This is a genomic window from Nocardioides sp. BGA-UO-ETr-FS32 (assembly GCF_059567905.1).
Window position 1 is genome coordinate 1 of record NZ_JCAQOX010000012.1, and the last position, 56,662, is coordinate 56,662.

Annotated in this window: 53 protein-coding genes and 1 pseudogene (1 of these 54 cut by a window edge); 20 read left to right on the plus strand and 34 right to left on the minus strand. The window is 70.9% G+C overall.

Annotated features, from left to right (window positions below; genetic code table 11):
- Positions 1-118 precede the first annotated feature (118 nt).
- Positions 119-640: pseudogene (locus AC57BS_RS04740) on the plus strand (IS3 family transposase); the annotation flags it as partial.
- A gap of 260 nt (positions 641-900) precedes the next feature.
- Positions 901-3,486, plus strand: a complete 2,586-nt coding sequence (gene mobF, locus AC57BS_RS04745) for a MobF family relaxase (RefSeq protein WP_496410310.1) — start codon at positions 901-903, stop codon at positions 3,484-3,486.
- Here the strand turns inward: mobF and AC57BS_RS04750 are convergent.
- Positions 3,451-4,131 carry a helix-turn-helix domain-containing protein gene (locus AC57BS_RS04750; RefSeq protein ID WP_496410311.1) on the minus strand — a complete coding sequence of 227 codons (681 nt, stop codon included), beginning with the start codon at positions 4,129-4,131 and terminating at the stop codon, positions 3,451-3,453. The two genes, mobF and AC57BS_RS04750, sit on opposite strands and share 36 nt — an antisense overlap.
- Before the next feature lie 72 nt (positions 4,132-4,203).
- On the opposite strand from AC57BS_RS04750, the gene AC57BS_RS04755 reads away from it, so the two are divergent.
- On the plus strand, positions 4,204-4,434 hold the full coding sequence (locus AC57BS_RS04755) for a helix-turn-helix domain-containing protein (protein WP_496410312.1): 231 nt from the start codon (positions 4,204-4,206) through the stop codon (positions 4,432-4,434).
- A 147-nt stretch (positions 4,435-4,581) separates the two neighbouring features.
- Here AC57BS_RS04755 and AC57BS_RS04760 read toward each other — a convergent pair whose 3' ends face one another.
- The 5 genes from AC57BS_RS04760 to AC57BS_RS04780 form a co-directional block, all read right to left on the minus strand.
- Entirely contained in the window at positions 4,582-5,229 is a 648-nt protein-coding gene (locus AC57BS_RS04760) for a cobalamin B12-binding domain-containing protein (RefSeq protein ID WP_496410313.1), read from the minus strand.
- A gap of 73 nt (positions 5,230-5,302) precedes the next feature.
- Complete coding sequence (locus AC57BS_RS04765; protein ID WP_496410314.1) at positions 5,303-6,280, minus strand: sulfate/molybdate ABC transporter ATP-binding protein; 978 nt, start codon at positions 6,278-6,280, stop codon at positions 5,303-5,305.
- Between the two features lie 10 nt (positions 6,281-6,290).
- Positions 6,291-7,172 (minus strand): sulfate ABC transporter permease, encoded by an 882-nt coding sequence (locus AC57BS_RS04770; RefSeq protein ID WP_496410315.1) that lies wholly within the window; start codon positions 7,170-7,172, stop codon positions 6,291-6,293.
- On the minus strand, positions 7,165-8,013 hold the full coding sequence (cysT, locus tag AC57BS_RS04775; protein ID WP_496410316.1) for a sulfate ABC transporter permease subunit CysT: 849 nt from the start codon (positions 8,011-8,013) through the stop codon (positions 7,165-7,167). Before cysT ends, AC57BS_RS04770 begins: the two co-directional genes overlap by 8 nt.
- Positions 8,014-8,026: 13 nt before the next feature.
- A complete protein-coding gene (locus AC57BS_RS04780) occupies positions 8,027-9,073 on the minus strand; it encodes a sulfate ABC transporter substrate-binding protein (protein WP_496410317.1) in 1,047 nt (348 codons plus the stop codon).
- Between the two features lie 233 nt (positions 9,074-9,306).
- Between AC57BS_RS04780 and AC57BS_RS04785 the strand changes: the two genes are divergently transcribed.
- Complete coding sequence (locus AC57BS_RS04785) at positions 9,307-11,232, plus strand: 2-oxoacid:acceptor oxidoreductase subunit alpha (protein WP_496410318.1); 1,926 nt, start codon at positions 9,307-9,309, stop codon at positions 11,230-11,232.
- Positions 11,232-12,344 (plus strand): 2-oxoacid:ferredoxin oxidoreductase subunit beta, encoded by a 1,113-nt coding sequence (locus tag AC57BS_RS04790; RefSeq protein WP_496410319.1) that lies wholly within the window; start codon positions 11,232-11,234, stop codon positions 12,342-12,344. The genes AC57BS_RS04785 and AC57BS_RS04790 overlap by 1 nt, the downstream gene beginning before the upstream one ends.
- Before the next feature lie 40 nt (positions 12,345-12,384).
- On the opposite strand, the gene AC57BS_RS04795 is transcribed toward AC57BS_RS04790, so the two are convergent.
- A complete protein-coding gene (locus AC57BS_RS04795) occupies positions 12,385-12,795 on the minus strand; it encodes a hypothetical protein (RefSeq protein ID WP_496410320.1) in 411 nt (136 codons plus the stop codon).
- A 99-nt stretch (positions 12,796-12,894) separates the two neighbouring features.
- Between AC57BS_RS04795 and rarD the strand changes: the two genes are divergently transcribed.
- Positions 12,895-13,803, plus strand: a complete 909-nt coding sequence (rarD, locus tag AC57BS_RS04800; RefSeq protein ID WP_496410321.1) for an EamA family transporter RarD — start codon at positions 12,895-12,897, stop codon at positions 13,801-13,803.
- A gap of 136 nt (positions 13,804-13,939) precedes the next feature.
- Here the strand turns inward: rarD and AC57BS_RS04805 are convergent, their stop codons facing one another.
- Complete coding sequence (locus AC57BS_RS04805) at positions 13,940-14,743, minus strand: alpha/beta hydrolase (protein ID WP_496410322.1); 804 nt, start codon at positions 14,741-14,743, stop codon at positions 13,940-13,942.
- 52 nt (positions 14,744-14,795) lie between these two features.
- On the opposite strand from AC57BS_RS04805, the gene AC57BS_RS04810 reads away from it, so the two are divergent.
- From AC57BS_RS04810 to AC57BS_RS04820, 3 genes are all read left to right on the plus strand, one after another.
- Complete coding sequence (locus AC57BS_RS04810; protein WP_496410323.1) at positions 14,796-16,025, plus strand: MFS transporter; 1,230 nt, start codon at positions 14,796-14,798, stop codon at positions 16,023-16,025.
- A 185-nt stretch (positions 16,026-16,210) separates the two neighbouring features.
- Positions 16,211-17,725, plus strand: a complete 1,515-nt coding sequence (locus AC57BS_RS04815; RefSeq protein WP_496410324.1) for an HNH endonuclease signature motif containing protein — start codon at positions 16,211-16,213, stop codon at positions 17,723-17,725.
- Positions 17,726-18,166: 441 nt separating this feature from the next.
- Positions 18,167-19,483, plus strand: a complete 1,317-nt coding sequence (locus AC57BS_RS04820) for a phospholipase D-like domain-containing protein (protein ID WP_496410325.1) — start codon at positions 18,167-18,169, stop codon at positions 19,481-19,483.
- A gap of 19 nt (positions 19,484-19,502) precedes the next feature.
- On the opposite strand, the gene AC57BS_RS04825 is transcribed toward AC57BS_RS04820, so the two are convergent.
- The 16 genes from AC57BS_RS04825 to AC57BS_RS04900 all read right to left on the minus strand — a co-directional run bounded on the left by AC57BS_RS04825 (position 19,503) and on the right by AC57BS_RS04900 (position 37,084).
- Entirely contained in the window at positions 19,503-20,501 is a 999-nt protein-coding gene (locus tag AC57BS_RS04825; protein WP_496410326.1) for a polyprenyl synthetase family protein, read from the minus strand.
- A complete protein-coding gene (gene nuoN, locus AC57BS_RS04830) occupies positions 20,498-22,090 on the minus strand; it encodes an NADH-quinone oxidoreductase subunit NuoN (RefSeq protein ID WP_496410327.1) in 1,593 nt (530 codons plus the stop codon). The genes AC57BS_RS04825 and nuoN overlap by 4 nt, the downstream gene beginning before the upstream one ends.
- A complete protein-coding gene (locus AC57BS_RS04835; RefSeq protein ID WP_496410328.1) occupies positions 22,087-23,574 on the minus strand; it encodes an NADH-quinone oxidoreductase subunit M in 1,488 nt (495 codons plus the stop codon). The genes nuoN and AC57BS_RS04835 overlap by 4 nt, the downstream gene beginning before the upstream one ends.
- A gap of 67 nt (positions 23,575-23,641) precedes the next feature.
- The gene (gene nuoL, locus AC57BS_RS04840; protein WP_496410368.1) at positions 23,642-25,552 is read right to left on the minus strand and encodes an NADH-quinone oxidoreductase subunit L; all 1,911 of its coding nucleotides are present in this window, start codon (positions 25,550-25,552) and stop codon (positions 23,642-23,644) included.
- A 94-nt stretch (positions 25,553-25,646) separates the two neighbouring features.
- On the minus strand, positions 25,647-25,940 hold the full coding sequence (nuoK, locus tag AC57BS_RS04845) for an NADH-quinone oxidoreductase subunit NuoK (protein ID WP_129456153.1): 294 nt from the start codon (positions 25,938-25,940) through the stop codon (positions 25,647-25,649).
- A complete protein-coding gene (locus tag AC57BS_RS04850; protein WP_496410329.1) occupies positions 25,937-26,782 on the minus strand; it encodes an NADH-quinone oxidoreductase subunit J in 846 nt (281 codons plus the stop codon). The genes nuoK and AC57BS_RS04850 overlap by 4 nt, the downstream gene beginning before the upstream one ends.
- Complete coding sequence (gene nuoI, locus AC57BS_RS04855) at positions 26,779-27,339, minus strand: NADH-quinone oxidoreductase subunit NuoI (protein WP_496410330.1); 561 nt, start codon at positions 27,337-27,339, stop codon at positions 26,779-26,781. Before nuoI ends, AC57BS_RS04850 begins: the two co-directional genes overlap by 4 nt.
- On the minus strand, positions 27,332-28,663 hold the full coding sequence (gene nuoH / locus AC57BS_RS04860; protein ID WP_496410369.1) for an NADH-quinone oxidoreductase subunit NuoH: 1,332 nt from the start codon (positions 28,661-28,663) through the stop codon (positions 27,332-27,334). The genes nuoI and nuoH overlap by 8 nt, the downstream gene beginning before the upstream one ends.
- A gap of 11 nt (positions 28,664-28,674) precedes the next feature.
- Positions 28,675-31,134, minus strand: a complete 2,460-nt coding sequence (locus AC57BS_RS04865) for an NADH-quinone oxidoreductase subunit G (protein ID WP_496410331.1) — start codon at positions 31,132-31,134, stop codon at positions 28,675-28,677.
- A complete protein-coding gene (gene nuoF, locus AC57BS_RS04870; RefSeq protein ID WP_496410332.1) occupies positions 31,131-32,456 on the minus strand; it encodes an NADH-quinone oxidoreductase subunit NuoF in 1,326 nt (441 codons plus the stop codon). Before nuoF ends, AC57BS_RS04865 begins: the two co-directional genes overlap by 4 nt.
- Positions 32,453-33,130 (minus strand): NADH-quinone oxidoreductase subunit NuoE, encoded by a 678-nt coding sequence (nuoE, locus tag AC57BS_RS04875; protein ID WP_496410333.1) that lies wholly within the window; start codon positions 33,128-33,130, stop codon positions 32,453-32,455. The genes nuoF and nuoE overlap by 4 nt, the downstream gene beginning before the upstream one ends.
- Positions 33,127-34,467 (minus strand): NADH-quinone oxidoreductase subunit D, encoded by a 1,341-nt coding sequence (locus AC57BS_RS04880; protein ID WP_496410334.1) that lies wholly within the window; start codon positions 34,465-34,467, stop codon positions 33,127-33,129. Before AC57BS_RS04880 ends, nuoE begins: the two co-directional genes overlap by 4 nt.
- Before the next feature lies 1 nt (position 34,468).
- Positions 34,469-35,275 (minus strand): NADH-quinone oxidoreductase subunit C, encoded by an 807-nt coding sequence (locus tag AC57BS_RS04885; RefSeq protein ID WP_496410335.1) that lies wholly within the window; start codon positions 35,273-35,275, stop codon positions 34,469-34,471.
- The gene (locus tag AC57BS_RS04890; RefSeq protein WP_496410336.1) at positions 35,272-35,826 is read right to left on the minus strand and encodes a NuoB/complex I 20 kDa subunit family protein; all 555 of its coding nucleotides are present in this window, start codon (positions 35,824-35,826) and stop codon (positions 35,272-35,274) included. Before AC57BS_RS04890 ends, AC57BS_RS04885 begins: the two co-directional genes overlap by 4 nt.
- A 2-nt stretch (positions 35,827-35,828) precedes the next feature.
- Positions 35,829-36,188 carry an NADH-quinone oxidoreductase subunit A gene (locus AC57BS_RS04895; RefSeq protein WP_496410370.1) on the minus strand — a complete coding sequence of 120 codons (360 nt, stop codon included), beginning with the start codon at positions 36,186-36,188 and terminating at the stop codon, positions 35,829-35,831.
- 206 nt (positions 36,189-36,394) lie between these two features.
- Positions 36,395-37,084: a demethylmenaquinone methyltransferase gene (locus AC57BS_RS04900; RefSeq protein ID WP_496410337.1), complete on the minus strand. Its 690-nt coding sequence runs from the start codon at positions 37,082-37,084 to the stop codon at positions 36,395-36,397.
- Positions 37,085-37,185: 101 nt separating this feature from the next.
- On the opposite strand from AC57BS_RS04900, the gene AC57BS_RS04905 reads away from it, so the two are divergent.
- Positions 37,186-38,217: a L,D-transpeptidase family protein gene (locus tag AC57BS_RS04905; protein ID WP_496410338.1), complete on the plus strand. Its 1,032-nt coding sequence runs from the start codon at positions 37,186-37,188 to the stop codon at positions 38,215-38,217.
- 13 nt (positions 38,218-38,230) lie between these two features.
- Here AC57BS_RS04905 and AC57BS_RS04910 read toward each other — a convergent pair whose 3' ends face one another.
- Positions 38,231-39,418, minus strand: coding sequence for an AMP-binding protein (locus AC57BS_RS04910; RefSeq protein WP_496410339.1), 1,188 nt, complete (start codon positions 39,416-39,418; stop codon positions 38,231-38,233).
- Between the two features lie 120 nt (positions 39,419-39,538).
- Between AC57BS_RS04910 and AC57BS_RS04915 the strand changes: the two genes are divergently transcribed.
- On the plus strand, positions 39,539-40,792 hold the full coding sequence (locus tag AC57BS_RS04915; protein ID WP_496410340.1) for an isochorismate synthase: 1,254 nt from the start codon (positions 39,539-39,541) through the stop codon (positions 40,790-40,792).
- Positions 40,793-40,805: 13 nt separating this feature from the next.
- Here the strand turns inward: AC57BS_RS04915 and AC57BS_RS04920 are convergent, their stop codons facing one another.
- Complete coding sequence (locus AC57BS_RS04920; protein ID WP_496410341.1) at positions 40,806-41,441, minus strand: MBL fold metallo-hydrolase; 636 nt, start codon at positions 41,439-41,441, stop codon at positions 40,806-40,808.
- A 135-nt stretch (positions 41,442-41,576) separates the two neighbouring features.
- On the opposite strand from AC57BS_RS04920, the gene AC57BS_RS04925 reads away from it, so the two are divergent.
- Positions 41,577-42,776, plus strand: a complete 1,200-nt coding sequence (locus AC57BS_RS04925; protein ID WP_496410342.1) for a glycoside hydrolase family 16 protein — start codon at positions 41,577-41,579, stop codon at positions 42,774-42,776.
- Between the two features lie 45 nt (positions 42,777-42,821).
- Here AC57BS_RS04925 and menD read toward each other — a convergent pair whose 3' ends face one another.
- From menD to AC57BS_RS04940, 3 genes are read right to left on the minus strand one after another with little or no spacing between them, the layout of a single operon-like run.
- A complete protein-coding gene (gene menD / locus AC57BS_RS04930; RefSeq protein WP_496410343.1) occupies positions 42,822-44,426 on the minus strand; it encodes a 2-succinyl-5-enolpyruvyl-6-hydroxy-3-cyclohexene-1-carboxylic-acid synthase in 1,605 nt (534 codons plus the stop codon).
- Positions 44,423-45,373, minus strand: a complete 951-nt coding sequence (locus AC57BS_RS04935; protein ID WP_496410344.1) for an o-succinylbenzoate synthase — start codon at positions 45,371-45,373, stop codon at positions 44,423-44,425. Before AC57BS_RS04935 ends, menD begins: the two co-directional genes overlap by 4 nt.
- Positions 45,373-46,392 (minus strand): AMP-binding protein, encoded by a 1,020-nt coding sequence (locus AC57BS_RS04940; protein ID WP_496410345.1) that lies wholly within the window; start codon positions 46,390-46,392, stop codon positions 45,373-45,375. The genes AC57BS_RS04935 and AC57BS_RS04940 overlap by 1 nt, the downstream gene beginning before the upstream one ends.
- Positions 46,393-46,447: 55 nt before the next feature.
- Between AC57BS_RS04940 and AC57BS_RS04945 the strand changes: the two genes are divergently transcribed.
- The 4 genes from AC57BS_RS04945 (at position 46,448) to AC57BS_RS04960 (ending at position 48,355) form a co-directional block, all read left to right on the plus strand.
- Positions 46,448-46,990 carry an AAA family ATPase gene (locus AC57BS_RS04945; protein WP_496410346.1) on the plus strand — a complete coding sequence of 181 codons (543 nt, stop codon included), beginning with the start codon at positions 46,448-46,450 and terminating at the stop codon, positions 46,988-46,990.
- A 9-nt stretch (positions 46,991-46,999) separates the two neighbouring features.
- Positions 47,000-47,287 carry a DUF1330 domain-containing protein gene (locus tag AC57BS_RS04950; protein ID WP_496410347.1) on the plus strand — a complete coding sequence of 96 codons (288 nt, stop codon included), beginning with the start codon at positions 47,000-47,002 and terminating at the stop codon, positions 47,285-47,287.
- A 5-nt stretch (positions 47,288-47,292) separates the two neighbouring features.
- Positions 47,293-47,481 (plus strand): hypothetical protein, encoded by a 189-nt coding sequence (locus tag AC57BS_RS04955; protein ID WP_496410348.1) that lies wholly within the window; start codon positions 47,293-47,295, stop codon positions 47,479-47,481.
- A 124-nt stretch (positions 47,482-47,605) separates the two neighbouring features.
- Complete coding sequence (locus tag AC57BS_RS04960; protein WP_496410349.1) at positions 47,606-48,355, plus strand: sigma-70 family RNA polymerase sigma factor; 750 nt, start codon at positions 47,606-47,608, stop codon at positions 48,353-48,355.
- Positions 48,356-48,476: 121 nt separating this feature from the next.
- On the opposite strand, the gene AC57BS_RS04965 is transcribed toward AC57BS_RS04960, so the two are convergent.
- Positions 48,477-49,967: an HNH endonuclease signature motif containing protein gene (locus AC57BS_RS04965; RefSeq protein WP_496410350.1), complete on the minus strand. Its 1,491-nt coding sequence runs from the start codon at positions 49,965-49,967 to the stop codon at positions 48,477-48,479.
- 327 nt (positions 49,968-50,294) lie between these two features.
- Between AC57BS_RS04965 and AC57BS_RS04970 the strand changes: the two genes are divergently transcribed.
- The 3 genes from AC57BS_RS04970 (at position 50,295) to AC57BS_RS04980 (ending at position 53,862) form a co-directional block, all read left to right on the plus strand.
- Complete coding sequence (locus AC57BS_RS04970; RefSeq protein ID WP_496410351.1) at positions 50,295-51,650, plus strand: MFS transporter; 1,356 nt, start codon at positions 50,295-50,297, stop codon at positions 51,648-51,650.
- Entirely contained in the window at positions 51,634-52,509 is an 876-nt protein-coding gene (locus AC57BS_RS04975; protein ID WP_496410352.1) for a 1,4-dihydroxy-2-naphthoate polyprenyltransferase, read from the plus strand. The genes AC57BS_RS04970 and AC57BS_RS04975 overlap by 17 nt, the downstream gene beginning before the upstream one ends.
- Positions 52,510-52,605: 96 nt before the next feature.
- Entirely contained in the window at positions 52,606-53,862 is a 1,257-nt protein-coding gene (locus tag AC57BS_RS04980) for a GNAT family N-acetyltransferase (protein ID WP_496410353.1), read from the plus strand.
- Here AC57BS_RS04980 and AC57BS_RS04985 read toward each other — a convergent pair.
- Positions 53,849-54,934 (minus strand): DNA glycosylase AlkZ-like family protein, encoded by a 1,086-nt coding sequence (locus tag AC57BS_RS04985; RefSeq protein WP_496410354.1) that lies wholly within the window; start codon positions 54,932-54,934, stop codon positions 53,849-53,851. The two genes, AC57BS_RS04980 and AC57BS_RS04985, sit on opposite strands and share 14 nt — an antisense overlap.
- Before the next feature lie 18 nt (positions 54,935-54,952).
- A complete protein-coding gene (locus AC57BS_RS04990; protein WP_496410355.1) occupies positions 54,953-55,216 on the minus strand; it encodes a DUF4229 domain-containing protein in 264 nt (87 codons plus the stop codon).
- Positions 55,217-55,252: 36 nt separating this feature from the next.
- Here AC57BS_RS04990 and AC57BS_RS04995 point away from each other — a divergent pair, with 36 nt between their 5' ends.
- Positions 55,253-55,429, plus strand: coding sequence for a hypothetical protein (locus AC57BS_RS04995; protein WP_165356062.1), 177 nt, complete (start codon positions 55,253-55,255; stop codon positions 55,427-55,429).
- Here AC57BS_RS04995 and ccsB read toward each other — a convergent pair.
- Together ccsB and resB are read right to left on the minus strand one after the other, a co-directional pair.
- Complete coding sequence (gene ccsB, locus AC57BS_RS05000; protein ID WP_496410356.1) at positions 55,346-56,371, minus strand: c-type cytochrome biogenesis protein CcsB; 1,026 nt, start codon at positions 56,369-56,371, stop codon at positions 55,346-55,348. The genes AC57BS_RS04995 and ccsB overlap by 84 nt on opposite strands.
- On the minus strand, positions 56,368-56,662 hold the final stretch of the coding sequence (gene resB / locus AC57BS_RS05005; protein ID WP_496410357.1) for a cytochrome c biogenesis protein ResB. It continues 1,358 nt past the right edge of the window; 295 of the gene's 1,653 nt are visible here — the last part of the coding sequence; the start codon falls outside the window, past its right edge; its stop codon occupies positions 56,368-56,370. Before resB ends, ccsB begins: the two co-directional genes overlap by 4 nt.

Below are 56,662 nucleotides of genomic sequence, written 5' to 3' on the forward strand. Positions count from 1 at the left end.
ACTCCGTGTGCCTGAAGCGTGATCACGACGCCGGGACTATGCCGACCTTCCAGTCCTCCGCCCGTCGCTGACCTGCACGACCGTGAGCAACATCGGCATAGTCCGGAGGTCGGCATAGGACTTCACCTACGTCCGCACCTGGGCCGGGTTCGTCTACGTGGCGTTCATCCTCGACGTCTACGCCCAGCGGATCGTGGCCTGGCACGCGTCGGTGTCGAAGGTGACCGAGCTCGTGATGACACCGCTGCGGATGGCGATCTGGCAGCGTGACCACGAGGGCCACCCGGTCGAGGCGTCCGAGCTGATCCATCACTCCGACGCCGGTAGCCAGTACACCTCGATCCGGTTCACCGAACACCTCGAGATCGAGGGCATCTCGCCATCGATCGGCTCGGTCGGCGATGCCTACGACAACGCGCTGATGGAGACCATCAACGGCCTGTACAAGACCGAGTGCATCCGCACCACGGTCTTCCACTCCGGCGCCTTCAAGACCCTCGCGGACGTCGAATACGCGACAGCCGGCTGGGTCGACTGGTACAACAACCGCAGGATTCACGGCACGCTCGGGATGATCAGCCCGATCGAGCACGAGGCCGCCTACTACGAAGCTCTCAACCGAGAGCTGCAACCCATATAGCGGCGGCAGAGAACCTGGGGCGCTTCATCCTCTCCGACCGACCTCCTGATCATTGGTCACTACTGGCTATCCACGGCCTGCACAATCCTCTTCACATACTTGCCCTCCTGCCCTCTTATCCCCTCCCTTTTCAAGCGGCACGCATGCTACGAAAGTTCGTAGATGGGTCGCCCGTGATCGGGCGGCCCACGCGGCATTTCTAGGGGTCCGTTGGTTGTTAACGGGCATCGTTGAGGCGGGTGGTCCGAATGCACGGCGGCGTGAAGTTCTACCGTGGCGCAGCGAAGGCGGCGCGTGCCTACGTCGAGCGGGACCGCTCCCGCGCGGACGACTACTACCTCGCTGAGGGCACCGGCATCGCGGTGCGCCTGGTGGCGACACCCGATGGCGTCGCGACGGTGGGCGGCATGGACGGCGGCGAGTACGAGGAGTGGGTGTCGGGGATCGACATCGACTCGAGGAAGCCCAAGGGCCGGCTCCGCAAGGATCCGAACGCGCTACGGTTCGTCGAGGTCACCGTCAACGGACCCAAGACCTGGTCGCTGGCCGCCGCGCTTCATCCGGACATCTCGGCCGCGTTGGATGCCGCACAGGACAGAGCCGCCGCCGAGATCGTCGGCTGGGCCGCACAGCACGCGACCACCCGCGTCGGGCCCCGCGACCGCCAGGTCCAGCTGCCGGTGGAGCGGATCGAGGCCGCCGTGATCCGGCACTACACCTCGCGGGCGGGTGACCCGCATCGTCACCTTCACTTGCAGGTCAATGCCCGCGTCTGGGCAGCCGGGAGCTGGCGGGGTCTGCACTCGGTCGGGATCAGGGACAGCATCGAGGCGATCAACGGGATCGGGCACGCAGCTGTCGCCACGGACCCAGAATTCCGGGCGGTGCTCGCGGCGCACGGGTTCAACCTCGATCCGGAGACCAGCGAGATCCAGCAGCTGGTGCCGTACGCCGGCGCGTTCAGCGCCCGGACCGCACAGATCCGCCGACACGTCGACTGCTACGAAGTCGCGTGGCGCGGCGAGAACCCCGGCGAAGAGCCTGGTCCGCGGCTACGTGAGGCGTGGGATCGACGGGCCTGGGCACAGGCCCGGCCCGACAAGGTCGTTTCGAGGGACGGGCGCGAGCTGGGGGATCGCTGGAACGGGGAGCTTCGGGAACTCGGCTACCGCGACCCGACCGCACCGCTGGTCCTTGCTGGCACGAGGCCGGGATGGATCGACCGCGATGCCGCGGCTGATCTGGTCGTCTCCATCCTGGGGGCAAAGAGGTCGGCGTGGAACACGGCCGACATCCGCGGGAAGGCTGAGGTCCTCCTTTCGCAGACCGCCCTGCTCGCTGACCCGGCCGCGCGGATCGAGCTCGCTGAAGACGTCACAGCCCGTGCGGCAGCCCGATGCGTTCAGCTGCTCGTCCGGGCCGATGTGCCCGAGCACGTCCGTGCTCTCACCTCGCCCCGGGTTCTCGAGGTCGAGGCGGAGGTCATCGGCCGACTGTCGCGACGGGCGGCACAGCCAGCCCGCACGGCCCGGATGGGCGGGCGTGGGTTGGCGCGGGTCGACCCCAGCCAGGCCGCTTTGGTCGGCGCACTCGCCGGCGACGGGCCGCTCATCGTGGTGGAAGGTGCCGCGGGTGCAGGCAAGACAACAGCGCTGCGCACCACTCAGGAGATGCTCTCCCGGCAGGGCCATCGACTGATGGTGGTGACAGCGACGTTGAAGGCCGCTGCCGTGGCCGCCGTTGAGACCGGTGCCGAGGGCCACTCGGCGGCATGGCTGATCCATCAGCATGGCTGGCGCTGGGACGCCGACGGCCACTGGTCCCGCGAGCTGAACCCGACACCGTCGGAGGCTTCACGTCTCCGGCCCGCTGACCTGCTGCTCGTCGACGAGGCCGGGATGCTCGACCAGGACACGGCATGCGCCCTGTTGACGATCGCGGATGAGGCCGGAGCCCGAGTCGCGCTCGTCGGGGACCGACATCAGCTCCCGGCCGTCGGGCGCGGAGGGGTTCTGGACCACGCCATGGCGTGGGCACACCCGACCGCCGTCGTCACGCTTGAGAAGGTTCACCGGTTTATCGACCCGGACTACGCCGCACTCAGCCGGCGTATGCGCAGCGGCGATAGCCCCGCTGAGGTTTTCGAGGAGCTCAGTCAACGCGGTCTCATCGTCGTCCACCCTTCCGAGGTCCAGCGGACCGCAGTGCTCGCCGAAGCCGGGGCAGCTGGTGACCTGGTCATTGCCGACACCCGCGAACAGGTCGCGGACCTGAATGCCGCGATCCGCGACCTGCGCACCGAAGAGTCCCCCAGCAGCGGGGTGGTGACGACCGCTCGCGGGGAACGGATCGGACTCGGCGACAGGGTCGCCACCCGCCGCAACGACCCTGCCCTCCAGGTCGCGAACCGACAGACTTGGACGGTAGCAGGGATCGGGCAGGACGGCAGCCTCGTCCTCCATGACCACGGTCGCGACCGACAGGTCCCGGCCGCGTACGCGGCACGGTTCGTTGAACTCGCCTACGCCACCACAGTGCATGGCGCCCAGGGCGAGACCGTCGTGTCCGCGCACGTCGTCATCGGGGAACACACCGGGGCCGCGGCGGCGTACGTCGCCATGACCCGCGGCCGCGAATCCAACACAGCCCACGTCGTCGCCGAATGCGTCGATGACGCCAGGCAGCAGTGGATCGACGTGTTCAGCCGCGATCGCGCAGACCTGGGACCGGCACATGCTCGACGTCAGGCCGTCGACGCGATCAAGGTGTACGGCGCGCAGCAGCGCCGTCCACTGGTGGGGCGGCGCCCGTCAACGCCGGCGGATGGCGTCCCGCTTGGCCTTTGAGCGGGGACGGGACCTGGTGGGCAGAGGCCAGGGCATGCCCATCTCGGCGGCCAGCTTCGCGGAGTAGCCGCCCGGATCCCGGGGTCGTCTCCGTTTGGGACCAACACCTCTGGCGGCATCGATCACCGGTTGCCACGCAGCTCGGATGACCTCCGGGAGGTCCAGGCTCGGCCACGCTTCGACCAACAGCGCGCCATCGACGGCATTGAGCAAGATCTCCTCGTTGCCATGGTGCAGCGCCAGCCCGTAGAACTCGATGCGCTCGTCTGGGATCGAGAGGTCCCAGACGTCGTAGCCGGTGATCGCTCGGAGGTAGAACACGAGCACGCGTGAGTAGCAGTCCGGGATCGGGACCTGCCAGAGCCGGTCCGGAACCAGATAACCGCCCACGTCCGGATCCTCCCGGTAGTCAAAGAAGACCCGCGGCTTCGCGACGAGGTCGTGGTCGGCCGCATCGAGAAGCCGTTCGACCACATTCAGCGTCGGCGACTTCCGACGCGACTCGTACTCCGAGACCGACGATTGCTGAGTCCTGGCCCAGTCCGCCAACTGGCGCTGTGACAGACCCGCCGCCTTGCGGGCTGCCTCGATCACCGTCGTCGGCTCCATCCACCAATGATCGCTGATGATCGATTGGAGCACCATGCACACCTACTTGGTGAGGCAGGGCCGTCCTGCCTCCCGACCCTACGGGTCGCGACCACCCAGGAGTCATCCATGACTGCTCAGCCCAACACCTCGACCCCGCGCCGCAACCCCGGCGACGAGATGCTTACCCTGCAAGAAGCCTGCCTCTTCCTCCGCGTCCCCGAAGGAACCCTGCGGTACTGGCGCCACCTCGGCTGCGGCCCCCGCAGCTTCAAGATCGGCCGCCACGTCCGCTACTGGCGAGCCGACCTCGTCCTCTGGCTCACCGAGCAGACCAACCGGAGCAGCAGCCGCCCGTAGAGGTCCTGGTCGTCGCCGAGCGAGGTCTTGCGAGTCCGCAAAAAGTCCGCAAGACGATCGACCGAGCCCAATTGCCCTCGACGCATACCCGCAGGTCAGGCAGCATTTCCGTTCTTTGCCAACAATGACCATCTACGCGGGTGCGATTCACCAACTACCGCTGATCACGGCCAGCTCGCCGACGAGCGCCACGACCGCCCGGACCGGGTCGGCGGGCAGCGCCCGCGCCCCGATCTCGGCGAGGGTCTGCTCGTCGGCGCCCCGGCCGGCGGCGTACAGGGCGTGGTCGGCGGCGAGCTTGCGCAGCGCCGAGGCATGGGCGGTGAACATCGTCGGCCGGGTTGCTGCGAGCACCACCGCGTCGGCGGCGGTGCCGCGCGCGGCCGTGAGGACGGCCGGGATCGGGGTGTCCGCACCGAGGAAGCGCACCCGTACGCCGCGTTCGCGCAGCATCAGCGCGACACAGAGCAGCACCATGTCGTGGCGCTCCCCCGGCGGGCAGGCGAGCAGGACCACGGGGGCGGTGGCGGTCCCGTCCACCGCGTGCGGCGGCACGGCCGCGAGCGCGGTGAGCTTGCGACGGAGCATGTCGCTCACGAAGTGCTCGTGGGCGACCGACAGGGTGCCGTCCTCCCAGCGGTCGCCGACCTCCTGGAGGAAGGGCAGGACGACACCGGTGACCGCCCCGGAGAGGGGTACGTCCCACAGGAGCCGGGCGATCGCGATCTCCGCCGCCTCGGCGTCGAAGGTCTCGACGGCTGCCCACAGCTCGTCGGTGGTGGTCGTGATGGTCACGCCTCGCACGCTAGTGCCCCGTGGGCCGACCCGGGAGCATTCGGCCGCCGCTCCCGCCCCGCCGGGTGGGGCCTCAGACGGCCGCCGCCATCCGGGGCACCACCGCCGCGCCGGGCGCCGGGGTGAGCCACACGGTGCTGCCCTCCGCGATCCGCTGGGCTCGGGCGTGGGCGCGGGTGACCACCACGGACACCTCCTCGCCCTCCACGGTGAGCACCGTCAGCCGGACCTCGAAGCCGATCCGGACCACCCGCGAGATCGTGCCCTCCACGCTGCCGGCGAGCGACGGCGAGGACTCCAGCTCGATGTCGTGCGGGCGCAGCGACAGGCCGCCGAGGTGGGTGACCTCGCCGAGGAACGACATGACGAAGTCGTTGGCCGGCTCGTCGTAGAGCTGGTCGGGCGTGCCCACCTGCTCCACCCGGCCCTCGTTGATGACCACGATCTCGTCGGCGACCTCGAGGGCCTCCTCCTGGTCGTGGGTGACGAAGACCGTGGTGACGTGGACGTCGTCGTGGAGGCGGCGCAGCCAGTCGCGCAGCTCCTTGCGCACCTTGGCGTCGAGCGCGCCGAACGGCTCGTCGAGGAGCAGCACGCTCGGCTCCACTGCGAGGGCCCGGGCGAGCGCCATGCGCTGGCGCTGCCCACCGGAGAGCTGGGACGGGAGCCGGTGGGCGAACTGCGACAGGTGCACGAGCTCGAGCAGCTCGCGGACCCGGTGCTCGATCTCGTCCTTGGGCCGCTTGCGGATCTCCAGCCCGAAGGCGACGTTCCTGGCCACGGTCATGTGCTTGAAGACCGCGTAGTGCTGGAAGACGAACCCGACGTTGCGCTTCTGCGCGGGCAGGTGGGTGGCCTCGACGCCCTCGATGCTGACCGAGCCGGTGTCGGCCCTCTCGAGCCCGGCGATGATCCGCAGCAAGGTCGACTTGCCGCCGCCGCTGGGGCCCAGCAGGGCCGTCAGCTGGCCGGTGGGGATGGTGACGTCGACGTCGTGGAGTGCGACGAAGTCACCGAAGTTCTTGTTCAGGCCTCGGACCTCGATGCTCATGGGTGACCTCTCAGGAGTGGTTCTTGGGACGGATGATGGCGACGACGACGATGCAGGCGACCGACACCATGGCCAGCAGGAAGGCGGTGGCGTACGCGCCCTGCTGGTCGAAGTTGAGGTACTTCTCCTCGACGGCGAGCGTCGCCGTACGCGTCTGGCCGAGGACGTTGCCCGAGACGACCTTGACCGCGCCGAACTCGCCGAGCGAGCGCGCGAGGGTCAGCACCACGCCGTAGGTGATGCCCCACTTGATGGACGGCAGGGTGATCCGCCAGAAGCGCTGCAGCCCGCTGGCGCCGAGGCTCTCCGCGGCCTGCTCCTGCTCGGTGCCGATCTCCTCGAGCACCGGCACGATCTCGCGGATCATCAGCGGCAGCGCGACGAACGTCGTCGCCATGACGATCCCGGGCGTGGAGAAGATGACCTGGAAGCCCGCGTCGAGCAGGAACGGACCGAACCACCCGTTGCGGCCGCCGTAGACCAGCACGAGCGCGAGGCCCACGACGATCGGCGACACCGACAGCGGGATGTCGAGCAGCGCGTTGAGCAGCCGCTTGCCCGGGAACTCGTGCCGCACGAGCAGCAATGAGATCCCCACGCCGAAGAGCGTGTTGATCACGACCGACCACACGGCGACGTACGCACTCAGCTGCAGCGCCACGACCATGTCGGGGTCCTCGACGAGCGAACGGATCGACCCGAAGCCGTCGGCGAAGGTGTTGGTCGCCACCAGCGACACCGGCCAGGCGACCAGGAAGAACAGGTAGGCGGTGACGACGAAGCGCATCAGGTAGGTCACCGGGGTCGTGCGCACCCGCGGCGGCCGGCGGCTTCCTCGGTGCCGCTCCGCGACGGGCGGCGCCTCCGGCTCGTGCACCAGCGTGTCAGCCACGTGCAGCCACCCGCCTCTGGATCAGGTCCAGGACCACGATCACCGCGAGCGAGATGGCCAGCAGCACGGTCGCGACGGCCGCGGCCGCCGCGACGTTGTCGTTCTCGATGCTGCTGAGGATGCGCACGGAGGTGACCTCGGTCCTGAACGGGAGGTTGCCCGAGAGCAGCACCAGCGAGCCGTACTCGCTGACGCCGCGGGCGAAGGACAGGGCCGCGCCAGCGGCGATGGCCGGGGCGAGGCTGGGCAGGATGATGCGGCGGAAGGTCGTGATCCGGCTCGCGCCGAGCGAGGCGGCCGCCTCCTCGACGTCACGGTCGAGCTCCTCGAGCACCGGCTGCACCATCCGCACGACGAACGGCAGCGTGACGAAGAGGAAGGCGAGGAAGACCGCCGGTCGCTCGTTGGCGATGTCGACGCCCACCGGGCTGTCGTTGCCGTAGAGCGAGAGCAGCACCAGGCCCGCGACGATCGTCGGCAACGCGAACGGGATGTCGATCATCACCTCGAGCACCGACTTGCCCCAGAACCGGTCGCGGACGAGCACCCAGGCGATGAGCGGTCCCATGACGACGTTGACGGCGGTGACGCCGAGGGCGGTGAGGACGGTGAGCCGGATGGCGGCGGAAGTCTGGCCGTTGGTGACGGTCGCCCAGAAGACGTCCCAGCCGCCGTCGACGGCCGTGACGACGACCGCTGCCAGGGGGATCAGGACCAGCGCGCTGAACCAGATCATGGCGATGCCGAGCCCGAGCCCCGACGACCGCGTGAGCGTGGAGCGCGGACCCGACCGGCGAGGAGTCCTCGCCGGTCGGACCGCTGCGATCTCGGTGGAGGTCATGGAGGGGAGCAGCTCACTCGAGGGAGAGGCCGGCGCCGAGGATGGCCTCGAAGATCAGGCCGTCCTCCTCGTCGAAGAACGTCGTCGACACCTCGTCCCAGCCGCCGAAGTCGTCGTCGACGGTCAGCAGCGTCTCCACCTCGGGGAACGGGTTGCCCGGATCGGCCGCGCCCTCGACGGTGCCGCCGTAGTCGACGTCGTCGCGGATCGGGCGGAAGCCGGTGAGCGCGAACTGCCTCTGGCCCTCGTCGGAGAGGACGAAGTCCAGCCAGGCCTGCGACGGCTCGGAGGCGTCCTCGAGGATCGCGCCCGCGTTCTCGATCAGCAGCGTGGTGTCGGGGAGGACGTACTCGAAGCCCTCGTCGTTCTGCGCGGCGAGGATGGCCTCGTTCTCGTACGCCATCAGCACGTCGCCGGTCCCGCCGAGGAAGGCGGTGGTGGCGTCGCGGCCGCTGCCGGGCAGCGAGACGACGTTCTCGAAGAACCGGTCGACGTACTCGGTCGCCTCCTCCTCGGTGCCGCCGTCGCTGATCACCTGGCCGTAGGCCGCGAGCGCGTTCCAGCGCGCGGCGCCCGACGACGCGGGGTTGGGCGTGACGATCTCGACGCCGGGCTTGACCAGGTCGGCCCAGGTCCTGATGTTCTTCGGGTTGCCGTCGCGGACGCCGAAGACGACGACCGAGCGCGAGACGACGCCCTTGTTCTCACCGGCGTCCCAGTCCTCGGCCACCAGGCCCTCGTCGACCAGGCGCGTCACGTCGGTCGGCACGGAGAAATGGACGTAGTCGGCCTCGAGCCCCGCGGCGACCGCGCGGCTCTGGTCGCCCGACGGGCCGTACGAGGTCTGGAACTCCACGCCCTCGCCCTCGGCCGTCTTGGCGAACTCGGAGGCGATGTTCTTGTTGGCGGCCTCGGGGACCGCGAAGCCGACGATGTGGATGGTGTCGGCCGCGCCGGAGTCGCCGCTGGCAGCGCCGCCGGGTGCGCAGGCGGAGAGGGCCAGTCCGGAGAGGCTGGCGACGAGGGCTGCCGCGAGAGCGGCACGTGAACGGATCTGCATGGGGGATCTCGACTTCCTGGGTCAGTGTGTGCAATGTCGAGTAACATACATGACTTTAGCGACCTGAACGACATGGCCGTCCCGTCGTCGGCGTGTCGTGGGTCACGCCGCCTGCGTGAGCGCTCCGCAGGAGGCGTCCATCACGTGGGGAGCGGGCTCCGGACGCCCGCTGCGCGGCTACTGTTGGTGGCTGGGAGAGGACTCTCGAGACACGTAGGAAGCAGGGGCAAGAGGTGACCCAACCCGCCAAGCAGGTCAAGCAGCTCGACCGCGTCATCATCCGGTTCGCGGGCGACTCCGGTGACGGCATGCAGCTCACCGGTGACCGGTTCACCCAGGAGACTGCCGTGTTCGGCAACGACCTGGTGACGCTGCCCAACTTCCCCGCCGAGATCCGCGCCCCCCAGGGCACGCTCCCCGGCGTCTCGTCCTTCCAGGTGCACTTCGCCGACCACGACATCCTCACGGCCGGCGACGCCCCCGACGTGCTGGTCGCGATGAACCCGGCCGCGCTGCGCGCCAACCTCGGTGACCTCCACAAGGGCGCCACGATCATCGTCGACACCCACGACTTCACCGCGCGCAACCTGACGAAAGCCGGCTACACCGAGAACCCGCTCGACAACGACAGCCTCGCCGAGTACGCCCTCCACACCGTGGACCTCACCGGCATGACGGTCGAGGCGGTCAAGGAGTTCGGGCTCTCCCGCAAGGACGCGTCCCGGGCCAAGAACATGTTCGCCCTCGGCCTGCTGTCCTGGATGTACGGACGCCCGACCGACCCGACGACCTCGTTCCTCGCCAAGCGCTTCGCCAAGGTGCCCGACATCCGCGACGCCAACGTGATGGCCTTCAAGGCCGGCTGGAACTTCGGTGAGACCACCGAGGCCTTCGCGGTCCAGTACGAGATCAAGCCGGCCGTCATGCCCCCCGGCACCTACCGCAACATCACCGGCAACCTCGCGCTGGCGTACGGCCTCGTCGCCGGCGGCGTGCAGTCCGGCCTGCCGGTCTTCCTCGGGACCTACCCGATCACCCCGGCCTCCGACATCCTGCACGAGCTGTCGAAGCACAAGTCCTTCGGCGTGACGACCTTCCAGGCCGAGGACGAGATCGCCGGCGTGGGTGCCGCGATCGGCGCGTCGTACGCCGGGCACCTCGGCGTGACGTCCACCTCCGGCCCGGGCGTGGCGCTGAAGTCCGAGGCGATCGGCCTCGCGGTCATGACCGAGCTCCCGCTCGTCGTGATCGACGTCCAGCGCGGCGGCCCCTCGACCGGCCTGCCCACCAAGACCGAGCAGGCCGACCTGCTGCAGGCGATGTTCGGCCGCAACGGCGAGGCGCCGGTGCCGATCGTCGCGCCCCAGTCCCCCGGCGACTGCTTCGCCGCGGCCGTCGAGGCCACCCGGATCGCGGTCACCTACCGCACTCCCGTGCTGCTGCTCTCCGACGGCTACCTCGCCAACGGCTCCGAGCCGTGGCGGGTGCCGACCGTCGACGAGCTGCCGGTCATCGACCCGGGCTTCGCCACCGAGAAGAACCACGGGTCCGGCGACGACGCCGAGTTCTGGCCCTACCTCCGCGACGACGAGACCCTCGCCCGCCCGTGGGCGATCCCGGGCACCCCCGGTCTCGAGCACCGCATCGGCGGCCTCGAGAAGGCCGACGGGCACGGCAACATCTCCTACGACCCGGCCAACCACGACTTCATGGTCCGCACCCGCCAGGCCAAGGTCGACCGGATCGCCGACTCGATCCCGCCGGTGGAGGTCGACGACCCGTCCGGCGAGGCGAAGGTCCTCGTGCTGGGCTGGGGGTCGACCTACGGCCCGATCGGAGCCGGCGTACGCCGCGTGCGGAAGGCCGGCTACCACGTCGCGCAGGCGCACCTGCGTCACCTCAACCCGTTCCCGAGCAACCTCGGCGAGGTCCTCAAGGGCTACGAAAAGGTGCTCGTGCCCGAGATGAACCTCGGCCAGCTCTCCCTGCTGCTGCGGGCGAAGTACCTCGTGGACGCGGTCGGCTACAACCACGTCCACGGACTGCCCCTCAAGGCCACCGACCTCGCCCACGCCATCGGCGAGCTGGTGGGACAGGCCGAGGGGATCGAGATCGAGCTCGGCGTGTGGGGCGAGCCCACCCAGAAGGAGCACATCTGATGAGCACCCCGACCGACCTGGGCCTCCCGAGCCTGCGTTCCGGCACCGACGGCGTCCCGACGCTGCCCGAGGGCGCCCAGCCGCAGACCGGCAAGGACTTCACCTCCGACCAGGAGGTCCGTTGGTGCCCCGGGTGCGGCGACTACGCCGTGCTCAAGGCCGTCCAGTCGTTCCTGCCCGACCTCGGCCTGCGCCGCGAGAACATCGTCTTCGTCTCCGGCATCGGCTGCTCCTCGCGCTTCCCCTACTACCTCGACACCTACGGCATGCACTCGATCCACGGTCGTGCGCCGTCCATCGCGACCGGCATCGCGACGGCCCGCGAGGACCTGTCGGTGTGGGTCGTCACCGGCGACGGCGACGCGCTGTCGATCGGCGGCAACCACCTCATCCACGCGCTGCGCCGCAACGTCAACATGACGATCCTGCTCTTCAACAACCGGATCTACGGGCTCACCAAGGGCCAGTACTCCCCCACGTCGGAGACCGGCAAGATCACGAAGTCGACCCCGATGGGCTCGCTGGACCACCCCTTCAACCCGGTGTCGCTCGCGCTCGGTGCCGAGGCGTCGTTCGTGGCGCGCACCATCGACTCCGACCGCAAGCACCTCACCTCCGTGCTCGCGGCGGCCGCCGCCCACCGCGGCACGTCGCTGGTCGAGATCTACCAGAACTGCCCGATCTTCAACGACGGCGCGTTCGACGCGATCAAGTCGCCCGAGACCAAGGCCGACGCGATCATCCCGCTGGTGCACGGTGAGCCGATCACCTTCGGCGCCGAGGGCTCGAAGGCCCTGGTGCGCGACGAGCAGACCGGCGGCGTGAAGGTCGTCGCGACCACCGACGTGGCAGCGGCGGACATCCTCGTCCACGACGCCCACAACGAGGACCCCACCGTCGCCTTCGGGATCTCGCGGCTGACCGACTCGGGCTACCTCAACACCTCGCCGATCGGCATCTTCCGCCAGGTCCAGCGCCCGACGTACGACGACCAGGCGCGCGAGCAGGTGGCCGCGGCGGCTCCCGCCGCCTCCGGAAATGACGACACCGCCGACCGCGCCGCACGACTGGCGGCGCTGATCGGCGGTGGCGACACCTGGACGATCATCTGATCGTCCGCCCGGTCGTCCAGGTGTCGACTCCGGCTGTGGGTCAGTCGAAGTAGAGCGTCCAGACCTCGCCCTTGGTGTTGCCGTAGCCGTTGGAGTGGTCGACCTTCGAGCGCCACTTCCAGCGACCCCTCTCGGGGGCGTAGATGCGGGTCTTGAAGACGCCGCTGTCGTTGGTCTTGATCTTCTTGACGGTCTTCCACTTGCAGGTGCCGCACTTCTTCTTGAGGATCTTCACCTGCTGGTTGGCGTAGGGCAGCAGCGTGCCGTCGAGCTGCGGCTCCATCACGGTGCCCTTGAGCTTGAAGGCGTTGTAGGAGACCTGCTTGGTGTCCGGCGGGATCTCGTCGATGATCCGCTTGGGCTGCGACCCGGCGCTCGCGCTCGCGCTGAGCACGCCGGCGACGAGCAGTGCGGCGACCAGTGCCGCCAGGACGGTGCGGAGTGTCCGCATGGTTGATTCCCCCTCGAGAAACGATGGTGTCTGACCGTCGGGGTACCCCACCCCGAGACCGCACCATCGTAGGCGACGGGCCGCAACTACACTCCCGGAGTGCCAGATAGCCGTCGTGGACTGATCTTCGGCGCGTCGGCGTACACCTTGTGGGGCACCTTCCCGCTGTACTGGACGCTGCTCGAGCCGGGCGGCGCGATCGAGATCCTCGCGCACCGCATCGTCTGGTCGGTGCTGACGATGGCGGTGATCATCGTGCTCGCGCGGCGGGTCCACCACTTCCGCGCGCTGGTGCGCGACCGTCGCCGACTGCTCCTGATCAGCTGCGCGGCCGTCGTGATCACGGTCAACTGGGGCGGCTACATCTGGGGCGTCAACAACGGCCGCGTCGTCGAGACCTCGTTGGGCTACTTCATCAACCCGCTCGTCACCGTGCTCATGGGCGTGCTCATCCTCGGCGAGCGCCTGCGCCGCCTGCAGTGGATCGCCATGGCCATCGCGTTCGTCGCGGTCGTCGTGCTCACCCTCGACTACGGCCGGCCCCCGTGGGTGGCGCTCGTCCTCGCCTTCTCGTTCGGCACCTACGGCCTGCTCAAGAAGCAGGCCGGCGTCGGCGCGGTCGAGAGCATCACCCTGGAGACGATGGTCATCGCGCCGTTCGCCGCGGCCTACATCGGCTGGCTGGTGGTGGCGGGCCAATCCAACTTCGGTACGCACGGCGTCGGGCACGCGCTCCTGCTCACCACGACCGGCATCATCACCGCGGTGCCGCTGATGCTCTTCGGCGCCGCCGCGATCCGGGTGTCGATGGTCTCGCTCGGACTCCTGCAGTACCTCGCCCCGACCATCCAGTTCGCCCTCGGCCTGCTCGTCTTCCGCGAGGAGATGCCCGCCAGTCGCTGGATCGGGTTCGGCCTGGTGTGGGTCGCGCTGGTGATCTTCACCGTCGAGGCCCTCAACCACCGGCGCCGGCAGCTGCGGCTCGTCGCGCAGGCCAGCGCCCTCTGAGGTCGCGCAGCGCCCCACCCGGTACTCGGTGGTTGAGGTGCGAGCGAAGCGAGCCTCGAAACCACATGGTCTCCCTGGGAGGGCAAGGTCATGCAGCAGATCCTCTCGGCTGCGGAGCGTGCGCTGGCGGCGCTACCTACCGCCAGAGCCAGCGCAGCGCATCGGGCAGCAGCACGCCGGGATGGTTGGAGTCGTGTGCGCCGTCGCCGAGCACCAGGCGGGCGTCGTAGCCCGCGTGGAAGAGCGCGGCGGCGACGAGCAGGTTCTCCGCCAGCCAGTTGTCCTCGTGCTCGTCCCAGCCGAGATCCCGGTGCCCGACGTGCAGCAGGACGCGCAGCGGTCTCGCGGGCTCGGACGCGATGAGCTCCGGGTAGGGGTTGCCTCCGACGACCTGCGGGAAGCTCGAGGAGAAGCCGATGACCTTCCCGAACGCGTCGGGCCGGTGCCACGCTGCCGTGAGGGCCGCGCTGCCGCCGCTGCTGAACCCGCACAGCCCACGCTTGGCCGGGTCGGTACTGATGCGGACCTGCTGCTCGACCAGGGGCAGGACCTCGTCGGCGAGGAGGTCGGCGTAGCGGCTGTCGAAGGCGTCGTACTCGGCGTTGCGGGCGACCGGGTCGACGAAGACGCCGATCATGGGCGGGATGTCGCCTGCTGCGATCAGGTTGTCCAGGACGGTTCCGGCCCGCAGGTCGTCCTCGGGGTCGAGGAAGCCCCCGCCGTCCTGGAAGACCATGCAGGGCAGCGCGCCGTCCGTTGGGGCGGGTGCGTGCACCCAGATGTCGCGGCTGGCGCCGGGGAACGCTCGCGAGTCGGTGAGCTGCAGCCGGGTCGTGCGACCCGCGGTGACACCGGGTCGCGGTAGGGAGTCCGGTCCGTGGTCGTAGAGCACGTGGGACTGGTCGATCGGCAACGGCTGGTACGGGATCCGAGCATCCATGCCCGAGAACTTAACCTCCTGGCCGGCCATTGAGCCGTGAGAGGGTGGCCGGGTGAGCGACGGGGGCGTGTTCATCTCCGAGTCGTTCCTCCGCTACTGGCGCGCCACGGCCGTCTCGGGGCTGGGCACCTACGTCACCGTGTTCGCGCTGCAGGCGCTGGTCGTGCTGACCCTGGACGGGACGGCAGCAGACGTCGGGTGGCTCAACGCCGCTCGCTGGCTGCCCTACCTGACCTTCGGGCTCGTCGTGGGGGCGCTCGTCGACGGCAGGCGCCGCCTTCCCCTGATGGTGCGCACGGACCTCGCCCAAGCGGTGCTGCTGCTGCTGATCCCGGTGCTGTGGTGGGCCGACGCGCTGTCGCTGCCCGCGCTCCTGGCCGTCGTCTTCGCCTACGGCACCGCAGCCGTGGTCAACATGGCGGCGACCATGTCGTTCCTCCCGCGACTGGTGGAGCGCCACCAGCTGCAGCCCGCCCACGCTCGCGTGGACGGAGCCGACGCGGTGTCGTCGGCAGCAGGTCCCGCGCTCGGTGGCCTGCTGGTCAGCGCCGTCGGCGCACCGCTCACGGTCCTCCTGGACGCGGCGACCTACCTCTACTCAGCACTCACCCTGCGCAGGATCGAGCTCGACGAGCCACCACCACGCACCGGCGTCACCGTACGCGGGCTCCTCGGCGACATCCTCGAGGGTGTGCGCTGGGCCTACGGCGCCTCGGGGTTGAGGACACTGGCGGTCGCCACCCACGGATGGTTCGTCGGCAACGCGATCGTCGGGGTCGTGCTGGCGCCGTATGCGTTCCTCGTGCTGGACCTCAGCGCCGCGCAGTTCGGCCTCGTCGGCGCCGCCGGGGGCGTCGGCGCCGTACTCGGCGCCGCCATCACGACCGCGGTCGGCCTACGCCTCGGAACCGGCCGGACGATCATCCTGTGCCACCTGCTCACCACCAGCGCCGTAGTCACCATGACGCTGGCCGGCCAGTCCTCGTACGCCGCCTGGGTGCTCGGGCTGGGCCAAGGCATCTACGGGCTGGCGATGGGCATGAGCAACTCTCACGAGATGAGCTACCGACAGCTCGTGACCCCCGACGCGCTGCAGGCGCGCACCAACACGACGCTGCGGTCGCTCAACCGGGCCGTGGTGGTCGTGGTCGCGCCCCTCGCGGGTCTGCTGGCAGACGCGGTTGGCATGCAGACCATGCTGGTCGTTGCCGCGGTGGCCTTCGCCGTCGTGGCCCTCGGCCTGGCCTCCACGCCGTTCAGGACCGTGCGAGCCCCCACCTGAGGGTCCTCGTCATCATCCCGACACAGCGGTTCGCCCTTGTCGGCAGGTTCGGCAACTGGCGTCGCCAAGAGGGACACACCCGTAAGAGGAAGGAAGTCCTGTCACGACACCAGTCCGAGATTCCATGGCCGCCAGCCCTCCACGGGCGTGACCCACTGTCGGTGGCGAGCCGTAGGATCGAACGCATGATCGACGGACTGGCAGCCGAGGCACGAGGGGTCGCAGACGACCTCTCGGCCTCCGAGCTGCTCGCCTCGATCAAGGCCTCCCGCGAGCTCGAGAACGCCGAGGCCGCCCGCCAGCTGACGCTGGCCGCTCGCTGGGCCGACCTCCACCCGCCGGAGTCGATCCACGACGCCGCCTCGTTCACCGTGCCGGGGTGTGAGCACGAGGAGCCCATTGCCGGCGAGGGCGCTCCGTTGGTGGCGGAGTTCTGTGTCGCCGAGCTCGGCACCACCCTCGGCATCTCCACGACCGCGGCGAAGAAGCTCGTCGGCCACGCCCTCGAGCTGCGCCACCGCCTCCCCCGGCTGTGGGACCAGGTCCACGCCGGACGCGTGCCCGCATGGCGGGCACGTGTCGTCGCGGACACCACCATCCACTCCTCGCCCGCGCTGACGGTTGAGGCGGCGGGGTTCGTCGACTCCCAGGTCGCCGCCGTCGCCGGACGCATCGGGTCCGCGCAGCTCGACCGGCTGATGGCGGAGACGATCAAGCGCTACGACCTCGCCACCGCAGACCCGACGAAGGACCCCGAGGACGGCTACCTCGCCGTCGACCCCCGCCACGTCACCGTCAACAAGGACGACGTGCACTACGCCGGCACCCTGCACCTGGAAGCCGACCTCGACATCGCCGACGCCCTCGACCTCGACCGCGCCGTCGCCCACCACGCCGCCACGCAGAAGGCCCTCGGCTCCCAGCTGCCGCTCGACGCACGTCGGGCCAAGGCCCTCGGTGAGCTCGCCCGGACGCAGACTGCCCTGGACCTGGCGTTCCAGGATGGTGCGGCCCAGGACGGTGTCGGCATGGACGGTGCCGGCATGGACGGTGCAGCTCAGGCGGGTGCAGCCCAGGAGGACGATGCTCGTACCTCAACCACCGAGGACACCAGCACCGACGCCGACCAGCCGAACCTCCCGGCCGCGCGTCAGGTCGTCATCCACGCCCACTTCGACGCATCCATGTCCGGCGAGCAGACCGTGTTCGGGCCCACCGGGCGGATGGAGAACGGGCAGCGCCTTGTCCTGCTCGACCAGATCAGGTCGTGGTGCGCGGACACCCGCACCGACGTGACGATCAAGCCCGTCATCGACCTCAACGCCCAGCTGACCGCGCAGGGCTACGAGATCCCCGACCGGATCCGTGAGCAAGTCCAGCTCCGGGATCGCACGTGCGTGTTCCCGTGGTGCACCCGCCCCGCCCGGGCCTGCGATGTCGACCACATCATCGAGTACGGCCACGACGCCGACGCCGAAGGCAGGCCCCAACCCGGCCCCACACGGACCGACAACCTCGCCTGCCTGTGTCGGTTCCACCACCGGCTCAAGACCCACTCCGCCTGGCGCTACGCGATGGTCGAGAACGGGGTGTTCGAGTGGACCTCACCCCACGGACACCGCTACCGACGCGACCACACCGGCACCACCGACATCGACCCACCGCATCCGCCCGGCATCCCGCGACCCCGCCGACGATGACCCCGCCCCACACCCCGCTGACCTGAGACCAGTGGGGCCGTAGGCGTGCGCGGCCTCGGACAGGTGGCGCCGGTGCTCGCGCTGCTTCGGGCGAGCCCGACCGCGGAACGGCTGCACCAGCGCACTCGGTTCGGACTGGACGTCCGGTTCGCGGAACGCTCGGATGCTCGCGACGCACCGCGAGTGGGTGCACGTCCAGCGCCCATCCGCCATCGCCGCGCACCCGCTGGCCTGGGTCGGCAGACCCATGTGAGCCCGGGACCGGCAGGACCCGGACGCCCCACGACCCGCCCACGGCCGCCGGCTGAGCCTGCGTTCCCGGCCCCGTCCGGAGAATCCCGCCGCGGCTGAGATCCCGGGCTCGGGTGGCGGGACACACGACGGCGCGACGGTCGACCCAGGAGGCGGGAAGCTCCCGCCGTACCGGATCGGGTGATCGAGATGCGGACCTCACTTCTGGCGGCGACGATCGCCGTGGGGCTGGCGACGGCCCTGGCAACGCCCGCGCTCGGGGCAGCGCTCGGGGGCGACCCGGCCACCTCCGCGCCGCTGCCCGCGCGCGCCGGCGCTCCCGCACCGGCCGCACCGGCCGCGGAGGCTCCGGAGGCCGCCGTCCTCTTCAACGACCCGACCGGCGACGAGGCCGCGCAGAACCGCATCGCGGACCACATCCGCCGTGCCATCGACGCCACACCGCGCCACGGCACCATCCGGATGGCGGCGTACAGCTTCGACCGTCCCGACATCGCAGCCGCGCTCGCCCGGGCGTGCACGCAGCGCCGCGTCACCGTCCAGGTCGTCCTCAACGACAACTTCGTCTCCGCGTCGTCCCGTGACCTGCGGCGGCTCCTGGGTGCCGACGCGCTGTCGGGCCGCCATGCCTGCGACCCGGGCAGCGAGGCCGGAGCGGGCGCAGCGCCGAGCTTCGTCAAGGTCTGCCACGCCAGCTGCCGGCTCGGCGACCGCGGGAACCAGCACATGAAGGTCTACCTGTTCTCCGCCACCGGCGGCCAGCAGCACGTGGTGATGCTGGGGTCCCCCAACCTGACCGGCTACGCCGCCGGGGTGCACTGGAACGACCTCGTCACCTTCACGGGCAGCCAGCAGCTGTACGACGACTACGGCCAGGTCTTCGACGAGCTCGCCGCCGACAGCCGGGTCGAGGCACCCGAGGTGAACGTGAGGCACGGTGACGTCACGACGAGCGTCGGTGCGGGACCATCAGCGGCCCCCGACACCGATGCCGTCGCCGAACGCCTCGCCGGCGTCACCTGTGACGCGCTCCCGGGAACCGGGGAGGCCGGCCGGACCGTCGTCCGGATCAGCATGTACGGCTGGCGCGGGCAGCGCGGCCTCGACCTGGCCCGGCGGGTGGCCCGGCTGAGTCGCGCAGGATGCCGGGTCCAGGCCCTGGTGAGTGCTGCTGGGCCGGAGGTCGTGGAGACCCTGGTCCGCGCCGGCGTCCGCATCCGGAGCGCCTCCCTCGACGTCGACGGCAATGTCGCGACCGGGTTCGAGGACTCCGGCTGGGAGCACTTCGTCCACGAGAAGTGGATGTCGGTCGACGGGACGTGGGGCGGCGCGGCCACCCGAGCGGTGTGGACGGGCTCCGAGAACTGGTCCGACGTCTCCCTGCTCAACGACGAGCTGGTGGTCATGATCCCGCGGCAAAGGATCCACGAGGCGTACGTCGCGCACTTCGACACCATCTGGAGCCGGCACTCGAGGGAGCTGGCACCGGCACCTGCGCAGGTGTGAGCCGGCGTGGTGCGTCGGGTCAGGACGTACGCGTCGCCACGATGTCGGCGAAGGACTCGAGCGCCTCGCGGACGGGACCGGGGTCGAGGGCCTCGAGCAGCTTCTTGGCGCGGGCGGCCTCGGCCAGCACGTGGTCGCGGGCCTGGTCCATCGCGGGGTGCGCGCGCATCAGCTCGAGCGCCTCGGCGTGCTCGGCGTCGTCGGTGAGCGGGCGGCCGAGCAGCGACAGCAGGCGCGCGTCGGCCGGGTCGGTCGAGGCCTGCGCCATCAGCACCGGGAGGGTCGGCACGCCCTCGCGGAGGTCCGTGCCGGGCGTCTTGCCGGAGGCGTCCGACTCCGACGCGATGTCGAGGATGTCGTCGGTGAGCTGGAACGCCGAACCGACGATCTCGCCGTAGGCGCTGAGCGCCTCGACGACCTCGGCCCGCGCCCCGCTGAACATCGCGCCGTAGCGCGCCGAGGTCGCGATGAGCGACCCGGTCTTGCCGGCGACGACATCGAGGTAGTGCGCGAGCGGGTCCTCGTCGGGCCCGGGCGGGACCGTCTCCATGATCTGCCCCTCGACGAGGCGGGTGAAGGTCTGCGCCTGGATGCGTACGGCCTCCGGGCCGAGGTCGGCAGTGAGCTCCGACGACCGGCCGAAGAGGAAGTCGCCGGTGAGGATCGCGACGTTGTTGCCCCAGCGGGCGTTGCCCGTGGCGGCGCCGCGGCGCAGGTCGGCCTCGTCCATCACGTCGTCGTGGTAGAGCGAGGCGACGTGGGTGAGCTCGACGACGCAGGCCGCGGTGTGCACCTCGTCGGCGTCCGGCTCGGGCCCGGTCTCGGCCGCCAGCAGCACCAGCAGCGGCCGGAACCGCTTGCCGCCGGCCATCATCAGGTGGGTCGCGGCCTCGGAGACGAAGTCCGCGCGCCCCCGGCAGTGCTCGGCGAGCAGCTCCTCGATGCGCGCCAGCCGCTCGACCAGCCGCTGCTCGAGAGCGGCGTCGACGACAGGCAGTGCGAGGGGAGAGTCGGTCACCTGATGAATTCTCCCGCAACCGCCGCCAGGTCGAGCACCGGCCCCGGCAGCACGCCGAGGACGAGGGTCACGGCCACGCCGACGGCGATCGTCGTCGCGGTCAGCACGGACGGGTACGCCACGCTCGGGCCGGCCCCGACGGGCTCGTCGAAGTACATGACCTTGATGACCCGGATGTAGAGGAACGCGGCGATGATGCTGGCGAGCACGGCCGCCACGACCACGGGCCACGCGCCGGCGGCGAGGGCGACGGAGAAGACCGCGAGCTTGCCGACGAACCCGGACGTGAGCGGGATGCCCGCCATCGCCAGCAGGAAGAAGGCGAACACGCCCGCCACCACCGGCGACTCCTTGCCCAGGCCGGCCCAGCGCTCGATCGCGGTGGTCTCGCCACCGCTGTCGCGCACGAGGCCTACGACCGCGAAGGCGCCGATCGTCGCGAAGCCGTAGGTCGCGAGGTAGAACAGCACCGCCTGCACCGAGCTGATCTCGCCGGCCGCGAGCTGCCCCGAGGCCTGCACGCCCAGCACGCCGGTGAGGATGAAGCCGGTGTGCGCCACCGAGGAGTAGGCCAGGAGGCGCTTGATGTCGCTCTGCGTGATGGCGAGCGCGGCGCCGACGAACATCGACAGGATGGCGATGATCCACAGCATCGGCTGCCAGGACCAGCGGTCCGCGCCGAGCGCGACGTAGAACAGGCGCATGATCGCGCCGAAGGCGGCGACCTTCGTGCCGGCGGCCATGAAGGCGGTGACCGGCGTCGGCGCACCCTGGTAGACGTCGGGGGTCCACGCCTGGAACGGCACGGCACCGACCTTGAAGAGCAGGCCGACCGACAGCAGGCCCGTGCCGATCAGCAGCAGGCTCGAGCTGCCGACGTCGTTGCGCACGGCCTCGTTGATCGCGGCGAAGTCCATGGAGCCGGCATAGCCGTAGAGCAGGGCCGCGCCGTAGAGGAAGAAGCCGGACGAGAACGCACCGAGCAGGAAGTACTTGAGCGCGGCCTCCTGGCTGAGCAGGCGACGACGCCGCGCCAGGCCGCTGAGCAGGTAGAGCGGCAGCGACAGGATCTCGAGGCCGACGAACATCGTGAGGAGGTCGTTGGCGGCCGGGAACAGCATCATGCCGAAGACCGCGAACATCATGAGGGGGTAGACCTCGGTGTGCTCGCGGTTGGCCGCGATGGCCGCGGTCTCGGCGTCGGTGCCGGGCACCGCGGCGGCCTGTCCGGCGAAGGCCGAGACCCCGCCGTCGAGGTGGCGCTCGGCGAAGAGCAGGACGCCGGCGATGGACAGCGCGAGGACCAGGCCCCAGATGAACAGGCTCGGTCCGTCGACGGCGATCGTGCCGCCGACCGCGAGGATGCCGCGCGCGGCGCCGTCGGCGTACGTCTGCACGTCCTGCGCGACCAGCACCACGCCGACGAGGGCGAGGGCGAGGCCGCCGAGGGCGAGGACCACCTGCACGGGGTAGCGCAGCGTACGCGGCAGGAACGCCTCCACGACCACGCCGAGGCAGGCGACGCCGAACACGACCAGCAGCGGCCAGAGCTCGAAGTACTCGATGCTGGGCTTCACGAACTCGGTCACTGGGGACCACCCTCCTGGCCGATGCCCACCGCCGCGAGCGAGTCGTGGACGAACGGGTTGATGACGTCGAGCAGCGGCATCGGGTAGAAGCCGAACAGCACGAGTGCGAGCAGCAGCGGCGCGAGGACGCCGACCTCACGCCGGTCGAGGTCGGCCACCGGGGCGACCCCGACGCGGTCCGGACCCGTCATGGTGCGTTGGTACATCCAGAGCGCGTAGAACGCGGCCAGCACGATGGCGAGCACCGCCACCGACCCGACCAGCCAGTGGTGGTCGAACGCCGCGATGATGACCAACATCTCGGAGACGAACGGCGACAGGCCGGGCAGGCCGGCCGCCGCGAGGCCGCCGACGAGGAAGAAGCCCGCCAGCACTGGGGCGCTCTTCTCCACGCCCGCCATCTCGCGGATCGACGCCGTCCCGGTCCGGCGGATCAGGAATCCCGCCACCAGGAACATCAGGGCGGTCGCGATGCCGTGGTTGACCATGTAGAGGATCGCGCCGGTGCCGCCGGTCGGGCTGAACACGAAGATGCCCAGCACGATGAAGCCGAAGTGCGACAGCGACGTCAGACCGATCAGGCGCAGCACGTCGTCCTGACCGATGGCCACGAGCGCGCCGTAGATGATCGAGACGAGCGCGAGCACCACCACAACCGGCGTCGCCCACTGCGACGCGTCGGGCAGCAGGCCGAGGCAGAACCGCAGCATGCCGAAGGTGCCGATCTTGTCGAGGATGCAGACCAGCAGCACCGAGGTGCCGGTGGTCGCCTTCTCGGTGGTGTCGGCCAGCCAGGTGTGCACCGGGAACATCGGCGCCTTGATCGCGAAGGCGATGAAGAAGCCGACGAACAGCCAGCGCTGGGTCGTCTCGTCGATGTCGAGCGCTGCGAGGTCGCTGATCAGGAAGCTCGGGTTGCCGGCGTCGGCCGAGACCACGTAGAGCCCGATCACTGAGGCGAGCATGATGAGCCCGCCGGCGAGCTGGTAGATGAGGAACTTGGTCGCGGCACGTCCCCGACCGGCCCGGCCGAAGCCGCCGATGAGGAAGTAGGCCGGGATGAGCGTGGCCTCGAACACGACGTAGAAGAGCAGCACGTCGGTCGCGGTGAAGACCGCCAGCGACATCGCCTCGAGCGCGAGGGTCCAGGCGAAGAACGCCTTCACGCCTCCGTTGCCCTCGGCGTCGGCCTCGCGCGAGCTGGCGAGCAGCACGATCGGCACGAGGACGACGGTGAGCAGCACCATCAGCAGGCCGAGGCCGTCGACTCCGAGGGCGTAGTGGACGCCGAGCGACTCGATCCACGTGCGGGTCTCGGTGAGCTGCATCCCCCCGCCCACGGAGTACTGGGTGGCGACGACGACGCCGACGACCAGGGTCGCCGCGGAGAAGCCGAGGCCGACCAGCCGCGCGAGCGCGTCGGGCACGAGGGCCGTGACGACCGCGCCGAGCAGCGGCAGCAGGATCAGGATGGTCAGGATCATGCGGGGTCCTCGCAGAGTTGTGCGACGGAGGAGCGGAGCGGGGGAGGCGTAGAACTCTGTGGGGTGCTCATCGGAGGTTCACCGCCAGGAGAGCGAGGACGACCAGCAGGGCGCCACCGAGGAGGGACAGGGCGTAGGAGCGTACGAAGCCGTTCTGCACGCGCCGCAGCGTGGTGGACAGGCCACCGACGGCGAGCGAGCCACCCTCGACGGCACCGTCGACGCCGCGGCGGTCGAAGGCGGTGAGCCCGCCGACGAGCCCGGCACCGGGGCGTACGACGACCGCGTCGTTGATCGCGTCGCCGTAGAGGTCGGCGCGCGCCGCGCGGGTCGCGAAGGACACGTCCTGCGGGGCCTCGCGCGGGACCTCGCGCCTGCCCACCAGGAACCAGGCGGCGGCGACGCCGATCGCGACGACCGCGGTGATGATCAGGGTGATCACGATCGCCGGCAGCGGGGGCTCGTGGTGCTCCACGGTCCCGGTGACCGGCTCGAGCCAGGTCTTGATCCAGTCGCCGAGCAGCAGCACGCCGCCGAGGACCGAGAGCGCGGCCAGCACGATGAGCGGCACGGTCATGACGCGGGGCGACTCGTGGGGGTGGACGTCCTTCTCCCACCGCTTGCTGGTGAAGAAGGTCATCAGCATCAGCCGGGTCATGTAGAACGCCGTGATGCCGGCACCGAGCAGCGCCAGGAGCCCGACGAGCAGGTTCTCGGCGAGCGCGGTCTCAATGATCCGGTCCTTGGACCAGAAGCCGGAGAAGCCGGGGAACCCGATGATCGCGAGGTATCCCATGGCGAAGGTCAGGAACGTGACCGGCATGGCCTTGTTGAGCGCACCGTAGTGACGCATGTCGACGTCGTCGTCCATCCCGTGCATCACCGAGCCGGCTCCCAGGAACATGTTGGCCTTGAAGAAGCCGTGGGTGAGCAGGTGGAAGATCGCGTACGGGTAGCCGGCCGGACCGAGGCCCGCGGCGAGCATCATGTAGCCGATCTGGCTCATGGTCGAGCCGGCGAGCGCCTTCTTGATGTCGTCCTTGGCGCAACCGAGGATCGCACCCCACAGGAGCGTGACCGTCGCGACGACCACGACCGCGGTCTGCGCCACGGGCGTGAGCTCGTAGATGAAGTTGGAGCGGACGACGAGGTAGACGCCGGCGGTGACCATGGTCGCGGCGTGGATGAGGGCGGAGACCGGGGTCGGGCCCTCCATCGCGTCGAGCAGCCAGGACTGGAGCGGGACCTGCGCGGACTTGCCGCAGGCGCCGAGCAGGAGCAGCAGGCCGAGGGCGTTGAGCGTGCCCTGGTCGGCCTCGCCTGCCAGCTCGCTGACGGCACCGAAGTCGGTGGTGCCGAACGTCGCGAACATCAGGGCGATCGCCAGCGACAGGCCGATGTCACCGACGCGGTTGATGACGAAGGCCTTCTTGGCCGCGGCGGCGGCCGACGGCTTGTGCTGCCAGAACCCGATCAGCAGGTAGGACGCGAGGCCGACGCCCTCCCAGCCCAGGAACAGGCCCACGAAGTTTGCCGAGAGGACCAGCATGAGCATCGCGGCGACGAAGAGGTTGAGGTAGCCGAAGAACCTGCGGCGGCGCGGGTCGTGCTCCATGTAGCCGATGGCGTAGACGTGGATCAGCGAGCCGACACCGGTGATGAGGAGCAGGAACAGCGCGGCCAGCGGGTCGTAGAGCAGGTCCATGCCGACGGTGAGCGACCCGGTCTCGAACCAGGTCCACAGCTGCTGGCCGATCTGGCGCTCCTCCGCGTCGCGGCCGAGCAGCGAGACGAACAGCACCAGGCTGAGCACGAAGGAGAGCGCGGCCATCGCCGTGCCGAGGAGGTGGCCGTGCTTGTCGACGGTCGCCTTCAGCGACGGCGGGAGGAACGGGGCCACGCCGAGCAGCAGGACCGCGCCGAGCACCGGCAGCGCGATGACCAGCCACAGCAGGTCGAACACGCCGCCGGCGCCCATGTCGGGCGCGACCACGGGCGCGTGGGCTCCTTCCTCGGCCATGGGCAGGCCGACGAGCAGCGCCGAGTGGGACAACAGGTTCACGAGCGCTCCCTCAGTACTTCAGCAGGCTGGCGTCGTCGACCGAGGCCGAGCGTCGGGTGCGGAAGATGGTCATGATGATCGCGAGCCCGATCACGACCTCCGCGGCGGCGACGACCATCACGAAGAACGCGGTGATCTGGCCGTCGAGGTTGCCGTGCTGGCGGGCGAAGGCGACGAACGCCAGGTTGCAGGCGTTGAGCATCAGCTCGACGCACATGAACACCACGATCGCGTTGCGGCGGGTGAGGACACCCACGCAGCCGATCGTGAAGAGGATCGCCGACAGGACGATGTACTGGGTCACTTGTCCACGTCCTTGTCCACGTCCTCTTCGGTGCTGGCGGGCGCGCCGGCCTTGCCGGAGGTCTCGGGCATCGCGGTCGGGTCGCTGTGCCCCTCGAGGCCGGCCAGCTGGCGGCGTACGTCGTCGATGTCGTCGGCGAGTGCGGGAGCGGACCGGACGGTGCCGCGGGCGGCGAGCACCCGGGAGACCGAGGACTCCGCGGCGGTGCCGTCGGGCAGCAGCGCCGGGGTGTCGACCGCGTTGTGGCGGGCGTAGACACCGGGCGAGGGCAGCGGACCGAGGTGCTTGCCGTGCTCGGCGTAGTCGCGCATCCGCTGCGCGGCGAGCTCGGCCTGGCCGGCCTTCGGCGTGAGGCGCTCACGGTGCGCGAGCACCATCGCGCCGAGCGCCGCGGTGATCAGCAGTGCGCTGGTGGCCTCGAAGGCGAACACGTAGCGGGAGAACAGGATGTTGGCGATGGCCGGCACGTTGCCGCCGGCGTTGGCCTCGTCGAGCCCGACCGCGACCCCGAAGGTGACCTGGCTGATGCCGAGCACCAGCACGGTGCCGAAGGCCAGGCCGAGGACGACCGCCATCACCCGCTGACCGCGGATGGTCTCCACGACCGAGTCGGCGGCGTCGACGCCGATCAGCATCATCACGAACAGGAACAGCATGAGGATGGCGCCGGTGTAGACGATGATCTGCACCGCGAAGAGGAACGGCGCGTCGAGCACGGCGTAGAGGAACGCCAGGCTGATCATCACCACGGCCAGCAGCAGCGCGGCGTGCACGGCCTTGCGGACGAACAGGATGCCGAGCGCGGCGGCGACCATGATCGGGGCGAGGATCCAGAACGTCATCGTGTCGTCCCCCTGTAGTAGTCGCCCTCGTCGTCGCCGAGACGCATCGGGTGCGGCGGCTGCTCCATGCCGGGCAGCAGCGGGGCCAGCAGGTCGGACTTCTCGTAGATCAGGTCGGCCCGGTTGTTGTCGGCCAGCTCGTACTCGTTGGTCATCGTCAGCGCCCGCGTCGGGCACGCCTCGATGCACAGCCCGCACAGGATGCAGCGCAGGTAGTTGATCTGGTAGACGCGGCCGTAGCGCTCACCGGGGCTGAACCGGCCCGAGCCGTCCTCGAGGTCGACGTTGGACGCGCCCTCGACGTAGATCGCGTCGGCCGGGCAGGCCCACGCGCACAGCTCGCAACCGATGCACTTCTCCAGCCCGTCGGGCCAGCGGTTGAGCTGGTGCCGGCCGTGGAAGCGGGGCGCCGTCGGGAGCTTCTCGAACGGGTACTGCTCGGTGACGACCTTCTTGAACATCGTCCGGAAGGTGACGCCGAACCCGGCGATCGGGTCCCAGAAGCTCTCCTTGATCCCCTTGGACTCCTGGCCGGGGCTCTGGGGGGACTCACTCATGGTTCTCCTCCGCTGAAGCGGTGACAGTGGTGCGGCCGGTGGCGAAGGTCAGCGGCGCGGCGCCACCGCGTACGGCGCCTCCCGCCGGCATCGGCGGGACGGGGAACCCGCCGGCGAACGCGTCGTGGGGCTCCTCGCTCGCCTCGACCGGCGCCTCCTCCGCCTTCTTCTCGCCGACGAACATCAGGCCGACGGTCAGGACGAGCAGCACCGCGATGGCGGCCACGAGGTAGGTGCGGTCGATGTTGCCCTCGATCGAGATGACGCGGATGGTGGCCACCGCAACGATCCAGGCCAGCGAGACCGGGATGAGGACCTTCCAGCCGAGCGCCATGAACTGGTCGTAGCGCATGCGGGGCAGCGAGCCGCGCAGCCAGACGAACATGAAGATGAAGATGAAGACCTTGCCGAAGAACCACAGCAGGGGCCAGTAGCCGCTGTTGGCGCCCTCCCACACGTTCTCGATGCCCCACGGAGCGGCCCAGCCGCCGAGGAACAGCGTCGTGGCGATGGCCGACACGGTCGCGAGGTTGATGTATTCGGCCAGGAAGAACAGCGCGAACTTGAGGCTGGAGTACTCGGTGTGGAAGCCGCCGACCAGCTCGCCCTCGGCCTCGGGGAGGTCGAAGGGGGCACGGTTGGTCTCGCCGACCATCGAGATGACGTAGATGACGAAGGACGGCAGCAGGATCAGGCCGAACCACAGGCGGTCCTGCGCGGCGACGATCTCCGAGGTGGACATCGAGCCGGCGTAGAGGAAGACCGCGACGAGGGCGAGGCCCATCGCGACCTCGTAGGAGATCATCTGCGCGCTCGAGCGCAGGCCGCCGAGCAGCGAGTAGGTCGAGCCGGACGACCAGCCGCCGAGGACGATGCCGTAGATGCCGATCGAGGCGATGGCGAGCATGAAGAGCACCGCCACCGGCATGTCGGTGAGCTGTAGCGGCGTCTGGTGGCCGAAGAAGTTGACCGTCGGCCCGAGCGGGATGACCGCCCAGGTGACGAAGGCCGGCACCACGGCGATCACCGGGGCCAGGAGGAAGACGACCTTGTCGGCCGACTTGGGGATGATGTCCTCCTTCAGCGCCAGCTTGACGCCGTCGGCGAGCGACTGGAGCAGGCCGAAGGGGCCGTGCACGTTGGGGCCGACGCGGTGCTGCATCCGGGCCACGACGCGACGCTCGAACCAGATGTTGAAGAGCGTCAGCAGCACCAGGACCAGGAAAATGAAGACGGCCTTGAGCAGGATCACCCACCACGGGTCCTGGCCGAACGCGTCCAGTCCCGGAGCGGGAAGGTCCGCCGCGAGCGGAGCGAGCTGCATCACTGTGCCCATCACTGGGAGGCTCCCTTCAGGGTGACCGGGCTGCCGGGCGAGGCCAGCTCGGCGAGGACGCCGCGACCGAAGGACCGGGCCGGGACCCAGACCACGTCGTCGGGAAGGTCGGCGACCACGACCGGCAGCGTCACGCTGCCCCGGTCACCGGTGATCGTGACGCGCTGCTCGCCGGCCGGCTGGGCCTCCAACATGCCGAGGGCAGACTCGTAGGTCGCACGGCTGACGCGGGCGACGGCCGTACGTGCAGTGGCACGCAGGTGCTCCTCGCCGTCCTGCATCGAGCCCAGGTCGATGAGCTGCTTCCACGTCGCGAGCGCGAGCGGGGTCTCGCCCTTCCTGGGCGCCCTGGGGGCCTTGGGGGCCTTGCCTGCGTCGAGGGCGGGGCGGGGACCGTCCCACGGACCGAGCGCCTGCATCTCCGCGCGCACCTCGGCGACCGTACGGAAGCCGAGCGAGCGGCCCGTCCCCTGCGCGGCCAGCTCGTCGGCGATGCCGGCGAGGACCCGCAGGTCGGGCAGCGAGGAGGGGTTGGTGAAGACGGCGTCGAACGAGCGCGGGCGCCCGTCCCACGTCACGAACGTGCCGGACTTGTCGGTCACCGGGGCGACCGGCAGGACGACGTCGGCCACGCGGGTCACGTCGGTCTCGCGCAGCTCGAGGCTGACCACGAAGGCGGCAGCGTCGAGGGCGGCTCGGAACGCGGCCGGGTCAGCGGTGTCGTCGGGGTCCACGCCGCCGACGACCACGCCGCCGAGCTCACCCTTGACGAGGGCGGCGACGATGGCGTTGCCGTCACGGCCGGGCCTGGCGGGCAGCGACTCCACGCCCCACGCGGCAGCCACGTCGACCCGGGCCGAGGCCTCGCCGGCGGGACGTCCACCGGGCAGCAGGGTGGGCAGCGCGCCGGCCTCGACCGCACCGCGGTCCCCCGCACGACGCGGCACCCACGCCAGGCGGGCACCGGTGCCGGCTGCCAGGTCCGCGGCCGCGCTGAGCGCTCCGTGGGTCTGGGCGAGCCGCTCGCCGACGAGGATGATGGCGTCCTTGGTGATCCCGTGCTCGGCGTCGCGGAGCGAGCCGATGGCCTCGACCTCGGCGCCCGGGGCGGTCGGCACGAGCCGACCCTTCATCTTGGCCAGGCCGCGCGAGGTGTAGGGCGCGACCGAGACGACCTGCGTACGACCCCGCTTGGCCGCCTTGCGCAGCCTCAGGAAGATCGTGGCGGCCTCGTCCTCGGGCTCGAGGCCGAGCAGCACCACGACCGGCGCGGCCTCGAGGTCGGCGTAGGTCACGTCGCCGGACAGCGCGACGTGCGAGGCCAGGAAGCTGGCCTCCTCGGCGCTGTGCGGGCGGGCGCGGAAGTCGACGTCGTTGGTGTCGAGGGCGACGCGGGCGAACTTCGCGTAGGCGTAGGCGTCCTCGGCGGTCAGGCGGCCACCGGTGAGGACCGCGGCCGCACCGGCGTCGCGGAGTCCGCGAGCGGCGACAGCGAAGGCCTCGGGCCACGACGCCGGCCGGAGCTCACCCCTTCGCCCATCGGGCAGTGTCTCGCGGACCTGCGGGTAGGTGATCCGGTCCTCGACCTGGGCGTAGCGGAAGGCGAAGCGGTCCTTGTCGCTGATCCACTCCTCGTTGACCTCGGGGTCGTTGCCGGCGAGGCGGCGCATGACCTTGCCGCGCCGGTGGTCGACGCGGATCGCGGCGCCGCAGGCGTCGTGCTCGGCCACGCCCGGCGTCGAGACGAGGTCGAACGGGCGGGAGCGGAAGCGGTAGTCGGCGGAGGTGAGCGCACCGACCGGGCAGATCTGGATGGTGTTGCCGGAGAAGTAGCTCTCGAAGGGCTCGCGCTCGTAGATCGCGACCTGCTGGAGCGCGCCGCGCTCGGCGAGGGCGATGAACGGGTCGCCTGCGATCTGCTCGGAGAAGCGGGTGCAGCGCGCGCACAGCACGCAGCGCTCGCGGTCGAGCAGGACCTGCGCGGAGATGTTGATCGGCTTGGGGAAGGTGCGCTTGACGCCACCGGACTCGGCGAAGCGGCTCTCGCCGCGGCCGTTGCTCATCGCCTGGTTCTGCAGGGGGCACTCGCCACCCTTGTCGCAGACCGGGCAGTCGAGCGGGTGGTTGATCAGCAGGAACTCCATGACGCCCTGCTGGGCCTTGTCGGCCACCTCGCTGGTCGCCTGGGTGTTGACGACCATGCCCTCGGCCACCGGCAGCGTGCACGAGGCCTGCGGCTTGGGGAAGCCGCGGCCGTTGCCGGCGTCGGGGATGTCGACCAGGCACTGGCGGCAGGCGCCGACCGGGTCGAGCAGCGGGTGGTCGCAGAAGCGCGGGATCTGGACGCCGACCTGCTCGGCGGCGCGGATCACCAGGGTGTCCTTGGGGACGCTCACCTGGACGCCGTCGATGGTCAGGGTGACCGTCTCGACCTCCGTACGCGCAGGGGTGGTCGTCATGCAGTGGCTCCAGCCGCAGTGTCGGACAGGGAGGGGAAGGCGGTCGAGGCGGCCGGGTCGAACGGGCAGCCGCCGTGGGTGAGGTGCGCGAGGTACTCGTCGCGGAAGTGCTGGATCGAGCTCGAGATCGGGCTGGTCGCGCCGTCGCCGAGCGCGCAGAACGCGCGGCCCAGGATGTTGTCGCACTGGTCGAGCAGCACGTCGAGGTCCGCCTCGCTCCCCTGCCCCTTCTCGATGCGAGCCATCGTCTGGGTGAGCCACCAGGTGCCCTCGCGGCACGGCGTGCATTTGCCGCAGGACTCGTGCTTGTAGAACTCGGTCCAGCGCAGCACGGCGCGGACCACGCAGGTGGTCTCGTCGAAGAGCTGCAGCGCACGCGTGCCGAGCATCGAGCCGGCCGCGCCGACAGCCTCGAAGTCGAGCGGCACGTCGAGGTGCTCGGGCGTCAGGAGCGGGGTGCTCGACCCGCCAGGCGTCCAGAACTTCAGCTCGTGGCCCTCGCGCATGCCGCCGGCGAGGTCGATGAGCTCGCGCAGGGTGATGCCGAGCGGCGCTTCGTACTGACCGGGGTTGGCGACGTGGCCGGAGAGGCTGAAGATGCCGAAGCCGTTGGACTTCTCGGTGCCCATGCCGGCGAACCAGGCCGGGCCGTTGACGATGATGCTCGGCACCGAGGCGATCGACTCGACGTTGTTGATGACGGTCGGGCTGGCGTAGAGGCCGGCGACCGCGGGGAACGGCGGGCGCAGGCGGGGCTGGCCGCGACGGCCCTCGAGGCCCTCGAGCAGCGCCGTCTCCTCACCACAGATGTAGGCGCCGGCGCCGGCGTGCACGACCAGGTCGAGGTCGTAGCCGGAGCCGTGGATGTTCTTGCCGAGGTGGCCGGCCAGGTAGGCCTCCTGCACCGCGCGCTGGAGGCGGCGGATCACGTGGAGGACCTCGCCGCGGACGTAGATGAACGCGGTGTTGGCACGGATCGCGTAGGAGCTGACGATGACGCCCTCGACCAGCGTGTGCGGGCTGGCCATCATCAGCGGGATGTCCTTGCAGGTGCCCGGCTCGGACTCGTCGGCGTTGACGACGAGGTACTTCGGCTTGGGGTTGTCCTGCGGGATGAAGCCCCACTTCATGCCGGTGGGGAAGCCCGCGCCGCCGCGGCCGCGGAGGCCGGACTCCTTGACGGCGTCGATGACGTCGTCGGGCGCCATCGCGAACGCCTTGTCGAGGGCGGCGTAGCCACCGCGCTCCTCGTACGCCGCGAGCGTCCAGGCGCGCTCGGCGTCCCAGTTGTCGGTGAGGACCGGAGTCAACGTGTCGGTCACTTGCTCTCCCCCTTGCTCTCCCCGGCCGGAGCCGTCCAGCCCCTCTCGCGGGCGATCTTCAGTCCGGCCAGCGAGGCGGGCCCGGCGGCCGGGCCCTCGTCGGCGCGGTCGTCGGGGAAGCCGGCGAGCACCCGCTCGGCCTCGCGCCACGTGCACAGTCGCGGGCCGCGGGTGGAGTGGACGTCGTTGCCGGCGCGGAGGTCGTCGACGACCTGCACCGCCGACTCGGGCGTCTGGTTGTCCATGAACTCCCAGTTGACCATCATCACCGGGGCGTAGTCGCACGCCGCGTTGCACTCGATGTGCTCGAGGGTGATCTTGCCGTCCTCGGTCGTCTCGTCGTTGCCGACGTCGAGGTGGTCCTTGAGGCGCTCGAAGATCAGGTCGCCGCCCATGACCGCGCACAGCGTGTTGGTGCAGACGCCGACGTGGTAGTCGCCGACCGGCTTGCGCTTGTACATCGTGTAGAAGGTCGCCACGCCGTTGACCTCCGCGGCGCTGATGCCGAGCACCTCGGCGCACGCCTCGATGCCCTCGGGGGTGACCCGGCCCTCGACCGACTGCACCAGGTGCAGCATCGGGAGCAGGCCGGAGCGGGCCTCGGGGTAGCGGGCCGCGATCTCGCGCAGCTCGTCCCGGGTCTTCTGGTCCAGGCCGGTCGTGGGCTCGCTCATCGGTCGACGCCTCCCATCACGGGGTCGATGGAGGCGATCGCCACGATGACGTCGGCGACCATGCCGCCCTCGCTCATCACGCTCGTCGCCTGCAGGTTGGTGAAGGACGGGTCGCGGAAGTGCGCGCGGAAGGGACGCGTACCGCCGTCGGAGACGACGTGCGCGCCCAGCTCGCCGCGGGGCGACTCGATCGGGACGTAGGCCTGGCCCGCGGGGACCCGGAAGCCCTCAGTCACCAGCTTGAAGTGGTGGATCAGCGCCTCCATCGACTCGCCCATGATGTGGCGGATGTGGTCGAGGCTGTTGCCCATGCCGTCGCTGCCGATGGCGAGCTGGCTGGGCCACGCGATCTTCTTGTCCGCCACCATGACCGGCGCGCCCTCGAGGCCGGCGAGGCGGTCGGCGCACTGCTCGACGATCTTGAGCGACTCCCACATCTCGTTGAGGCGGATGCGGAAGCGGCCGTAGGAGTCGGAGGTGTCCCAGGTCTGGACCTCGAAGTCGTAGTCCTCGTAGCCGCAGTAGGGCTGCGTCTTGCGCAGGTCCCAGGCATAGCCGGTGGAGCGCAGGACCGGGCCGGTGATGCCGAGCGCCAGGCAGCCGGCGAGGTCGAGGTGGCCCACGCCGTCGAGGCGGCCCCGGAAGATCGGGTTGGCGTTGCAGAGCGCGGCGTACTCGGGCAGGCGCTTCTTCATCAGGGCGATGAAGTCGCGGATCTCGTCGAGCGCACCGGGCGGGAGGTCCTGGGCGACACCGCCGGGACGGAAGAACGCGTGGTTCATCCTCAAGCCCGTGATGAGCTCGAACAGGTCGAGCACGAGCTCGCGCTCGCGGAAGCCGATCGTCATGACCGTGAGGGCGCCGATCTCCATGCCGCCGGTCGCCACCGCGACCAGGTGGGAGGAGATGCGGTTGAGCTCCATCAGGAGCACGCGCATGACCTGCGCCTTCTCCGGGATGTCGTCCTCGATGTCGAGCAGGCGCTCCACGCCCAGGACGTAGGTGGCCTCGTTGTAGAACGGCGAGAGGTAGTCCATCCGGGTGCAGAACGTGGTGCCCTGCACCCAGGAGCGGTACTCCATGTTCTTCTCGATGCCGGTGTGGAGGTAGCCGATGCCGCAGCGGGCCTCGGTGACCGTCTCGCCCTCGAGCTCGAGGATGAGCCGGAGCACGCCGTGGGTGGACGGGTGCTGCGGGCCCATGTTGACCACCACGCGCTCCTCGGCGGACTCGCCGATGCTCTGCGTGATCGAGTCCCAGTCCTGACCGGTGACGGTGAAGACGCGGCCCTGGCTGGTGTCACCGGGAGCCGCGTAGAAGTCCTGTTCGGTGGTCATGTCAGTTGTAGCTCCTGCGCTGGTCCGGCGGAGGGATGGAGCCGCCCTTGTACTCGACGGGGATGCCGCCGAGCGGGTAGTCCTTGCGCTGCGGGTGGCCCGGCCAGTCGTCCGGCATGAGCACCCGGGTCAGAGCGGGGTGGCCGTCGAAGACCAGCCCGAACATGTCGTACGTCTCGCGCTCGTGCCAGTCGAGCGTGGGGTAGATGCTCACCAGGCTCGGCACGTGCGGGTCGCTGTCCGGCGCGGTCACCTCGAGCCGGATGCGGCGGTTGTGGGTCATCGACGTCAGGTGGTAGACCGCGTGCAGCTCGCGACCGGTGTCCTCGGGGTAGTGCACCCCGCTGACGCCGGAGCAGAACTCGAAGCGAAGCGCCTCGTCGTCGCGCAGCATCTGCGCCACGAAGGGCAGGTCCTCGCGGCGTACGTGGAAGGTGATCTCGCCGCGGTGGACCACGACGCTCTCGATGGCCGCGGTGAGCTCGGTGGCCTCGAGGCGCGCCTCGAGGGCACCGGCGACCTCGTCGAACCAGCCGCCGTAGGGCTTCTGCGACGGGGCCGGGAACACCTTGGCGCTGACCAGGCCGCCGTAGCCGGAGGTGTCACCGGTGCCGCTCACGCCGAACATGCCGTGGCGGGCGCCGACGGCGCGTACCTCACCGGTCGGCGCGGGGACGTTCTCCGGGGACTTCTCGGGAGCCGGCTGCTCGACACCGCTGCCGGTGCCGGTCTCGGCCTTGGCCGCCTCGAGGTTGCGCTCCTCGGCCGGTCGGGCGCTCTCGTTGGCGTCGGTCTTGTCGTCGGTCACCGCAGCAGGCCCTTCATCTCCGAGGTGGGCAGGGCGCGCAGCGCGGCCGTCTCGAGCTCGGCGATCTCGTTGCGGCGGTTGACGCCCAGCTTGGTCTGCTGGACCTGGTCGTGCAGCTTGAGGATCGCGTCGATGAGCATCTCCGGGCGCGGCGGGCAGCCGGGGAGGTACATGTCGACCGGGACGACGTGGTCGACGCCCTGGACGATGGCGTAGTTGTTGAACATGCCGCCCGACGAGGCGCACACGCCCATGGCGAGGACCCACTTGGGCTCGGGCATCTGGTCGTAGATCTGGCGCAGGACCGGAGCCATCTTCTGGCTGACGCGACCGGCGACGATCATCAGGTCGGCCTGGCGCGGGCTCGCACGGAAGACCTCCATGCCGTAGCGGGCGAGGTCGTACTTCGGTCCGCCGGTGGTCATCATCTCGATGGCGCAGCAGGCCAGGCCGAAGGTCGCGGGCCAGAACGACGCCTTGCGCATGTAGCCGGCGACGCCCTCGACGGTCGTCAGCAGCACGCCGGACGGCAGCTTCTCTTCCAGTCCCATGGTCAGTCCCAATCCAATCCGCCACGTCGCCACACGTATGCGTAGGCGACGAAGACCGTGCCGATGAAGAGGACCATCTCGATCAGGCCGAACAGGGCCATCTGGTCGAAGTGGACGGCCCACGGGTAGAGGAAGATGATCTCGATGTCGAAGACGATGAAGAGCATCGCGGTGATGAAGTACTTCACCGGGATCCTGCCGCCGCCGATCGGCTGCGGCGTCGGCTCGATGCCGCACTCGTAGGAGTCGAGCTTGGCCCGGTTGTAGCGCTTGGGCCCGGTGAAGGCGCTGACGACCACGGAGAAGACCGCAAAACCCGTCGCGAGCAGCGCCAGGGCGAGGACCGGCGTGTAGAGCTCCATCATTCCCTTCCGGTGGACCTGCGCCGTCACCGAGAATGTGACTTTGTGAATGGCTTCACGAGTGGCGCGTGCCACAGTCTAGGACTCGGATGTCGGGTACGTCACGCGGGGGTCCGGACCAGCCGTTCGGGCCCGATTGCGGCCCTGACCTGCGGATTTAGGTGACGGAACCGTGCTCTAAATAGACCGGTGTCGCGCCGGGCCGGTCAGGCGGTGGCGCGGTGCAGGGCGACGATGCCGCCGGTGAGGTTGCGCCACTCGGGCCGCTGCCAGCCCGCCTCGGCGACCAGGTCGGCGAGCCCGGCCTGGTCGGGCCAGGCGCGGATCGACTCGGCGAGGTAGACGTACGCGTCCGCGGCGCTGGCGGTCAGCGAGGCGATCGCGGGCAGCGCGCGCATGAAGCCGTCCACGTAGACGGTGCGGAGGGCGCCGTTGGTGGGCGTGCTGAACTCGCACACGACCAGGCGGCCGCCCGGCCGGGTGACGCGGAGCATCTCCTTCAGGCCGGCGACCGGGTCGACGAAGTTGCGCAGGCCGTAGGAGATGGTCACCGCGTCGAAGGTGTCGTCGAGGAACGGCAGCCGGGTGCCGTCGCCGGCCACGAAGGGCAGCGCGGGCCGGTCCTTCTTGCCCTGCTGCAGCATGCCGACGGAGAAGTCGCACGGCACGGCGGTGGCACCGCGGTCGAAGAACGGCTCGCTCGAGCAACCGGTGCCGGCGGCGAGGTCGAGCACGAGGTCGCCGGGACGCGGGGCGACGGCCTCGACCATGGAGCGTCGCCAGCTGCGCTGGATGCCGGCCGTCATCAGGTCGTTGGTCAGGTCGTAGCGCCTGGCCACGGTGTCGAACATGCGACGTACGTCGGTCGGTTGCTTGTCCAGGTCAGCGCGGGCCACGTCGTGAGCGTAGGCGTCGGATCCACGGCACGTGCAACGCGGGGGCGTCGTACGGCGTCCCTATGATCGACCCGTCGTCGGCTTCCCGGGGGAGGAACCACATGCCACGTCTTCACGCACGTCTTCACGCACGTCTCATCGCACGCCGTCCTGCTCCACGCCTCGGCGCGCTCCTGGTCGCCCTGGTCGTGGCCCTGACCGGCCTGGCCGTCGTCGGCCCGTCGGGCGCCGCCAGTGCGGCTCGGGCCGACTTCGCCCCGATGCGGATCGGCGACACCGGCTGGCGGGTGCGCGAGCTCCAGAGCCGCCTGCACCAGCTCGACCTGCACTCCGAGGTCGTCACCAGCCGCTTCGACCGCGAGACCCGGGCCGGCGTCACGACCTTCCAGCGTCGCCGCGGCTGGAACGCCGACGGCGTCGTCGACGAGCGCACCTGGCTCAAGATCACCGCGATCACGACCGAGCCCACCACCGAGGCGCTCCACAACGTCTACACCCCCGGCAAGCCCCTGCTCCAGCGCGGCGACACCGGCCTGCGGGTCCGCCACGTCCAGGCGCGCCTCCAGCAGGTCCGCTGGTACGACGGCCGCGTCACCGGACGCTACGCCCGCTCGACCGTCGCGGCCGTCGAGGGCTTCCAGGCCAAGCGGCGCATCCCGGTCACCGGGCAGGTCGACCGCCGCACGCTCACCCGCCTCCAGGAGATGACGCGCACGCCGACCCGGGCCGAGCTCTTCAACGTCGTCGCCACCGGTCCTGCGCTGGACCCGCGGTGCACGACCGGGCGAGCGATGTGCGTGGACAAGACCTCGCGGTCACTGCGCTGGGTGGTCGACGGCGTCGTGCTCAAGACCGTCGAGGTGCGCTTCGGCTCCGACGAGCTGCCCACCCGCGAGGGCGCCTTCACGGTGTTCCGCAAGTCGCGCGACCACGTCTCCAGCCTCTACGACACCCCGATGCCGTTCGCGATGTTCTTCTCCGGCGGACAGGCCGTGCACTACTCCCCCGACTTCGCCGCCAACGGCTACGACGGCGCGTCCCACGGCTGCGTCAACGTGCGCGACCGCGCGGCGGTGGCGTGGCTGTTCGACCAGGCCCGGATCGGCGACAAGGTGATCGTCTACCGGTCCTGAACCCCGAGCCCGATCAGGCGCTCGGCGAGCCCGCCAGGGAGAAGGCGGCGTCGAGGCCCTCGCCCGCACGACCACGGCGCGGGAGGGACGCCTCGGACGCCTCGGCCCGGGTTGCCGCCGGGGCCTGCACCACGGCGTACTCGCGGGACAGCTCGAGCTTGACCGCGGGGTGGTGCGCGATCCGGCCGATCCGGAAGCCGAGCGAGGTCGCGAGACCGCTGATCGTCCGGTTGACGCGGGTGTCGAGCACGAGCACGCGCAGCCGGCCACCCCACCAGGGCCGGAGCGCCGCCACATCCGCGGCGAGCTTCCTCGCCCGCGAGCCCAGCCGGGCCTCGGCCACCTGTGCGGACATCGCGTCGAGCACCTCACGCGGCGTCGGGTGCCACGCGACACCGTCGACGGTGCCCGCCTCGAGCAGGTCCTCCAGCACCCGGGCGCTGGCGTGGTCGAGCAGGACGTGGGTCGGTGCGACGTGGGCGAGCGCCGCCTCGAGCTGGTCGGGCGACTCCACCCACGCGAGCGCGCACCCGGACGTGAGGTGGGCGTCGCGCGCGACCGTCGTGAAGCGGTCGGTCGCGGCCCCGGTCAGCAGCACGACGTCGTCGCCGGTCAGGTCGGACAGGGTGCCCGAGGACTCGGGGCGGAACAGCCAGGCGAGAGCCTTCTCGCGGGGCAGGCCGAGCACCGCGCCGGACGCCGCCCCCGTACGGGCGCTCGCCACCCAGCTCAGCAGGTCGGGCTGGCGCTTGCGGCGCTCGAGACCCATGCCCCGCAGCCGCTCCCACGAGCGGTCGTCGCACTCGAAGAGCTGCGCGTCGGCCAGCGCGGCGCGGCGCAGCAGGGCCAGTCGGCTCTCCTCGTCCACCACGACCAGGCGCACCTCGACCTCGTCGAGGAGCCGGCCCACCTCGTGGGCGTCGAGCTCGTCGGGCAGCAGCAGCGGCACCGCTCCCGCGAGGCGGGTGGCGAGCTCGAGCTCGAGCTGGCGGATACCGGTCGGGACGCGGATCACCACCACCTGGCCCGGGTTCACCCCGGCCTCGATCATCCCGGCGGCGCCGTCGATCACCCGGCGGTAGAGCTCGTTCCACGTCAGCGACGACCAGGCCCCGCTCCGCTGCTCCATCACCGCGACCTCGAGCGCGCGGTTGCGGGCGTGCCGTTCCAACCGGACGAGAGGAGGTTCGTCGACGGTCACGGGGGGGCTCCTAGGTGGCTCGCGTTGTCGAAGCAAGGTAGGTGACGTACGCCTCTCCTGTTCGCCGTTTGGCCGATCTCACGTCACCGCGCTGTGCGCCCGGGCGTAGGCTCCCCCCTCGTGACGACCCCCGCGTCCGCTCCCTCCACCGGACCTGCTGCGCCGCTTGTCGTGCGCACCGTCCCCGTGGACCTCGCGGACCTCCCGCTCCTCGACCTGCTCCCCCGCGAGCAGCCGGTGAGCTGGCTGCGCCGCGGTGAGGGCCTGGTCGGATGGGGTGTCGCCGCCCGCCTGGAGACCTCGGGACCGACCAGGTTCAGCGACGCGGTGAAGTGGTGGGCGGAGACCGTCGCGCGAGCCGACGTCGAGGACCACGTCGGCGAGCCGGGCACCGGCCCCGTCTGCTTCGGCACGTTCGCGTTCGCCGACGAGCCCGGCGACTCCGTGCTCGTGATCCCCCAGGTCGTCGTCGGACGGCGAGGTGACCGGGCGTGGCTGACGACGGTGTCCGTCGACGCCCCGACGCTCGCGCCCACGCCCGCCCCGGCCGCGCCGGTGGGCCTGGTCTTCTCCGACGGAGCCCGCAACGGCGAGGAGTGGATGTCGGTCGTCGCCGAGGCCGTGCGACGCATCGGCGCCGGCGACCTCGAGAAGGTCGTCCTCGCCCGTGACCTCATCGCCACCACCGACGAGCCGCTCGACGTCCGCTGGCCGCTGCGCCGCCTCGCCTCGCAGTACGAGATGTGCTGGACGTTCCACGTCGACGGCCTCTTCGGTGCCACCCCGGAGATGCTGGTGCGGCGCGAGCGCGGACTGGTGACCTCCCGCGTGCTCGCGGGCACGATCCGGCGTACGGGTGACGACGAGCGCGACCTGGCGCTGGCCGCGACCCTGGCCCGGTCGTCGAAGGACCTCGAGGAGCACGAGTACGCCGTGCGCTCGGTCGCCGACGCGCTCGAGCCGCACTGCTCGTCGATGAACGTGCCGGAGGCGCCGTTCGTCCTGCACCTGCCCAACGTGATGCACCTGGCCACCGACGTCAACGGCGTCGTCCACGACGTCGCGACCTCGCTCCAGCTCGCCGAGTCGCTGCACCCCTCGGCCGCCGTGGGCGGCACCCCCACCCCGGAGGCGACGCGCCTGATCGAGGAGATCGAGGGGATGCCGCGCGACCGCTACGCCGGCCCGGTGGGCTGGATGGACGCGTCGGGCGACGGCGAGTGGGGCATCGCGCTGCGCTCGGCGATGGTCACCGACCGCGGCGTACGCCTCTTCGCCGGCTGCGGCATCGTGGCGAGCTCCGACCCGGAGGCCGAGCTGGCCGAGTCGCAGGCCAAGTTCGTGCCGGTCCGCGACGCGCTCGAGACCGGCTGAGCCGGACGCTGGCTCAGAGGTCCTGGCCGGGCTCGCGCCGCTCGAAGGCCAGCCCGTCGGGCAGCAGGTTGCCCATGTGGGTGGCGACCATGTCGAGCCCGATGTCGCTGTAGACGCGGTCGTGGATCGCCAGTGACCGGGGCGCGGCGACCTCGCGCACGAAGTCGACGGCCTCGCTGACCTTGAGCCACGGGGCGCTCACCGGCGCGAGGAGCACGTCGACGGCGCGGCCGGGCGGCGTCAGCGCGTCGCCCGGGTGGTAGACGCTGGCCCCGCCGGACTCGAGCACGTAGCCGGAGTTGTCGAACCGGTCGTAGTCGGGGTGGATCACGGCGTGCTTCTCGCCCACCACCTGCACGGCCGTCCCCGCGACCTCGAGCCGGTCGCCGGGGCGTACGACCGTCACCCGCGCGGCCACGTCGGGCGCCTGCTCGCGCAGCAGCCGCTCCACGGCGGCGATCGTCCAGATCGGCACGTCGCGCCCACGCAGGTGGTCGGGATGCACGTGGTCGGCGTGCTCGTGGGTGATCAGGACGGCGTCCGCGCCGTCGAGGGCGGAGGCGTCGGTGAACACCCCGGGGTCGATGACCACGACACCGCCGTCTCCCTGGACCCGCACGCACGCGTGGCCGAACTTGGTGATCCGCATGCCCCCACCCTAGGCGCGTCGAGATCACGCCGAATCGTCCGACGGGAGGGACGGAAGGTTAAGGTGGGGCCGCCTCCGACGGGTGGAGTGCCCTGGGGGAATCACCAATCGCACCCGAGACGAAGAGAGTCCTACATGTCTGCACGCCGCGTGCTCGCAGGCAGCGTCACCGCGCTGCTCCTGCCCGCGTCCCTGCTCCTGACGGTCGAGACCGGCTCGGCCTCCGACTCCGCGGCTCGCCCCGCGTCGACGTCGGTGACCAAGAAGGCCAGCCAGAAGATCTCCCTGGAGGTGCTCCCGCAGATCGTCCAGCAGGGTAAGCGCACCGCCAGCCCTGACTCGGCCAAGGCCGGCGTCACCGCCACCATCAAGCCGGTCAAGGTCGGCCGCAAGGTCGTCCTCGAGCAGCTCAACGGGTCGTCCTGGAAGAAGGTCGACACCGCCAAGCAGGAGAAGTCCGGCCGGGCCCACTTCTCCGCCGTCGTCTCCAAGGGCGGCGCGGCCGTGACCTACCGGGTCACCGCCATGAAGTTCAAGGGCCTCAAGAAGGTCACCAGCAAGACCGCCGACACCTCGCAGTGGCTGGTCCCGACCTTCACCGACGAGTTCTCCGGCAGCACGCTGAGCCCGGTGTGGAGCATGCGCGGCCAGGACTACGAGCCGACCAGCAAGCGCAAGTGCTCCAAGGGCGACCCGAAGGCCGTCAAGGTCACGGGCGGCGCCCTGCGCCTGAGCGTCATCAAGGACCGCGCCAAGAAGGGCAAGTGCCTGGCGAAGTCGCGCAAGCTGAAGAAGAAGATCGCCTACCGCCTCAACGGCCACGTCGGCACCAACGGCGGCTTCGACTTCAAGTACGGCGTCGCCGCGGCCCGCATCAAGATGCACAAGAGCCAGGGCCAGCACGCCAGCTTCTGGTCGCAGCCGACCAACGAGAACGGCCCGCACTCGGACGGCCACGAGATCGACGTCATCGAGTACTTCGGCGACAAGCACCCGCAGGGCGGCCTCACCAGCTTCATCCACTGGTACAAGGGCAAGCGCCTGATCAAGACCGGTTCGTGGATCAAGGACTCGAAGTCGTTCCTCAAGAACAAGCGCGACGGCTGGTCGAAGAACTACCACGTCTTCTCGGTCAAGTGGGACCCGAAGAAGATCGTCTTCTACATCGACGGCAAGGAGACCTGGCGCACGTCGGCCCGCGTCTCCAAGGAGCAGCAGTACCTCATCCTGAGCCTGCTCGCCTCCGACTACGAGGCGCTGGAGATGTCGGACAAGAAGCTGCCGCAGCACATGTACGTCGACTGGGTCCGCGTGTGGGAGACCCCGCAGTCCTGATCGGCTGAGCAGCCTCGCACCACCACGATCCGCGCGTTGGTCCCCTCAGGGGGCCAGCGCGCGGATCTTTTCGTCCAGCGCCCGGCGGTTGTCGCGGCGTACGCGCGCCTCGACGACCTCGATGCCGCCGTTGGGCGAGGCGAGCGCCTGCTCGAGCTCGGGCAGGCCGGTGACCCGCAGGTGCGGCACCCGCGCGGCCGCGCACAGGCTCGCGACGTCGACGCCGTGCGGCGTGCCGAACAGCGTGTCGAAGCGGTCGGCGTGCTCGGGGGCGCCCTGCTCGAGGGTCGCGAAGATCGACCCGCCGTCGTCGTTGACGACCACGATCGTCAGGTCGGGGCGCTCCTCGCGCGGGCCGAGGAACAGCCCCGTCGTGTCGTGCAGGAAGGTCACGTCGCCCATCAGCGCGAACGCTCGCGACGACTGCGGCCGCCCGAGCGCGGCGCCGATCGCGCTCGAGGTGGTGCCGTCGATGCCCGCCAGGCCGCGGTTGGCGATGACCTTGCGGCGTCCGCCCACGTCGTACGGCGCGACCATCAGGTCGAGGTCGCGGACCGGGTTGGACGCGCCGACGACCAGCAGCCCCCGCGGCGGCAGGGCGCGACTGACCGCGCCGGCCACCTCGTGGGGCGTGAGGTCGGGCTCGGCGGCGAGGAGTCGGTCGAGGTCCCGGGACGTCGCGCGGTCCGCTTCGCGCCAGGCCTCGAACCAGGCGGGGTCGTCCGGCGTCGTGACGTCGACCTGGTCGGCGTCGCGAGCGACGGGGAACGGCCGCTCCGGCCACATGCCGCGGTGGCGCACCGAGACGACCTCCACGTCGTCGCGGGCGAGGAGGCGCGAGACCGGTCGGGACAGGGTCGGGTGGCCGTGCACGACCACCCGCTCGACCCGCCGCCCGAGCTCGCCGGCCAGGAGCAGGCGGTAGGTGCGGATCACGCTGTCGCCGGTGCGGCAGCCACTCGACGGCTCGGCGAGCAGGGGCCAGGCGGCCTTCTCGGCCAGCACCCGGGCCGGCGGGCCGGCGTCGTCGCCGGCCACCACGACCGTCCGCGGGCCCTGGTCGAGGACGAGCCGCTCCATCGGGAGACCGACCGCCGGCACGGCCCATTCGGGCGCTTCTCCCCCGTCCCAGCCCCGGTCGTCGGGCAGCAGCGGGTCGTCGAGCTGGACGTTGAGGTGGATCGGACGCCGGCCCTCATGACCGCGGACGAACGCGAGCAGGTCCTCGAGGTCGGCGGCCGCCACGTCGAGCGTCGGCGCGAACGTGCCGAAGATCCCCACCTGGTCGGTGGTCTGGTTGGCGCCGGTGCCGCGCAGCCGGGCGGGGCGGTCGGCCGTCACCACGACGAGCGGCACTCCGGCGTGGGCGGCCTCCATCACCGCGGGGAGGAGGTGGGCCACGGCAGTGCCGGAGGTGCAGACGACGGCGGCGGGCCGGTTGCCGACCTTGGCCAGCCCGAGGGCGAGGAACCCCGCCGTACGCTCGTCGATCCGCGTGTGGAGGCGCAGGCCGCCCGCCTGCGCGGCGTCGTACAGCGCGAAGGAGAGCGGCGCGTTGCGCGAGCCCGGAGCGATCACGACCTCGCGCACGGCCGACCCGCGCAGCGCGGTCACCACCGTGCGGGCGAGCCGGGTCGAGGGGTTGGTCATGTCGGCTGATCCTGCCCCACCGACGCCAGCCGGGCGCGCCAGTGCTCGGCGCGGTCGGTGGGTGCCGCGAGCCGGGCTAGCGCCTGGTCGTCCACCTCGGGCCGGCCGGTGCGCAGCATCCCGTCGACCGGGAGCAGCGGGTCGACGGCGACGTCGTCGGTCAGCATCTGCACCGTGGCCAGCCCGCACGCGTGGTGCAGCTCGGGCAGGGCGGCAGCGAGCGCGACCCCGGCGGCGATGCCGACGCTCGACTCGATCGCGCTGGACACGACGACCGGGAGCCCGATGTCCTCGGCGATCCGCAGGCACGCCCGTACGCCGCCGAGGGGCTGGACCTTGAGGACGGCGATGTCGGCGGCCTCGAGGTCGCGCACGCGGTAGGGGTCCTCGGCGCGGCGGATCGACTCGTCGGCGGCGATCGGGACGTCGACGCGGCGGCGTACGACGGCGAGGTCCTCGACGGACATGACCGGCTGCTCGACGTACTCCAGGCCGCCGGCGGCACGGTCGATCGCGGCGATCGCGCGCACCGCCTCGTCGACGTCCCAGGCACCGTTGGCGTCGACCCGCACGAGGCCGTCCGGCCCCAGCGCGTCGCGTACGGCCTCCACGCGGGCGAGGTCGTCGGCGAGCGTCTGGCCGCGCTCGGCGACCTTGACCTTGGCGGTGCGGCAGCCGCCGGCGGTGACGATGGCGTGGGCCCGCTCCGGGTCGGTCGCGGGGACGGTCACGTTGACGGGCACGAGGTCGCGCAGCGGCTCGGGCCAGCCCTCGTCGGCCGCCTCGCGCGCGCACGCGAGCCACGGCCGCGAGGTGGCGTCGTCGTACTCGAGGAAGGGCGAGAACTCCCCCCAGCCGGCCGGGCCGCGCAGCAGCACGCCCTCGCGCACGGTGATCCCGCGGAACCTCGTGCGCAGCGGGATCGAGAAGACGTGCAGGTCGCGCATCAGAGGCCGGCCCGGACGGCCTGGCGGTCCACCTTGCCGTTGGGCAGCAGCGGGAGGCTCTCGACCCGGCGGAACTCGCGAGGGGCCCACGAGCGCGGGTGCTCCATGCTGATCCAGTCGCGCAGCTCGGCGTCGGGGACGCTGCCGACCACGACGGCCACGAGCCGCTGGCCCCACTCCGGGTCGGGGACGCCGAAGACCTCGGCGTCGTGCAGGAGGCGGTGCGCGCGCAGGCGCGCGGCGACGGTCGCGAGGGGAATCTTCACGCCGCCGCTGATGACGACGTCGTCGATGCGGCCGGTGATCCGCAGCCGGCCGTCCTCGTCGAAGCGGCCCGCGTCGGAGGTGAGGAACCAGCCGTCGACCACCGACGCGGCGGTGAGCTCCGGGTCGTCGTGGTAGTGGCTGAACAGGGTGGGCCCCGCGATCCGTACGCGTCCCTCCGCGCCGAGGGTCACGCCCACGCCGTCGAGGGGGACGCCGTCGTAGACGCACCCGCCCGAGGTCTCGGACGACCCGTAGGTCGCGACGAGGGTGACGCCCTGCTCCTCAGCGCGCCTCCGCAGGTCGGGGTCGATCCCGCCACCGCCGACGAGGACGGTGTGGCACCGGGCGAGGGCGGCGACCTGCTCGGGGTTGCCCATGATCCGGTGCAGCTGGGTGGGCACCAGCGAGACGAAGGTCGGGGTGTCGCTGTGGTCGGCCGCCGCCGCGCGGCCGATGTCGAGGCCGTCCACGACGTACGGCTCGTGGCCCGCGACGAGCGAGCGCACGATGACCTGCACCCCCGCGACGTACGACGACGGCAGCGCGAGCAGCCACCGACCGGACTCGCCGAGCCGGCGCGCGGACGCCTCGACGCTGGCCAGCACCGCGCGACGCGGGACCACCACGCCCTTGGGCCGGCCCGTCGACCCGGAGGTCTCGATCAGCAGCGGGTCGGGGGTGTCGGCCTCGAGCCACCGCGACAGCTGCCGGATCGCGACGGAGGGCTCGTCCGAGGGCCGGAGGAAGCTCACACCGCGAACGCTAGCCGCTCGTCAGGCCGCGACGCGATGCGGCGAGGATGTCGCCATGCAACGGTGCAAGCTCCACGTCCTCGGCGCCAGCGGATCAGGGACGAGCACGCTCGCGCGGGCGCTGGCCAACCACTGGTCGGTGCCGCACGCCGACGCCGACGACTACTTCTGGGTGCCGACCGACCCGCCGTACGTCGAGAAGCGCGACGAAGCGGCCCGGGTGTCGCTGATGCGCGAGGTGTTCGTGCCCCGCGAGGCCTGGGTGCTGTCGGGCTCGATGGTGGGGTGGGGCGAGGCGGTCGTCGACGAGTGCGACGCCATCGTCTTCCTGACACTCGACCCGGACGAGCGGCTACGGCGCCTCGAGGCTCGCGAGGTGCACCGGCGGGCGGGCCGTGGCTTCGACGAGGACGCGTGGGCGGCCTTCCTGGACTGGGCACGCGCCTACGACGACCCGACCTTCGAGGGACGCAGCCGCGTCGCCCACGACGCCTGGCTCGCCGGGCGCGCCCAACCGGTGCTCCGACTCGACAGCGCGGCGAGCCCACAGGAGCTGGTGGACGCCGTGCTCGACTGGAGTCCCCCGCACCCGGCATAGGCTCGCGGCATGACTGCCTACTGGATCACCACCTACCAGGCCGTGCACGACCCCGCGAAGCTCGCGGCGTACGCCGAGCTCGCCGGCCCCGCGCTGCGGGCGGCGGGCGGGACCTTCCTGGTCCGCGGGATGCCCGAGGCGACCTTCGAGAAGGGCGAGGTCACCCGGACCATCGTCATCGAGTTCGACTCCGTCGAGGCCGCGGTCGCGGCGCACGAGAGCGAGGCCTACCAGGAGGCGCTGCGCGCCCTCGACGGCGGCGCCGACCGCGACATGCGCGTGGTGCCGGGGGCGTAGCAGCGATGGACGTCTACCGGCTCGTGCTGACCATCCTCGTGATGGCCGGGGTGGTCGTCGCCATCCTGCTCTTCGAGAAGCGCCGCGCCCAGGGGATCGAGCGGGACACGCGCGACATGGCGCGGGGGCGGGACGCGGACGGGTCCGGCGACAACCTCGACGACAGCCCCGACGACCTCGGCGGGGGCCGCTAGGAGGACCCCACGAAAGGGTGGACCGCACTTGTGACAGGTCCGCCGGGTGGTGTACATCCTTTGCCCACACACGGCTCACTGGAGACCACGGTGAGCAGCCCGGAGAGCGGGAAGGACCACGACCGTGGTCAACGTGCAGGTCAACATCCACGAGCTACAGGCGCCCCACCACGTGTCGAGGCGCAACCTCCTCGTCGACGAGCTCATCGAGGCCCATCTCGAGGTCGCCAGGTCCATGGCCCTGCGCTACCGCAACCGGGGCATCGACCTCGACGACCTCGAGCAGGTCGCGCTGCTCGGTCTCACCAAGGCTGCCCACAGGTTCGACCCTGATGCCGGCCACGAGTTCATGTCGTTCGCCGTCCCCACCATCCGCGGTGAGCTTCGCCGCCACTTCCGCGACTGTGGCTGGATGGTCCGCCCACCACGCCGGGTCCAGGAGCTCCAGGCACGGATCGGCCGGGCCCAGGACGAGCTGCTCGCCGCCCTCGGTCACGCGCCGCGACCCAGCGAGCTCGCCGCCCACCTCGACGTCGACGTCAGCGACGTCGTCGAGGCTCTGTCGGTCGACGGCTGCTTCGCTCCAGCGAGTCTCGACGCACCCGTCGGCGACAGCGCCTCCGGGTTCGGCGACCGGCTCGGCGCCGACGACCGGACGTACGACGCTGTCGAGGCGTCGGTCATGCTCGAGCCGGCCGTGCGGAACCTGTCGGCTCGTGACCGACGCATCGTGTACCTGCGGTTCTACGAGGAGCGGTCCCAGCAGGAGATCGGCGAAGCGGTGGGGCTCACGCAGGCGCAGGTGTCCCGCGTCCTGACTCGCATCCTGAAGGACATCCGCAACGTGCTGGGCGGTCAGCTGCCAGTGGCGTGAGGGTGGCCGGCCACCAGGGCACGTTCCCCCTCTCGCAGGACGCGGCCGATCCGGTCGCTCTTGACGATGGGTGCGCATGCCGCTGGCCCGATCACCGGTGGTGTCGGGCTCAGCGGGGCGGTCAGGGTCTGGACCCTGGCTCTGGTCGGGGTCGTGGGCGTGGTGGGTCGGTGACGACCCGTCGCCCGGAAGGGAGGGTCCACTCATAGGCGCCGTCGGGTCGGCGGTGGTAGGTGAAGGCGCCGAAGGTCTTGGCGCGGTGGTGCCGGCGGCACAGCGGCGCGAGGTTGGCCGGGTGGGTCTGGCCGGGTGGTCCGCACTCGTCCATCGGGACGTACTCGCGGATGTGGTCGAGGTCGGCCCGGTCCGAGGGGCGGCTGCAGCCTGGGAAGATGCAGGTCTCGTCGCGGAGGCGGACCGCGGCGGCCATCGGCGCGGGTGGGTCGTGGTGGTCGACCGCGGCCATCCGGTCTGCGTCGAGGACTGGCTGGATGGTGACCTTGCCCGCGGTGAGCAGCCACGCCTGGAGCCTGCCCAGCAGCATCGGACCGAGCTGGTCGCTGCGCGCGACACCGTGCGGGTCGACGGAATGATCAGCGGTGTGGTCGCCTGCGATGAGGTCGCGGTCGGTGAGGTGCAGGACCAGCCGCACCTCACCCGACCGGCCCGACCGCTCCGACTGGTCTGACTGGTCTGCGGGGGTGTCGGTGGTGGGGCGGCGGAACGGGTCAGGGGGCGCGTAGGCGGCCTCCTCGGCCACGCACACGGCCTCGTCGTGGTCGGGGTCGACGTCACGGTCGGGGTCGGCGACGTCCGCGGCAGCGAGGAGGTCCAACGCCTGCTGCGGGTCCGCGAGGAGCCCGACGGCGTGGGCACGGCGCACGCCGAGATCGCCGTGGTGACCCAGCGCCTTCATCGTGGTGGCAATCGTGGAGACGGTGTTGTCGAACGCGATCGCATCGGCGGTGTCGAGGCTCATGAACACCTCGCTCACCCCGGGCGCGCCCTGCTCGTGGTGGACCTCCACCCGCCGGGCTGCGAGGGCTTCGTCGTGGTCGGCGATCGCACGGTCCGGGTCGGCGTACAGGCGGGCCTCGTGGACCAGGACCCCGATGCGGTGCGGGTTGAGCCGCCGCGGCTGCCACGCCAGGAGCCGGTCCGCGTGCGCGGCCGCGACCACGTCGAGGTCCCGCGACACGCGCGCCGCCTCCCGCCCCAGCCGCACCGGGACGGTGAGGTCCTTCACGAGCGTCCACAGGCGGGGCAGCCGGTGGGCGAGGTCGAGCACGTCGCCCAGCAGCGCGAGCGTGGCCTCGTGGGACTGCTCCAGCACGCCCGCCAGCTCGACCACCGCGAACTCCGCGACCAGCGGCGTCCCGTCGCCGGCGAGCGGCAGCGGACGCTCCCCGAACAACGCCGCCGCCGATCCGGGCGCGTGGATGGTCTCCGAGCGCCACCCCGCAGCAGCGTCCTCGTCGGTCACGACGTGCGCGTGCGCCCAGGCGAGGGCTGACTCCAGCACCTCGACCTCGACGCGGCGCTTCGCACGCATCGCCGCAACCGCACGATCCAGCACGGGGCTGGTGGTGGGGGCCGGAGCGGTGGTGGACATGGGTCCAGTCTCCCAGAGCCCACCGACACTCGGACCTGCGCGAACGGGACCGTGGAGAACTATGTTCGAACGAGTGAGCACCGAGGTTTCGAGGCCGCTGCGCTCGCACCTCAACCACCATGCAGGGGGTCTGGTCTCGATACGCCGGACTCGTCCCTCGCCCGGCTACTCGACCAGCGAAGGATGACCGGCTACTCGACCAGCGAAGGAGGACCGCCTGCTCGACCAGCGAGGAACGACACCGTGATTGAGAGCACGCCCGCCACCCACTGCCCCGACCGAAAATCGCAGGACGACTGTCGGTCCCCCGGGCGAGAATGACCGGCGATGCTCACCGCCCTGAAGAACTACGCCACGCCCCCGTCCAACCTCGCCCGGAGGCTGTCGGTCCAGTCGCTCCTCTTCGCCTCCGGTGACGGCGCGTTCCTCGCCGGATCGGCCGTCTTCTTCACCCTCGTGGTGGGCCTCTCGCTGGCCGAGGTGGGCATCGGCCTCACCATCGCGGCCGTGGCGAGCTTCATCGTCGCCGTGCCGATGGGCAAGCTGGTCGACCACTTCGGCCCCAAGCGGATGTGGACGCTGTCGGCGTCGATGCAGGGCGTGCTGTTCCTGGCCTGGCCGTTCATCGACAGCTTCCCCGAGTACGTCGCGCTGGCGGTCGCGATGGAGGTCGCCGGCACCCTGGGCGGCACGGCCCACGGGGCGTACGTCATCGACATCCTGCCGCCGGCGGAGCGGGTCGAGTCGCGCGCCTACCTCTACTCCGCGCTCAACGTCGGCTTCAGCATCGGCGCCTTCCTCGGAGGCGGCGCGATCGCCTTCGGCACCGACGTGCTCCGCTGGTCGCCGCTGCTGAGTGCCGTGCTGTTCCTCCTCAACGCCCTGGCGATCCCCCGGCTGCCCGACGCCACCCACGACGTACGCAGCTCCGAGCCGCGGGTGAAGCCCGAGGGCATCCCAGCCATCCGCAACCGCAGCTGGATCGCGGTCACCTTCTTCACCGGCGTCATGTGGACCAACCAGGTGCTGCTGCACACCGTCATCCCGGTATGGCTGGTGACCGAGACCGACGCACCCAAGGTGCTGGTCGCGGTCCTCTTCGGCACCAACACGGTCATGTGCATCGTGCTCCCGCGGCTCGCCTCGCGCGGCATCCGCAACGTCGAGACAGCCCTGCGCGCCGTACGCCTCTCCACCCTCTTCTTCGTCCTCACCTGCCTCGTCACCCTGGCCACGCACGAGACGACCGGCTGGATGACCATCGTGCTGTTCTTCCTCGGCCACATCGTGCTCACCTGGGCCGAGCTGTTCCTCTCCGCCTCGGGCTGGACCCTCGAGGCCGAGCTGATGGACCCCCGCCGCCGCGGCGATTACCAGGGCGTCTCCGAGCTCGGTGGCACGCTCGGGCGGTTCTGGGCACCGGCCGTCTACGGCTTCCTCGCGATGGAGTGGGGTGCCTTCGGCTGGCTGACCATCGCGTTGATCGTCATGGTGGGCGCGGCCGGCCTGCACAGGTCCGCGCACGCGGGCCGGCGCTTCCTCGAGGAGCACGTGCCCGCCGACGTCCTGGCCGACGCACGAGCGAGCGAACCGGAGCACGTGGACCTCGCGGTCTCCCAGGAGCCCTTGCCGATGGAGCCCGACGCGCCCCTGCCAGAATCCACCGGTGACCTCCACCGCTGACTGGATCGCCGGCGCCCGCCCCCGCACCCTCCCCGCCGCGGTCGCGCCCGTGCTCGCCGGCACCGGCGTCGCGGCGTACGTCGACCAGGTCGTGTGGTGGAAGGCCCTGCTCGCACTGGTCGTCAGCCTCGCGCTCCAGGTCGGGGTCAACTACGCCAACGACTACTCCGACGGCATCCGCGGCACCGACGCCGACCGCGTGGGCCCGATGCGCCTGGTCGGCTCGGGCGCGGCGACGCCGCGCGCGGTGAAGACCGCCGCCTTCGCAGCCTTCGGCGTGGCCGCGGTGGCCGGCCTGGTCCTCGCCGCGACCACCGCGTGGTGGCTGGTCGCCGTGGGCCTCGTGTGCGTCGTGGCCGCCTGGTTCTACACCGGCGGCGAGAAGCCGTACGGCTACCTCGGGCTCGGCGAGGTGATGGTGTTCGTCTTCTTCGGCCTGGTCGCCGTCGTCGGCACGACCTACGTCCAGACCGAGACGTGGGAGTGGCCTGCGCTCTACGCCGGCACCGGCATCGGCGCCCTGGCCTGCGCCATCCTCGTCGCCAACAACCTGCGCGACATTCCCACTGACACCGTCGCCGGCAAGCACACCCTGGCCGTACGCCTCGGCGACGAGCGCACCCGCTACCTGTACGCCTTCCTCGTCCTGGTCGCAGCCGCCGCGGTCGTCGCGGTCGCCGCCGCCACCACGTGGTGGGCGCTGGTCGGGCTCGGCTTCCTCGCCCGCGCGGCCGTCCCCACGCGAGCCGTCCTCGGCGGCGCCCAGGGGCCGGCACTCATCCCGGTCCTCGCCGCGACGGGCGCCTCGGAGCTGATCTGGTCGGTGCTGGTCGCTGTGCCGCTGCTCGTGCTGGGCTAGGTCTCGACACACCTCGCTCGTTCCTCGCTCGGCACCCGACCACCGAGGCAGGTATTCCGGTGGCCCACGCAGGCCCGTGCTCACTAGCGTGACCGGGTGGACTACGACTTCGCCATCCTCGACTTCTCCGACGACTCCCCCGCGGCCGCCGCCCGGCGCCGCGGGTGGATCGAGGCGGTCCTGCGCGGCTTCCGCGACGACCGCCCCGAGGACGACTCCGTCGAGAGGTGGGTCAAGCACTACCGCGCCGACCGGGTGACCGTCCGCGGCGCGTGGCTCCCCGAGGGCGAGTTCGGCGCGGGTCCCATGCCCGTCGCGACCTACGCCAGCCTCGACAAGACGCTCAACGCCGGGCGCGAGCTGCTGCCGCTGCGGATGATCACCGACGTCACCACGAGCGCCACCCATCGCCGCAAGGGCCTGCTGCGGCGACTCATCGAGGACGACCTCGCCGACGCCGTCGCCTCGGGTGTGCCGATCGCCGCCCTCACGGCGGCCGAGGCCACCATCTACGGCCGCTGGGGCTTCGGCCCGGCGACCTTCCGCGTGGGCGTCGAGGTCGACACCACGCCCGGGTTCGGGTTCCGCGACTTCGTCGACCCGGGTCGCGTCGAGCTCGTCGAGCCCGCCGACGCGTGGCCGCACGTCAAGGCCGTCTTCGACGCCTTCCACGCCCGTCAGCGCGGCTCGGTCGCGTGGCCTTCCCCCTACGAGGACATGCACACCGGCGCGTGGGACCCCAGCAGCGGCGGCGCCAACCGCAAGGTCCGGGCCGCCGTCCACCTCGACGCGAGCGGCGCCGTCGACGGCTTCGCCCTCTGGAAGCCCGGCGAGGACAACACGGTCAAGGTCGACGAGATGGCGACGCTCACCCCGCAGGCCCAGCTCGCCCTCTGGTCGTTCCTGGGCGACATGGACCAGGTCGCCAAGGTCACCTTCAACCTGTTCCACCCCGAGGACCCGCTGATGTGGGCACTCACCGACCTCAACCGGGCGAAGACCACCGAGGTCCAGGAGTTCCTCTGGCTGCGGGTCCTCGACGTGCCGCGCTGCCTGGCCGCCCGGCCGTGGGCGGCCGACGGCTCCGTCGTGATCGAGGTCGACGACCCGCAGGGGTACGCGGCCGGCCGCTTCGCGGTGACCACCGCCGACGGCGTCGCGACCGTCACGCGCACCGACGACGAGGCGGACGTACGCCTCACCGCGGAGACGCTGGGGACCCTCTACCTCGGCCCGGCGCCCGTACGGCAGCTGCACCGCGCCGGTCGCCTGGACGGCTCGGACGAGGCCGTACGCCGCCTCGCCGCGATGGCCGACCTGGGCGAGCCGGCCTACAGCCTCACCGGGTTCTGAGCTCGAGCGCGCTGCCCAGGAGCGAGCTCAGTCGAGCGGCCTCGGCCGACAGCTCCTCGGACGGTGGCGCGGTCACCTCGAGCGCGTCGCCGACGACCCGCCACGTGCCTGCGACGACCCCGTCGACGAGCACGAGGTTGGCGCCGCGGGTCATGTCGGTGCGGAGAACCGCGGGGACGACCCACGCGTCCTTGGTGCCCGGCCCCATCACCCAGTCGTCCTTGCCCGGCAGGAGCACCACGGTCGGCTCCCGGCGCGTGTCGGCCAGCTCGTCGGCGCGCTCCGCCACGTGCCACCGGGTCTCGCCGTCGACGTCGACCTCGACGAGGTCGTCCTGCACCTCGCTCCACCACCGCTCGAGGCGCTTCCGCCCGGCGCTCAGGCCCTCGCCCAACCAGTAGTGCACGTGGTCCGGGGTCGTGGGGCCATAGGCGTCGACGTACTCCCGCACCGCCTGCGGCCCCGCCTCGTCGAGGTCGGGGATGCCGGCCCAGCCGGGCGCCGCACCCGGGCTCTGGAGCACCAGCGGGCCGGTGAGGTCGGGCCCGAGGGCGATGTCGCCCTGCCAGGCGAACGGCTTGAGCAGGGTGTGGTTGGGCTCGGCGAACTCCTGCGCCAGGTGCCGGAAGCGTGCGGACCCAGTGAGGGCGTCGGCCACGGCCTGCGGCGGCACCGGGCCGTCGGTGACGACCTCACGGACCACCGCACGCAGGTCGGGCCAGTCGTCGGGCGCGAGCCGGTAGTGCTCGACCCAGCTCTTCCGCTCCCACTGCCGACCGGCCGAGCGGACCGCGAGGTAGGCGCCGGCCGTCTCGGGTGCCATCACCTGCACCGACCCGCGGAACGAGAAGGTGCGCATCAGCCGGCCGTCGGCCAGCGCCCGCTGCACCTCCCCGGGCGGGCCGGGCGACGCGAGCCGTCGACGTACGGACAGGTCGGGGTCGGAGCCGAAGATCGACACCGCCGCCAGGGTCCTGACGGCCTCCGTCGCGTCACTCGCACCGGCGAGCAGGTGCTGCCGCCCCAGGCGCCAGGCGAGTGCCTGGCCGCGGGTCACGCGCAGCGTCGCCATGGCGTGGACCCGAGGGGGTCAGTCCTGGTCCTCGCGGGCCTTGCGCTCCTCGAAGGCGGCTGACGCCTTGGCCGCGCGCGCCTCGACGCGCCGGGCGAAGGCCTGGCGCTGGCGGTCGAGGATGAACCAGGACGCCACGCCGGAGATCAGGAAGGCGAGGATGATCGCCCAGAACAGGTTGTAGCGACCGTCGAACGTGAGCGCCATGAGACCCACGACGATGCCGAACGAGGCCATGAACAGCACGATCCGCAGGACCGTGTAGACGACGAACTCCTTCACGCCTCCAGACTAGGACGTGGCGACTACATTGGAGGAATGCTGAAGGTCCTGCTCGTCGTGGCGGCCATCGCCGTCGTCGTGTGGTTCCTGGTCAGGATGATGCTGCGCCGGCTCGACGGAGGTTCGACGTCACGCCCGCGCGTCATCGGCCCCGACGACGACCCCGACTTCCTCCGCGGCCTCGACCGGCCCCGCGAGCCCGACGACGACTGACGTCTCGGGCGCAGCCCCCTCGGCGTAGGAGTGCTGGCTGGAGGAGCTGAAGAAGTTGATGCCGATGAAGTTGAACCACAGCGTCGCGGCACCGACCAGCGCCAGCATCGCGGCGTTGCGCCCACGCCAGCCCGCGGTCGCGCGGGCGTGCAGGTAGGCGGCGTAGACCACCCAGGTGATGAAGGCCCACACCTCCTTGGGGTCCCAGTTCCAGTAGGCGCCCCACGCCTGGTGCGCCCAGATCGGGCCGGTGATGAGGACTGCGAAGGTCCACACGGGGAAGCCGAAGGCGTGCATCTTGTAGGAGAGCCGGTCGAGCACCTTGAGGTCGGGGACCCGGGCGAGGTAGCCGGTGGTGGCGGTCGAGCGCGCCTTGGCCAGGTAGAGCCCGGACAGCAGGGCGCCGATGGTGAAGGCGCCGGTCGAGATCACGGCCGAGACCACGTGGATCACCAGCCACGGGCTGTTGAGCGCGTCTGGCAGGGGCAGCACGGCGTCGTCGAGCCCGAGGAACGCCGCCATCAGGGCTGCCACCATGAAGGTCGTCACCAGCGGGCCGAGCCACTCGATGTCGAGGCGGAGCGTGGAGAGCACGAAGATCAGTGCGACCACGAAGGTGCCGGAGATCGTGAACTCGTACATGTTGCCCCACGGCACCCGGTTGGGGTCCGCGGCGAGGCCGCGGCCCACGAGCGCCACGAGGTGGACGACGGCAGCGAAGGACGTCAGGACCAGCCCGAGGCGGGCGGCCACCGCCGTACGGCGGGTCTCGACGAGCACCTGCGTGGAGCCGACCGCGACCTCCTGCTCCTCCTGCTCGTCCTTGCCTGCCGAGCGCAGGCCGGCGAGCTCGAAGAAGTAGGCCAGCATCGCGAGGAAGTAGAGCACCGCGGCACCGATGATCGCGCGGTAGCTGAACACCTCCCACCATTGGTCTGTCACGACTCGTCCTCCTCGGTCTTGCGGGTCTTCGTCTCGCGTGTCTCCCCCTGCAGTGCCGCCACGACCTCGGCGAGCTCGGCCGCGCCGTCCTCCGGGTCGCCGGCGGACGACCGGTCCAGTCGTGCCACCTCGACCAGCGTCGTGCCGTCGTCCTGGCGCCGCGCGCGCACCCACATGCGTCGTGGACGGATGAACAGCGAGCCCAGCAGGCCGAGCAGCGCGAGCACCACACCGGCCAGTGCCACCATCTTGCCCGGGCTCCGGCTGACCTGGATCTTGTTCCACCGCTGG

What these genes read in the sequence shown, in the direction of transcription:
- AC57BS_RS04815 (WP_496410324.1), top strand. Translation starts at nt 16,211, where the DNA reads ATGATCGACGGACTGGCAGCCGAGGCACGAGGGGTCGCAGACGACCTC.
- AC57BS_RS04850 (WP_496410329.1), bottom strand. Translation starts at nt 26,782, where the DNA reads ATGACGTTCTGGATCCTCGCCCCGATCATGGTCGCCGCCGCGCTCGGC.
- AC57BS_RS04790 (WP_496410319.1), top strand. Translation starts at nt 11,232, where the DNA reads ATGAGCACCCCGACCGACCTGGGCCTCCCGAGCCTGCGTTCCGGCACC.
- AC57BS_RS04805 (WP_496410322.1), bottom strand. Translation starts at nt 14,743, where the DNA reads ATGGATGCTCGGATCCCGTACCAGCCGTTGCCGATCGACCAGTCCCAC.
- AC57BS_RS04880 (WP_496410334.1), bottom strand. Translation starts at nt 34,467, where the DNA reads ATGACCACCGAACAGGACTTCTACGCGGCTCCCGGTGACACCAGCCAG.
- nuoI (WP_496410330.1), bottom strand. Translation starts at nt 27,339, where the DNA reads ATGAGTGAGTCCCCCCAGAGCCCCGGCCAGGAGTCCAAGGGGATCAAG.
- AC57BS_RS04795 (WP_496410320.1), bottom strand. Translation starts at nt 12,795, where the DNA reads ATGCGGACACTCCGCACCGTCCTGGCGGCACTGGTCGCCGCACTGCTC.
- AC57BS_RS04945 (WP_496410346.1), top strand. Translation starts at nt 46,448, where the DNA reads ATGCAACGGTGCAAGCTCCACGTCCTCGGCGCCAGCGGATCAGGGACG.
- AC57BS_RS04970 (WP_496410351.1), top strand. Translation starts at nt 50,295, where the DNA reads ATGCTCACCGCCCTGAAGAACTACGCCACGCCCCCGTCCAACCTCGCC.
- AC57BS_RS04765 (WP_496410314.1), bottom strand. Translation starts at nt 6,280, where the DNA reads ATGAGCATCGAGGTCCGAGGCCTGAACAAGAACTTCGGTGACTTCGTC.
- AC57BS_RS04780 (WP_496410317.1), bottom strand. Translation starts at nt 9,073, where the DNA reads ATGCAGATCCGTTCACGTGCCGCTCTCGCGGCAGCCCTCGTCGCCAGC.
- AC57BS_RS04755 (WP_496410312.1), top strand. Translation starts at nt 4,204, where the DNA reads ATGACTGCTCAGCCCAACACCTCGACCCCGCGCCGCAACCCCGGCGAC.
- AC57BS_RS04895 (WP_496410370.1), bottom strand. Translation starts at nt 36,188, where the DNA reads ATGGAGCTCTACACGCCGGTCCTCGCCCTGGCGCTGCTCGCGACGGGT.
- AC57BS_RS04750 (WP_496410311.1), bottom strand. Translation starts at nt 4,131, where the DNA reads ATGGTGCTCCAATCGATCATCAGCGATCATTGGTGGATGGAGCCGACG.
- AC57BS_RS04995 (WP_165356062.1), top strand. Translation starts at nt 55,253, where the DNA reads ATGCTGAAGGTCCTGCTCGTCGTGGCGGCCATCGCCGTCGTCGTGTGG.
- AC57BS_RS04925 (WP_496410342.1), top strand. Translation starts at nt 41,577, where the DNA reads ATGTCTGCACGCCGCGTGCTCGCAGGCAGCGTCACCGCGCTGCTCCTG.
- nuoH (WP_496410369.1), bottom strand. Translation starts at nt 28,663, where the DNA reads ATGCAGCTCGCTCCGCTCGCGGCGGACCTTCCCGCTCCGGGACTGGAC.
- AC57BS_RS04985 (WP_496410354.1), bottom strand. Translation starts at nt 54,934, where the DNA reads ATGGCGACGCTGCGCGTGACCCGCGGCCAGGCACTCGCCTGGCGCCTG.
- cysT (WP_496410316.1), bottom strand. Translation starts at nt 8,013, where the DNA reads ATGACCTCCACCGAGATCGCAGCGGTCCGACCGGCGAGGACTCCTCGC.
- menD (WP_496410343.1), bottom strand. Translation starts at nt 44,426, where the DNA reads ATGACCAACCCCTCGACCCGGCTCGCCCGCACGGTGGTGACCGCGCTG.
- AC57BS_RS04835 (WP_496410328.1), bottom strand. Translation starts at nt 23,574, where the DNA reads ATGATCCTGACCATCCTGATCCTGCTGCCGCTGCTCGGCGCGGTCGTC.
- AC57BS_RS04950 (WP_496410347.1), top strand. Translation starts at nt 47,000, where the DNA reads ATGACTGCCTACTGGATCACCACCTACCAGGCCGTGCACGACCCCGCG.
- AC57BS_RS04920 (WP_496410341.1), bottom strand. Translation starts at nt 41,441, where the DNA reads ATGCGGATCACCAAGTTCGGCCACGCGTGCGTGCGGGTCCAGGGAGAC.
- AC57BS_RS04935 (WP_496410344.1), bottom strand. Translation starts at nt 45,373, where the DNA reads ATGCGCGACCTGCACGTCTTCTCGATCCCGCTGCGCACGAGGTTCCGC.
- AC57BS_RS04865 (WP_496410331.1), bottom strand. Translation starts at nt 31,134, where the DNA reads ATGACGACCACCCCTGCGCGTACGGAGGTCGAGACGGTCACCCTGACC.
- nuoE (WP_496410333.1), bottom strand. Translation starts at nt 33,130, where the DNA reads ATGAGCGAGCCCACGACCGGCCTGGACCAGAAGACCCGGGACGAGCTG.
- AC57BS_RS04820 (WP_496410325.1), top strand. Translation starts at nt 18,167, where the DNA reads ATGCGGACCTCACTTCTGGCGGCGACGATCGCCGTGGGGCTGGCGACG.
- AC57BS_RS04890 (WP_496410336.1), bottom strand. Translation starts at nt 35,826, where the DNA reads ATGGGACTGGAAGAGAAGCTGCCGTCCGGCGTGCTGCTGACGACCGTC.
- AC57BS_RS04965 (WP_496410350.1), bottom strand. Translation starts at nt 49,967, where the DNA reads ATGTCCACCACCGCTCCGGCCCCCACCACCAGCCCCGTGCTGGATCGT.
- AC57BS_RS04955 (WP_496410348.1), top strand. Translation starts at nt 47,293, where the DNA reads ATGGACGTCTACCGGCTCGTGCTGACCATCCTCGTGATGGCCGGGGTG.
- AC57BS_RS04905 (WP_496410338.1), top strand. Translation starts at nt 37,186, where the DNA reads ATGCCACGTCTTCACGCACGTCTTCACGCACGTCTCATCGCACGCCGT.
- nuoL (WP_496410368.1), bottom strand. Translation starts at nt 25,552, where the DNA reads ATGGGCGCCGGCGGCGTGTTCGACCTGCTGTGGCTGGTCATCGCGCTG.